This window comes from Marinicauda salina (assembly GCF_003122085.1).
Lineage (GTDB): Bacteria > Pseudomonadota > Alphaproteobacteria > Caulobacterales > Maricaulaceae > Maricicauda_A > Maricicauda_A salina.
The window spans coordinates 1-56,509 of the sequence record NZ_QEXV01000003.1; the positions used below are offsets into that span (position 1 = coordinate 1).

The window sequence follows — 56,509 nt, forward strand, 5'->3', positions numbered from 1 at the left end:
CCCCCCGCCTCGCGGGGGGGGGGGCGGCCGGCGCCCCCCCCCCCGCCGGGCCCCAAGGCGGCCAGCCCCCTCCGTTCGTCGCTGCGCTCCGAACACCTCCCCCGCAAGCGGGGGAGGAAAACGGGCGGTGCGGCTGAGCAGTCGCGGCCTCTGGATGGCCGGACCGAGTCCGGCCATGACAGGGACAGGCTGGACCCGGAGGCTGCAGGATAGCCGGATTGCAGCGCGCCTGCGTTCCGGCCGAAGAGAACCTCACCACCCGCCGCCGAATCGGGCGCGCGGGCGCGACGCATTTTGAACGAAGGGGCCGCGGGCCGTGAACGAACTCGAACAGATCGCGAAAGCCGAGGGCGCGCTCACCGTGTGCGGGGCGCCGGAAGGATATGACGCGCTCATCTTCTGCGACGCGGTGCGCGCGCGCGGCGGAACCGCGCTTTTCATCGCCCGCGACGAGAGCCGGGCGATCGCCTTCGAAGCCGCCTGCGCCTTCTTCGCCCCGGACATCGCGCGGCTGCGCCTGCCGGCCTGGGACTGCCAGCCCTATGACCGCATCTCGCCCAGCCCGCGTACGGCCGCGCGGCGGGCCGGGGCGCTGCATCGCCTGGCCGAGCGCGATGCGGACGAGACCGCGCCGCTCATCGTCATCGCCACCGTCAACGCGGTGGTCCAGCGCTGCGCGCCACGCGAGGCGATGGCCGAAGGCGGGCTCTCCGCGAAGACGGGCGCGAGCCTCGATCTCGAGGTTTTGAAAGATCATCTCGCGCGCAACGGCTATACGCGCTCGCCGACGGTGACCGAGCGCGGCGACTACGCCATCCGCGGCGGGGTGGTCGATGTCTGGCCCGCCGACGCCGGGGAGCCCGTCCGCCTCGACTTCTTCGGCGACGTGCTGGAATCGGTGCGCGCCTTCGATCCGGAGACGCAGCGCACGACGCGCCAGCTCAGGGACGCCCTGTTTACGCCGGTGAGCGAGATCCTGATCGACGAGGACGCGATCTCGCGCTTCCGCGCGGGTTTCCTCAAGCGCTTCGGCGGCGGGGCCTCCGGCGATCCGATCTATGACAGCGTCAGCGCCGGGGCGCGGCCCGTCGGCGCCGAGCACTGGCTGCCGCTGTTCCACGAGCGCATGGACACCGTGTTCGACTATGTGGGCGAGACCGCGCTCGTCGGCCTCGATCCGCTGGTCGACGACGCGCGGACCGACCGGCTCGAGCAGATCGCCGACTATTACCAGGCGCGCAAGGACGCGCCGTCCGGAGCGACCGGAGACCTCGCCGCGCCGGCCTATCGCGCCATCGAACCCGAGGCGCTCTACCTGACCGAGGACGAGTGGGGCGCGATCCTGCAGTCGCGTCCCCGGCGGCGCTTCACCGCGTTCCAGGAGCCCGGCGAGGGCGTCGTCGACATGGGCGGCCGCCAGGGCCGGACCTTCGCCGCCGAGCGCCAGGCCGACCAGAACGTGTTCGACGCCGCCGCCTCGCACGTCTCCGCGCTGCGCAAGTCCGGCAAGCGGGTGATGCTGGCGAGCTGGAGCGAAGGCTCCGGCGAGCGCATGGCCGGCGTGCTCGCGGAGCACGGCCTTCAGCCCATCCAGTCCGCCGAGGACTGGGCGAGCGCGACCGGCCTTCCCGCGAAGACCATCGCCAACATCGTCATGCCGCTCGAGCGCGGCTTCGAGACGGAAACCCTCGCCGTCGTCTCCGAGCAGGACATTCTCGGCGACCGGCTCGCCCGGCCGCGCAAGAAGCGCAAGGCCGCCGACGTCATCGCCGAGGCCGGCGCGCTGTCGACGAACGATCTCGTCGTCCACGCCGATCACGGGCTCGCGCGCTATCGCGGGCTGAAGACGCTGACCGTCCAGGACGCGCCCCATGACTGCCTCGAGCTCGAATACGCCGGCGAAGCCAAGCTCTACCTGCCGGTGGAGAATATCGAGCTGCTCTCACGCTACGGCGCCGACGCCGAGACCGCCCAGCTCGACCGGCTCGGCGGCGCGGCCTGGCAGGCGCGCAAGGCCAAGGCCAAGAAGCGCCTGCGCGACATGGCCGACGAGCTCATCAAGATCGCCGCGGCCAGGAACGCCCGCCAAGCCGAACGGATCGATCCGCCGAGCGGGCTTTATGACGAGTTCGCCGCGCGCTTTCCCTTCGCCGAGACCGACGACCAGCTCTCGGCCATCGAGGACGTGTTCGAGGATCTCGCGAAGGGCCGGCCGATGGACCGGCTCATCTGCGGCGATGTCGGCTTCGGCAAGACCGAGGTCGCGCTGCGCGCGGCCTTCATCACGGCGATGTCGGGCAAGCAGGTCGCGGTGATCACGCCGACCACGCTGCTGGCGCGGCAGCACTACCAGAACTTCGTCGAACGCTTCCGCGGCTGGCCGGTGAAGATCCGCCAGCTCTCGCGCCTGGTGCCGTCGAAGGACGCCGCCCAGACCCGCAAGGAGATCGCCGACGGAACCTGCGAGATCGTCGTGGGCACCCACGCGCTGCTGGCCAAGCAGATCAAGTTCAAGGATCTGGGCCTCATGGTCGTCGACGAGGAGCAGCATTTCGGCGTGCGTCACAAGGAGCGCCTCAAGGCGATGCGCGCCGAGGTGCACGTGCTCACGCTCACCGCCACGCCGATCCCGCGCACGCTGCAGCTGGCGATGTCGGGCATCCGGGATCTCTCGCTGATCGCCACGCCGCCCGTCGACCGGCTGGCGGTCAGGACCTACGTCTCGCCCTTCGATCCGGTCTCGATCCGCGAGGCGCTCTTGCGCGAGCGCTATCGCGGCGGGCAGAGCTTCTTCGTCGTGCCGCGCATCTCCGATCTCGAGGAGGCCGCCGCGTTCCTGCGCGAGCAGGTCCCCGAGGTGAGCTTCGTCACCGCGCACGGACAGATGGCCGCCGGACCGCTCGAGGACATCATGACGGCCTTCTACGAGGGCCGGTACGACGTGCTGCTGTGCACCTCGATCGTGGAATCCGGCATCGACATCCCGACGGCGAACACGCTCATCGTCCACCGCGCCGACCGCTTCGGGCTGGCGCAGCTCTACCAGCTGCGCGGCCGGGTGGGGCGGTCGAAGGCGCGCGCCTACGCCTATCTCACCACGCCGGCCAACCAGAAGATCACCGAAGGCGCGGAGAAGCGGCTCAAGGTGCTGCAATCGCTGGACAGCCTGGGCGCGGGTTTCACGCTGGCCAGCCACGATCTCGATCTCAGGGGCGGCGGCAATCTGCTGGGCGAGGAGCAGTCGGGTCATATCCGCGATGTCGGCGTGGAGCTCTACCAGTCGATGCTGGAAGAGGCAGTCGCGAGCCTGCGCGGCGATGGCGGGGAGATGGAGGATCGCGACTGGTCCCCCCAGATCAACACCGGCGCGGCGGTCCTCATTCCCGAGGAGTATGTTCCTGATCTCGACGTGCGTATGGGGCTTTACCGCCGGCTTTCGAAGCTGGACACGAAGGAAGAGCGCGAAGCCTTCGCCGCCGAGCTGATCGATCGCTTCGGCCCGCTCCCCGAGGAAGCCGAAAGCCTGATGCAGATCGTCGCCATCAAGACGCTGTGCAAGACGGCCGGGATCGAGAAGCTCGACGCCGGGCCGAAAGGCGCGGTGGCGACCTTCCGCGACAACGCCTTCGCCGATCCCGCCGCGCTCGTCGAGCTGGTGACCAAGCGGCCGGCCGACTACAAGCTCCGGCCCGACAGCACGATGGTTCTGCGGGGCGAATTCCCGGACGTCGCCAGCCGGCTGAAAGGGGTTCAGCGCCTGCTCGGCCCGCTCGCCGACGCCGCGGCGCGTTCGCGCAGGGAAGCCGCCTAACCGGTCGCGCGATTCACGCCGCCGTCGCCGATCGCGGCGAAGGCGCGGCGCACGAGCGCGTCAGCGCACTCGTTGCGGTCGCGCTCGACGACGGCGCGGCGCACGTCGATCCGGAACGGCTTGAGCGGATCGCCGCTCTCGTAGGCCGTGCATTCGGCGATGGCGCTGACGCGCGCAGCGACCGTCTCGGCCTCCTCCGCGCCCGTCGCCGGCAGCGCGAGGTAGAACGCGTTGCGGTCCGCGCGCACGGCGAGATCCTCGGCGCGGACGCAATGGCGCAGCATCGAGGCGAACTGGACGAGCGCGCTGTCGGCGTGCGCGTCGTCAGCCTCGACGGGCGTCGCCGCGCGCAGCGCCACGAGCGCGAGCGATCCGTTGCGCTCTTCATTGCGCGCGATCAGCGTGTCGAGATGCCGGCGCGCGAATCCCGGTTCGAACAGGCCGGTAGACTCGTCGAGCAGGGCCGAGAGCCGGCACGTCTCGAGCGTCGCCTTGGCGCGGCGCCGGCGGCGGCGTTCCTCGGCCAGCGCCGCCACCCGCTCGCACAGCGCCTCGGGATCGGCGTCGGCGTGGAGGATATCGGACGCGCCGCGAGCGAAGGCCTCGTCGGCGGCCGGGTATAGCTCCTTGTTCGTCAGCAGCAGCGCGGGCGTATGGTAGAGCCGGGTGTTGCGCCGCATCGCCGAACAGACGGTGTGGGCGAGGTCGGGATCGGGCTCGGCGTTGACCACGACGGCGTCGAAGGCCCGTTCGTGGAGATAGTCGAAGGCGTTGAACGTCGTGAACGCCGCGATCACCTCGATGCCGGCGTTCTCCATCGCCGCATTCAGGCGCATGAAGACCGGGTCCGGCCCGCCGATATAGAGCAGGGTGGATTCTGTCCGCCCGGGACCAGTTTCGAGGCGGGTCAGCCCCGCGGCCTCGACATCGGCCACGCGGGCCTGCGCGGTGTCCTCGAGCACGTCCAGGCGCATCACGGCGCGCAGGCGGGCGGCGATCTGGATCGGATGGGCGGGATCGACGAGGCGGGCCGAGGCCGGCGTATCGTGATCGCCGACGGCGATGTGCGTGAGCCGCTCGGGCAGCTCGACAGAAGGCGCTTCCAGGGAGACCGCCGCATCGAAACGCTGGCGCTCGAGCGCGCGCTGCAGCGCTTCCCCGTTGCAGACATGCGTCGAGAAACCGAGGCCGGCGAGATCGGCCGCCATCTCCGCAGCGGCGTCGCCGGCGCCGATGATCAGCAGATCGGCGGCTCTTCCCATATCCCCCCCAGGAGCCAGGTTCGAATCATTGTGTCTTTGGAAATTCGGCGCCACAACCCATTCCTCGATAATCGTTCGCGCGCGGGACAATGCAGACGGCTGTTTCATGAAATCACACGGGCCTTTGCGCGGCGTTAAAGCCGCCGAATTCGTCGGGCTGGGACCCGCGCCTTTCGCGGCCATGCTGCTGTCGGACCTCGGCGCGGACGTAATCCGGATCGACCGGCCCGGCGCGGGCGGGGGCGGGGCGGCCGAGGTGCTCGCCCGAGGGCGCCGCTCGGCCAGCTTCGACCTCAAGCGGGCCGAAGGCGTGGAGGCCTGCCTCAGGCTGATCGAGGCCGCCGACCTGCTCATCGAAGGCTATCGCCCCGGCGTCATGGAGCGCCTCGGGCTCGGCCCCGACGTCTGCCTGAAGCGCAATCCCGCGCTCGTCTACGGGCGGATGACCGGCTGGGGCCAGCACGGCCCGCTCGCCCACGCCGCCGGCCACGACATCAACTACATCGCGCTCACCGGCGCGCTGCACGGGATCGGGCCCGCCGATCATCCCGTCCCGCCGCTCAACCTGGTGGGCGATTTCGGCGGCGGATCGCTCTATCTGGCGCTCGGCCTGCTCGCGGGCCTTCACCATGCGAAGGCGACCGGCGAGGGCCAGGTGGTCGACGCGGCCATCGTCGACGGGACCGCCTCGCTGATGAGCGCGATCCACCAGCTCGCCGCGCTCGGACTGTGGTCGAACGAGCGCGGCGCCAACCTGCTCGACGGCGGCGCGCCCTTCTACGGCTGCTACGAATGCGCCGACGGGAAGTTCGTCGCCATCGGCCCGCTCGAGAGCCAGTTCTACGCGCTCCTGCTGGACAAGCTCGGCCTCGCCGACGACCCGGCGATGGCCGAGCCCTACGACCAGGCCCGCTGGCCGGCCATGCGCGAAGCGTTCGCGCGCGCCTTCAAGACGAAGACGCGCGACGAATGGACGGAAATCCTTGAGGGAACGGATGTCTGCTTCGCGCCGGTGCTCGACGCCGACGAGGCGCGCGCCCATCCCCACATGGCCGCGCGCGATGTGTTCGCCGAAATCGACGGCGTCAGCCAGGCCGCGCCCGCGCCGCGGTTTTCGAAGACGCCCGGCGCGATCCAGGGCCCGGCGCCGAAGCCCGGCGCGGACACCGAAGACGTGCTCGCCGACTGGGGCTTCTCCGCCGCCGACATCGCCCGGCTGCGCGAGGCCGGCGCGTTCGGGTGAGGGCCCTGTGCGTTCAAGCCCGGTTCAGCCGCGGCGGGTTTTGATGCTTTTCGAACGCCCCGGCGACCCGTATGTCAGTCCCTCCAGATGCCGGCGCGTTCCGGGAGGCGTCGACGCCGCACGCGGCGTCGACGCGCTTTCGGCCCGGCGCAGACGGACCGGGCGATGACGCGGACCAAGCGGATACTGGTGCGAGTGCGGCGGGCGCGCGACCTGGTCATGGGCGTCGCGCCGATCCGCGTGACGGTGCGCGCAATCAACCGGATGATGGCGCGCGAGGTGATGCTGTTCGCCGGCGGGGCGTCCTTCTTCGCGCTGCTGGCGCTGTTTCCCGCCGTCCTCGTCGGCGTGTCGGTCTACGGCCTGCTGTTCTCCGCCGACGACGCGCTCAACCAGCTCAGCTCGCTGCAGGTCGCCGAGGTGCTGCCGCCGACCGCCTACGGCTTCCTGCAGTCGCAGCTCTCCCAGATCGCCGGCGCGCCAAGGCTGTCGCTCGGCCTGCAGAGCACGATCGCCGTCGTCATCCTGCTGTTCGCGGCGGGGCGCGGCGCCAAGGCGCTGATCGCGGGGCTGAACCAGATCGCCGGCCGCGGCGATCTCCGCAATGTCCTGCACTTCAACCTGCTGGCGATGGCGCTGGTGCTCGCCGGCGGCGGGCTGCTCGTCGCCTCGAACCTGATCATCCTCGCCGTGCCGAACCTGGTCCGGCCCGCCCTCGACTGGCTCGGCGCGGAGGGGATCGACATCCGCTTCGTCTTCAACGAGTGGACGACCGCAACCATCGCCATGATCGTCGCGCTGATGCTGCTCTATCGCTATCTCATGCAGCGCGCGGGCGAGACCTCCTGGTCGGCGTCCTTCATCTCGGCGAGCGTCGCGACGGGGCTGTGGCTGGCGATCTCCAACGGCTTCACCTTCTACGTCTCGACGATCGTGAACCCGTCGGCCTACGGATCGCTGGGCGCGCTCATCGTGTTCCTGCTGTGGATCTACTGGGCGTCCTACGCAGTCTTTTTCGGCGGCGCGCTGGCCGTGGAGATCGACAAGCTCAGGGGCGAAACCGCGCCGCCCTGATCCGCGTCGAATTTTCCCGGCGCCCCCACTGGCGTTCACTGCGACAGGCGATATAACGGCGGGCGACGCGCGCCCATTCAACGGGCGTTGAAAATCCTCAGCGAGGGAGATCGGCCTTGAAGAAAGTCTATCCCGACGCGGCGGCCGCGCTCGACGGCCTGCTCTTCGACGGCATGACCATCATGGCCGGCGGCTTCGGGCTGTGCGGCATCCCGGAGAACCTGATCATCGCGATCCGCGACAGCGGGGTGACCGATCTCACGGTGATCTCGAACAACGCCGGCGTCGACGATTTCGGCCTCGGCCTGCTGCTGCACACCCGCCAGATCAAGAAGATGGTCTCGTCCTATGTCGGCGAGAACAAGACCTTCGAGACGCAGTACCTCAACGGCGAACTCGAGCTCGAATTCAACCCGCAGGGCACGCTCGCCGAGCGCATCCGCGCGGGCGGGGCGGGCATTCCCGGCTTCTACACCAAGACCGGCGTGGGCACGCTCGTCGCCGAGGGCAAGGAGCACAAGAAGTTCGACGGCGAGACCTACATCATGGAGACCGGCCTGGTCGCCGACCTGTCCATCGTGAAGGCCTGGAAGGGCGACCCGGAGGGCAATCTCGTCTACCGGAAGACGGCGCGGAACTTCAATCCGATGATGGCCACGGCCGGCAAGACCACCGTCGCCGAGGTCGAGCATCTCGTCGAGGTCGGCGATCTCGATCCCGACTGCGTCCACACCCCGGCGATCTTCACTCAGCGCATCATCGAAGCCGATCACGAAAAGCGCATCGAGCAGCGCACGACGCGCGGCTGACGCCCGAAGCGAGGAGGACCAAAATGGCCTGGACACGCGGACAACTCGCCGAACGCGCCGCCGAGGAGCTCGAGGACGGCTTCTACGTCAATCTCGGCATCGGCATCCCGACGCTGGTGGCGAACTTCATCCCCGACGACATGGACGTCACGCTCCAGTCGGAGAACGGCATGCTCGGCATGGGCCCGTTCCCGGAGGACGAGCAGGTCGACCCCGACCTGATCAATGCGGGCAAGCAGACCATCACCGAGCTGAAGAAGACGAGCTATTTCAGCTCCGCCGACAGCTTCGCCATGATCCGCGGCGGGCATATCGACCTGTCGATCCTGGGCGCGATGGAGATCTCGGAAAAGGGCGACATCGCCAACTGGATGATCCCCGGCAAGATGGTGAAGGGCATGGGCGGGGCGATGGACCTCGTCGCCGGCGTCAAGCGCGTCGTCGCCATCATGGATCACACGAACAAGGCGGGCGAGCCCAAGCTTCTCAAGGAGTGCACGCTGCCGCTCACCGGCACGCAGGTCGTCGACCGCATCATCACCACGATGGGCGTGTTCGACGTGACCGAGGAGGGGCTGGTGCTGGTGGAGCTCGCGCCTGAGGTCACGCTCGACGAGATCACCGAGAAGACCGAGGCGAGCTTCAAGGTCGCCGAGGGCGTGGGCGCGTAAGCGCTTTCGCATACGCTTCTACCTGACAACGGGCGCTCCGGCGGAGCGCCCGTTTTCGTCTCCGCAGGTTTGTCGCCTCAATCCGTCATCGCCGGACTTGCCTGCGCCCGCGAAAGCGGGTGGTTCGGCGATCCAGTCGGACTCGGCGCCGCCATCAGGATTGGATCACCGGGACGAGCCCGGTGATGACAGGAAGCGCACAGAGAGATGTACCGGACGCGCAGCGACGGCGCGCAGGCTCCGTTATCATCCCGCCCCATCCTCACCCCCGAGGCCGAAGGCCGTCGGGGATCCAGAGACCGAAGGGCGCCGCCCGTCCTCTCTGGGTTCCCGCATTCGCGGGAATGACGAGGACAGGCGAGCCCCGCCGCCTAACCCGCCGCCGGAGGCAGCTGTCTCTGTCAGATCTCCGCGTTCACGGCAGCAAGCTGGGCGTCCTGTATGGCGCGGTAAAGCGCCTCCGAGACGCGCTCGTATTCAGCTGCCTTTTCCTCGCTCGGATAGAAATCGTTCCAACTTCCCATGCCCCCGAACACCCAAGCCATGGTCGAGGCTTCCAGCAGCGCCCGGCGCTCACTCCAAGCGAGATTCGCCTCGAACATTTCACCCTCTTGAGCGCCGCCAAGAATATCGAGCGCAGGCTGGAAGGAGTCATCGACCCAGTGCGATAGATCGAGATCAGGCTCTGACCGGGCATAGGCGATAATGTCGACAAGCGCTTCGCGGAGAGCGACCGCGGCCGTATCCAGATTTGCCGGGCCATAGTCAGCCGGGCATTCAGTTACGGGGTCGAACCGCCAAACGGCCTGGCGCAAAATGATCTCCTCGTGCGAAGCGCCGGGAAAGTGGTCGAGGCGCGATGACCAGTAGGTCACGTCTTCCGGACTGTGCATCTCGGCCGCCCACTCGGCGCCGCCTCCTGCAAAGCCCTCCAGCATCCGTAGCTGGCCGCTGAGACCGTCGGCTTCACAGTATCCGAAGCGGACAAGCTTCACCTCCTGCACACCATCGTCGCGAAGATACTGGACCCAGCCTTCGAGATCGTCGGCGAGCATGACAGCATGGCCGCGCCAGAGTTGTGGCTCAGCCGCTTCCAGATAGACTGTCGTCTCGATGTGCCTGGAGGCGCCGGGATACTCAGGAGGCGGCGCGGCATCCCAGTTCAACACCGCCTGAACTGCGAGGATCAGTCTTACGAGCTCAGACTCCATGCGCCCCTCCAACTCTTGGTTGGTACATGCTGAACTTTCTCGATGAAAACGCATGAAAGCAAGGTGCGTGGATCACCGGGCTCGTCCCCGCGATCCAGAGATCGGGCCTGACTCGATGACCGGATCACGTCCGGCCATGACGGACTCGCCCTTGAATCGCAGCACACGGGCGCGCCCAGCTCCCACGTGACAAAGATCGTCATCCCCGAGGCCGAAGGCCGTCGGGGATCCAGAGACCGAAGGGCGCCGGCCGTCCTCTCTGGATCCCCGCATTCGCGGGAATAACGAGGGGAGGTCGGTTCGCCGCCTAACCCGCCGCGGCGCGCGGCGGCTCGTCGGCGGCCAGCTCCTCGACGAAGGCGGCCACGGCGCGCTCGAGCGGTTCGCCCTTCGCGTCCTTTTGCGCCAGCGAGAAGCTCGCCTCGACGGGCCGGCCGATCAGCGTCGCGACGGTCTCCTCGGCCTTGTCGAGCGACGGATCGCCGGCGAACGTCACCAGCAGCACGACGCGTCCGGGCAGGTGCGGCTTGCTCTTGAGCCAGGCCTGAAGGGGCAAAGCGGGCCGGCCCGCCCACACCGGCGCGGCGATCACGACGCGCTCGTAGGGCGCATAGTCGAGGTGCGGCGGATGGATCGGCGCGCACGGCCTGCGGCGGCCGGCGTCCATCACCGCCTTGATCAGGCGGAGAACGCCCGGCCGGTAGGCCTCGCAACGGATCTCGGCGGTGTCGGCCCGGATGGCCCGCGCGAGCGCTTCGACGACGCGTTTCGTCGTGCCGGTGCGCGAATAGTAGACGATCAGGGTCTTCATGGCCGCACGCTCCGCGTGGGGAATTGCCCCATCCTACGCCTGCGGCCGGGCGCGTGACAGAACCCCTCGTAGAATCGCTAGGGCGCGCGCCTCAACAGTAAGGGACGTTGACCGCGAGACCCCCGGTCGAGGTCTCCTTGTACTTGTCGGACATGTCCTTGGCGGTCTGCCACATCGTCTCGATCACCTGGTCGAGGCGGACCTTGTATTCGGCCGATCCGATCATTGCGAGGCGGGCCGCATTGATCGCCTTGATCGCGCCGATGGCGTTGCGTTCGATGCAGGGGATCTGGACCAGGCCGCCGACGGGATCGCAGGTGAGCCCGAGATTGTGCTCCATGCCGATCTCGGCGGCGTTCTCGATCTGGCGGTTGGAGCCGCCGAGCGCGGCGGCGAGCCCGCCCGCGGCCATCGAACACGCCACGCCGACCTCGCCCTGGCAGCCGGCCTCGGCGCCGGAGATCGAGGCGTTGAGCTTGTAGAGCGCGCCGATCGCCGAGGCGGTCAGGAAGAAACGCGCCATGGCGTCGTGATCGTCGGTCTTGCGGTGGTGGCGATCGAAATACCGCGCCACCGCGGGGATGATGCCCGCCGCGCCGTTGGTCGGCGCGGTGACCACCTTGCCGCCCGCGGCGTTCTCCTCGTTGACCGCCATCGCCCAGAGATTGACCCACTCCATGGCGGCGAGCGGATCGCTCTCGGCCTTCGAAGCGTCCTCCATCAGCCGGCGGCGCATGCCCGGGGCGCGGCGCCTGACCTCGAGCCCGCCGGGCAGGATCCCGTCGACGCGCGTGCCGCGCTCGATGCAGTCCTCCATCGCCGCGGCGATCCCGGCGATGCGGCCGCGGACCTCGTCCTCCGAACGGAAAGCCGTCTCGTTGGCCATCATGACCTCGGGGATGGTCAGGCCCTCGCGGTCGCAGATCGCCAGCAGCTCGTCGCAGGTGTCGAAGGGATAGGGCTCGCCGGTCAGCGCCTCGGCGGCCGAATTGCGCCCGGCCTCGGCCTCGTCGATGACGAAGCCGCCGCCGATCGAGTACCAGATTTCCTCGCGCAGCACTTCACCTTCCTCATCGAACACGCGGAATTTCATGGCGTTCGAATGGAAGGGCAGGCGGGTTTCGCCCTTGAACAGCAAATCCTGCTCGCGGTCGAAGGCGATCTCGCGCCCGCCGAGCAGCCGGATCGTCTTCTCCGCGCCGATGCGCTCGATCATGCCGGGCAGGGCGTCGGGATCGGCGTCTTCCGGCGCGACGCCCTCCAGCCCCCACAGGATCGCCTTGTCGGTGGCGTGGCCCGAGCCTGTCAGCGCCAGCGAGCCGTAGGCCTCGGCCTGCACGCGGGCGACGCGGTCGAGCGCGCCGTCAGCCTCGACGCGCTCGAGAAATATCCGCGCGGCCTTCATCGGCCCCACCGTGTGGGAGCTCGACGGCCCGACGCCGATCTTGAACAGGTCGAAGACGCCGAAATGCATGAGGCGGCCCTAGTCCTCGCCGAGCCCCCGGTCGGCGGTGAACGCGTTGAAGCAGATGATGGTCTGGGTGTCCTTGACCCCGGGGATGGTCTGGATCTTCCGGTTCACGAAGCGCCCGATATCGGCCTCGGCCTCGACGGCGAACTGGGCCAGCAGGTCGAACGCGCCCGAGACCGAGTGAACCTGCCGGGTCTCGGCGACCTCGTCGACGATCTGGGAGGCGACCTCGTAGGTCCGCCCGAGCTCGCACTTGATGAAGATGTAGAACTGCCGCATCGCGACCCCGCTTCGTGTTTCGCGCCCGCGCCTAGAGCTGCGTGCGCACCGTCCAGAGTTCCGGGAAAAGGCGCAGATCCAGCGCCTTGACCAGGTAGGAGACGCCGCCCGATCCGCCGGTGCCGCGCCGGAAACCGATAATGCGCTCGACCGTCTTCATGTGGTTGAAGCGCCATTGCTGGAACTTCTGTTCCAGGTCGACGAGCTTCTCGGCGAATTCGTAGAGCTCCCACCAGCGCTCGGTGTCGAGATAGACCTGTTTCCACGCCGCCTCGACGGCGTCGCTGGCCTCGTAGGCCTCCGACCAGTCGCGCTCGAGCGCGGCCTCGGGAATGGCGAGCCCCTGGCGGGCGGCGAAGCGCAGCGTCTCGTCATAGAGGCTCGGCGCGTTCAGCGCCTCGAGAACCCGGGCGTGGGCGTCGGGATCGCCCTTGTGGACGCGGGCGAGCGCGGCGTTCTTGTTGCCGAGCCGGTATTCCAGCATGCGGTACTGCCAGCTCTGGAAGCCCGAACTCTGGCCGAGCGCGTCGCGGAATTTCAGGTAATCCGACGGCGTCATCGTCGCCAGCACGGCCCAGGACTGGGTGAGCTGCTCCTGGATGCGCGCGATCCGCGCGAGCATCTTCATCGCCGGGCGGGTCTCGTCCCGCGCGACGTGCGCGATCGCGGCGTCGAGCTCGTGCAGGCAGAGCTTGAGCCACAGCTCGGAGGCCTGGTGGATGATGATGAACATCATCTCGTCGTGCTCGTCGGTTAGAGGCGATTGCGCCGACAGCACAGCGTCGAGCTTGAGATAGGAGCCGTAGGTCAGCCCCGCGTCGGGATCCCAGTGGATGTCCTCGCCGGCGAGATCGACGGAAGTCTTGAACCGGTCGCTCATGCGCACTCCCTTTCGCGGCGGTCTATCCGGGCGGGGGCGTTCCGGCAAGCCGAAGCGAAAAGGGCGGCCGTCGCCGGCCGCCCTTCCGCGATCGCAACGAGGCGGGCCATCACCAGCCGCATTCGCGGTCGGCGTTGGCTTCCTCGAGATGATCCATGAGCGGCTCGAAATAGGCGATGATCGCCGAGCCGTCCATTTCGCGCGTGCCCGTGAAGCGCTCGAGCACGTCCGGCCAGGGCTCGGACGCACCGGCCTCGAGCATGGCGTTGAAGCGCTCGCCGACTTCCTCGTTTCCGTAGATCGAGCAGCGATGCAGCGGGCCTTCCCACCCGGCCATCTCGCAGGCGGCCTGGTGGAACTGGAACTGCATGATGAAGCTCAGGAAGTAGCGCAGATAGGGCGTGTTGCCCGGGATGTGGTACTTCGCGCCCGGATCGAAGGCGTCGTCGGGACGCGGCCCCGGCGGGGCGACGCCCTGGTAGCGGGTGCGCAGCTCCCACCACGCCTCGTTGTAGTTCTCGGGCGTGGTCTCGCCGCGGAACACGCTCCAGCGCCACTTGTCGACCATCAGGCCGAAGGGCAGGAAGGCGATCTTGTCGAGCGCCTGGTTCATCAGGATGCCGAGATCGGCGTCGGCGGGCGGAACCTCGTCGATGAGCCCGATCTGGCGCAGATACTCCGGCGTGATCGACAGGCCCACGAAATCGCCGATCGCCTCGTGGAAGCCGTCATGGGCGCCGGTGCGGAACAGGAAGTCCTGCTCGTTATAGGCGCGCTGGTAGTAGTTGTGCCCCAGCTCGTGGTGCACCGTCTGGAAATCCTCGGCGTTGATCTCGGTGCACATCTTGATGCGGATGTCGTCGACATTGTCGAGATTCCACGCCGACGGATGGCACACGACGTCGCGGTCCTCGGGCTCGGTGATCAGCGAGCGCTCCCAGAACGTGTCCGGCAGCGGCTCGAAGCCCAGCGAGGAGAAGAAGGCCTCGCCGGTCTCCACCATCCGGCGGGCGTCATAGCCCTGCTCGTTGAGGATGGTCGTGAGGTCATAGCCCGGATCGGAGTCCTCGGGCCCGACGAGCGGGTAGATGTTGGACCATTGCTGGGCCCACATATTGCCCAGCAGGTCGGCGCGGATCGGCCCGTCGGCGGGCTGGACGGCGTCGCCGTACTCTTCGTTGAGCTCGGCGCGGACGGCGCAGTGGAGCTGTTCGTAGAGCGGCTCGACCTGGCCCCACAGGCGCTCGACCTCGGCCTCCATCTCGTCGGCGGGCATGTCGTAGTTCGACAGCCACATCTGGGCGAGATTGTCGAAGCCGAGATGGTTCGCGCCGTCATTGGCGATCTCGACCATGCGCGCATAGTCCTCGGCCATCACCGGCGAGACCGTGCGCCAGCCCTCCCAGACCTCGCGCAGCTCCTCGCGATCGCGCGAGTTCTCGATAATGTTGGACAGCTCGTTGAGCGTGAGCCCCTCGCCGTCGATCTCGAAGGTTCCCGTCGAGTAGGTCGACTCCAGCCGGGTGGTGATCTCGGAGAGCTCCTCGACGATCTCGGTGTCGGCCGGCGCCGGGATCGTGATCCCCGAGCGCAGCATGTTCAGCTTGCGCTGCATCTCCTGGGGCAGGTCGAGATCGGCGTACTCGGCGGCCTCCTCGGCCAGGCGCACTGACAGCTCGGTCGACTCCGCGCCGGCGCGCGAGGCCAGCCAGTTGGTGTCGTGATTGATGTAGGTGTTCTGCACCCAGTAGACGCGCGCGGCGTATTCGCTGGTCTCGGCGAGTTCGGCCTCGGCGCGCTCGAGAAACGCCGCGGCGTCCTCCTGCGTCGGCGCGGCGGCTTCGGCGGAAGCGGCTTCGCTCTCGCCTCCGGCGTCCGGGGCGTACGCATCGCACGCCGCAAGCGCGAGCGCGGAGATCGCCGCGCCGCATAGCCACATCGTCTTCATCGCCCATCCCTCCTGAAAGCGGTGGCGCGAGGGAAGCCGCTGGGTCCGGGAAGGTCAATCGTGCGGCGCAACATCACCGCGCAGAGAGCGTGAACGCGAGCGGCGGCAGATCGGCGATGCGCGCCTCGATTTTCTGACCCGCCTCCACCGCGCCGACGCCCGCGGGCGTGCCGGTGAAGACGAGGTCGCCGGCCTCCAACCGGAACAGGCGCGAGAGATGCGCAATGATCTCGCCCGATCGCCAGACCATCTGGTCGAGATCGCCGGCCTGGCGGGTCTCGCCGTCGACGGAGAGCGTGACCTCCCCGCGCTCGGGAACCGCCCCGGGCCGGATCGGCCCCATCGGCGCGGAGCCGTCGAAGCCTTTCGCGGTGGTCCAGGGGCGCCCGGCTTTTTTCGCCTGGGCCTGCAGATCCCGGCGCGTCAGGTCGACGCCGACCGCTGCGCCATAGACATGCGCCATCGCCTGTTCGACGGGAATGTCCGCGCCGCCCGACTTCAGCGCCAAGACGAGTTCGACCTCGTGATGGAGATCACGCGTCGCCGGCGGGTAGGGGATCTCGTCGGCGCAAACAGCCGCGTCGCGCGGCTTGGAAAAGAAGAACGGCGCCTCGCGGTCCGGATCGCCGCCCATCTCGCGCGCGTGATCGGCATAATTCCGGCCGACGCAGTAGATCCGGCGCACAGGGAAGGCGCCGCCGCCTTCCACGGGGATCGCGACGACGGGCGGAGGATCGATGACATAGCGGCTCATGAGGCCTCCCTGGCTGGAGCGGCGCGCACTCTTGCGCGTCGCGCCGCCGGAGACAAACGCGTCCTGCGCCTTGCCGCGCTGCGTGCGCAGCTTCTATCGTCCAGACCGGTCGAGCGGCGCGGGGAGCGCGGAGCGAATGGGCGCGAGGTTTCGCAGGCGGCAGTCGCCGATCTTCCGCAAGCGCGGCGGTCTCGGGCCGATTGCGATCGCCGCGGTGTTCGTCGTCGCCGCGATCATCGCGCTGGCGGCGCTCGAGCTGACCGGAAACGGTTTTCTCGGCCTGTTCGACGGCTGATCCGCCGCCCCGGCGCCTCGCGCAATAAGGAGCGCCATGCCGATGCCGAAGCTCATCGCCGCCCTGATCGGAGGAGTTCTCCTGATGGCCTCAACTCCGGCGGACGCGCAGGTCCGCGCCCGCGATATCGGCGTCGCGCCCGGCGTGCTGGAGCCCGGATCGCTCAACGCGATCACCGATGTCGCCGGCGTGCGCGTCGGCCATGTCACGCTGATCGAGCCGCCCGCGATCCGCACCGGTGTGACGGCCATCCTGCCCCACGGCGGCGATCTCTACGCCGACAAGGTTCCCGCCGGCGTCGTCGTCGGCAACGGCTACGGCAAGCTGATGGGCTCCAGCCAGATCGCCGAGCTCGGCGAGATCGAGACGCCGATCCTGCTCACCAACACGATGGCCGTCCCGCGCGCGGCCGACGGCATCCTCGACTGGACGCTGGCCCGGCCGGGCCACGAGGACATCCGCTCGGTGAACATGGTCGTCGGCGAAACCAACGACGCCCGCCTCAACGACATCCGCGCCCGCGTCGTCACGCCGGCCCACGCCGTCGAGGCGATCGAGACCGCGAGCGGCGGACCGGTCGCCGAAGGCGCCGTCGGGGCCGGCGCCGGGACCGTCGCCTTCGGCTGGAAGGGCGGGATCGGAACCAGTTCGCGGGCGCTGCCCGAAAGCCTTGGCGGCCACACGATCGGCGTGCTCGTCCAGACCAATTTCGGCGGCGTGCTGACGATGGACGGCCTGCCGGTCGGCGAGCGTCTCGGACAGTTCTATCTCGACGACCACGTCGCCGACGATCGCGCCGACGGCTCGATCATGATCGTGGTGGCGACCGACGCCCCGCTGTCCGACCGCAATCTCACGCGGCTGGCCCGCCGCGCGCTGGCGGGGCTGGCGCGAACCGGCGCGTCGATGACCAACGGGTCGGGCGATTACGTCATCGCGTTTTCGACGGCGGAGTCCGTGCGCCGCACGCCCGAGCGCCGCAGCGGCGAGGCGGAAATCGCCGAGCTGTCCAACAGCGCGATGTCGCCGCTCTTCCAGGCCGTCATCGAAACCACCGAGGAGGCGATCTACAACTCCCTGCTGATGGCCGAGACCGCCCGCTACGAAGGCCCGGACGGAGAAACCCGCACGGTCGAGGCGCTGCCCGTCGACGCGGTCCGCGCGATGATCGCGGAACGCGACTAGGACAGACGCCCCTCGGTCCGCAAAGCCGCGACGACGCGGTCGGCCAAGTTCGCGCACCGCGCGCCGTCGAAGGGATAAAGGCCGGAGAAGCCGGCCTCCAGCGAGCCGTCGATCGCCTCGCGGATCAGGCGTCGCGCCCGGAACAGGCGCGTCTTGACCGTCTGCGGCTTGACGCCCATCGCCTCGGCGGCTTCTTCGGTCGTCAGCCCCTGGACGTCGCGCAGGATGAAGACGAGCCGGAAGGCGGCCGGCAGACCGTTGAGGGCCTGCTCGATGAAGCGCCGCGCCTCTGCGCGCGCCGCGCTCGCTTCCGGATCGGGCGGATTCGACGGGAAGGGCAGGATCTGTCCTCCGTTCTGATTGGCGTGCATGTCGATCGCCTCGAGATCCGCGGTGGGCCGCCGTTTCCGCAGACGGCTGAGCGCCGCGTTGACCGCGATCCGCGTCAGCCACGTCGAAAGCGCCGCCCGCCCGTCGAATCCGTCGAGCCGGGTGAAAGCCTTCACATAGGCTTCCTGGACGACGTCCTCGGCCTCGTGATCGCTGTCGAGCAGGCCGCGGGCCGCTCTGAAGAGGCGTTGATTGTTGCGCCGGATGATCTCCCGGACGGCGGCCTCGTCGCCGTTTCGCGCCCGTCTCACGAGATCGGTTTCATCCGCCGTCGACGTCGCCGCCTGCGGCTGCGACGCCGGGGCGCGATTTTCCGGATCAGCTCGCATGGCTCTCTCCATCCGCCTCAGCCGGCCGGGCGCACGACGCCGGACGCCCGGATCGCATCGATGGCGGGCAGGGCGTCGGCGACCGCTCGCGGGATGCGGCCGTCCGCCGGAGCGTCGAACCCGGCATCGTCGCACGTCCCTACGAGGATGCGTCCCGCCATGCCGGCCGCCTCGTGGGGAATGCAGTAGTAATCGTACACGCCCTCCGCGGTCAGGATCGTCTCGAAGGTCTCGCCCGGCGCGAGATAGCCGGAGTCGAACGGCGCGGCGTCGACGGGGATGCGCGCGGGCTTGCCGAAATTGTCCGGGTGATAGGCGGTCGCCGTGTGCACGTTCGCCCGGTCGAGATTGGTCCAGCGCACGCGCGTTCCCGGCGCGATCAGCACGCCAACCGGATCGAACCAGACCTGCGCGCCCCCGCCGCGTCCGCCCATGACGATGTCGAACACCGCTTCCTGGCCGCGCGCGCGGCCGAGCGGGAGGAGCGGGACGGCGATCGCCGTCCCGCCCGCTTGCAGAAGAAGGCGTCGCGTCGGGGTCATTCGGCGACCCGGGCTTCGCCGGCGACGCTCACGTGCCACAGCACGACATGGGCGTGCGGCTCGTCCACGCCCGGATGGCCGGCGTTGTAGACCACGTCGACGTGGTCGACATCCGCCTCGGGCGTCGCGAGATCGTCGAAGCCGGCCGCATCGGGACCGAGGCGGCTCAGCGGGATCATGTAGATCGTGCTCACCAGCGCGCCCTCGCGGTCATAGGCGAGGAACGGCCCGGCCGGCAGCGTCGCCGGGTCGACGAAGAGCCGCCCCATGCCCGGCAGGAAGTCGGGCAGGGGGGTCAGCTCGCTCACCGCGGCGAAGTGGGCGGGCGGCGGCGCCTGGCCGACCTCGCCGTCATCGGCGTGCGCGCTTGCGCCCAGCGCCAGCGCGGCGACAAGGCCTCCGAAAAGGATCATTTTCATGAACGGGTCTCCGTGTCTTCGGTTGAAACTCGATTGCCGGCGCGAACGCCGGATCGGTCCTTTGGACGCGGATCGCGGGTTGAGGTTCCCGGGAGAGTTCGAACGGATCGCCGCTGGACGCGGAGGCGCCCCGGCTTGCCCTTCGACGCCGCCCCGTCTATGCCCAAGCGCTTTGCAGCCGACGAGGACCACTGAATGGCGATCGGGACCGGCGTCGCACTCGCCGTCTATTTCATCGGGATGCTCGCGATCGGGCTCTATTCCTATCGCGAGTCCACGAGCGACGTGTCCGGCTACATGCTCGGAGGACGCAAGCTCGGCCCGGCGGTGACGTCGCTGTCGGCGGGCGCGTCCGACATGAGCGGCTGGATGCTGCTCGGCCTGCCCGGCGCGATGTACGTCTCGGGCTTCTCGGCGAGCTGGATCGCGATCGGCCTGCTGCTGGGCGCGCTGGCGAACTATCTCCTCGTCGCGCCGCGCCTGCGCGTCTACACTGAGGTCGCCCGCGACGCGATCACCATCCCGGACTTCTTCGAGAAGCGCTTCGAGGACAATTCGCGCCTGCTGCGCGTCATCTCCTCGGTCGTCATCGTCATCTTCTTCACACTCTACACCAGCTCCGGCGTCGTCGCCGGCGGCAAGCTGTTCGACAGCGCCTTCGGGATGAACTACCAGCTCGGCCTCTACATCACCGCCGGCGTCGTCGTCGCCTATACGCTGTTCGGCGGCTTCATGGCCGTGTCGATGACCGACTTCGTCCAGGGCTGCATCATGTTCGTCGCCCTGGTGACGGTGCCGATCGTGGCGCTCTCCGAGGTCGGCGGCGCCGCGGCGGCGGCCGAGACCGTCCGCGAGATCGACCCGACCATGCTCGACATGTTCGGCGGCATCGGCGCGGTCGGCGTGGTTTCGGCGATGAGCTGGGGGCTCGGCTATTTCGGCCAGCCCCACATCATCGTGCGCTTCATGGCGATCCGCTCGGTGAAGGACGTCGCCGCGGCGCGCAATATCGGCATGAGCTGGATGTTCGTCACGCTCGTCGGCGCGCTCGCCACCGGCATCGTCGGGCTCGCCTACGTCACGCGCATGGGCGTCGGCCTCGACGATCCCGAGACCATCTTCATCGTCCTGTCCTCGGATCTGCTGTTCAATCCGTGGGTCGGCGGCTTCCTGCTCGCGGCGATCCTCGCAGCGATCATGTCGACGATCTCCTCGCAGCTGCTGGTCTCGTCGAGCTCGCTCACCGAGGACTTCTACAAGATCTTCCTGCGCCGCTCGGCCAGCCAGAAGGAGCTGGTGATGGTGGGGCGCATCTCGGTCCTGCTCGTCGCCGCCGTGGCGATCGCGCTGGCCTACAATCCCGAGAGCAACGTGCTCACTCTGGTGTCCAACGCCTGGGCGGGCTTCGGCGCGGCGTTCGGGCCGGTCGTGATCCTGTCGCTGTTCTGGCGGGGCATGACGCGCGCGGGCGCGCTGGCCGGCATGATCGCCGGCGCGGTGACGGTGCTGTTCTGGATCTACGCGCCGATCACGATCGACGGCCGCGAACTCAGCGCGGTCCTCTACGAGATCGTGCCCGGTTTCGCGATCTGCCTGGCTGTGGTCGTCGTGGTCTCGCGTCTCGGTCCGCCGCCGCGCGAGAGCGTCATCGCGACATTCGACGAGATGGAGCGCGTGAAGGCCGAAGCCCTCGGCGAACGCGCGCCCGAACGGGCGGGGAAGGCGGGCGCCGAAACCGGCCCGGTTACGTAGGGCGCGCCTTTCTGATAGTTAATACAGGCATCGGAGCGTGAGGGGACGTGCGCGGTAGCGCGCACCCGCTCCAATCGTGATCCGACCCGACTGCGCTGCAGAGGCGTCGCATCGCATGCACGCGCCGCGCGAATACGGATGCGGATTCGACCGTCGCTTCGGCGGACGGGTGCGGATTTCGCGGGTCCGGCTTGCTTCCGCCTTCATTCTCGCAGGGGCTGCGGTCTCGACCGCGTGTGCGGCGCCGGGCGAGCAGACGGCCGGGACGCCGGGCGCCGGGACGGTCCACGCCTTCTCCGAAACCGATGACGGGCGCCGTGTGGAGCTATCGACCGGCGCGGTGTTTCAGGTGCGACTGCGCGCTACGCCGGGCACGGGCTACGGCTGGACGGTGAGCGAGCCGGCCCCGCCCGAACTCGCACTCCTGAGCGACGAACTCGAAGGACCGGCCGAAGCCGCCCCGGGGGCGGAGGAATCCCACGTCTTCCGCTTTCGCGCCGTCGAGCCCGGAACCGCCGAGCTTCGCATGGTCTATCGCCGGCCCTGGGAGGCCGGCGTCGAGCCGCTGCGAACCTTCTCGCTCCACATCGAAATCGAAGACTGAGGGACAGGCACAGCAACCAGGAGGTTGAATCTATGGCTGGGATCAAATCCGTGTGGACGCGCATCGCGCGATGGCCCGGAGCGGCGACTGCCGCGGCTTTTCTCACGGCGGGGCTCGCCTTCGCGCCCGCGCACGCCCAGGAAAGCGACGATGCGGCCCGGGAGGTGATGCAGGGCCTGACCGACGCCTTGGTCGACGCCATCAACGATGACGAGGACGAGGACCAGTCGGACGACGGCTCCGGCTCGGATCAGCAGACACAGGAAGACCCGGACGAGACGCAGGACTCGTCCAGCCCGAACCTTCAGCGCATGCCCGGCACGGTGGTCGACCCGCGCGTCCTCCAGCCGCAGGGCGAACCCGAAGAAGAAACCGAGAGCCAGGACGAGGGCGGGTCGAGCCCGATGATCACGCCTGGCGTGATCCAGCCGACATTGCCCGCGGTCCGGCAGCCGGAGCTGTCGCCGCAGGCGATGGAGCGCCTCCAGCAGATCCGCGACTCGGTTGAAGCGGGCCGGATCCGGACGATCGGCGCGCGCCCGCGCTTCGAGGTCGCGGCCAACCCGGCGCTGGAGCTGAACATCAATCAGCTGGCGGGCACGCGCGCGCCGCGCAACCTGCCGGCGCTCGCCCGCGAGCAGAACCAGCTCGCCCGCGCGCTGCTGAGCCTCGACGCCGGCGCGGCGGAAGCCCATGTGCGGACCACGAACCAGGCGCTTTCCGAGACCGGCGCGCTGGCGCAGTGCAATCCGTCGGCGAACGAATTCGACTGGCGCGACCACAACAAGGTCACCCCGGTGCGCAACCAGGGCGCCTGCGGCAGCTGCTGGGCCTTCGCCGCGCTCGGCGCCTACGAGGGCAACAACGCCATCCGCAACAACACGATGGTCGACGGCTCCGAGCAGCGCTTCGTCAGCTGCCCGAACGCCGGCGGCTCGTGCGGCGGCGGCTGGTACGGGACGACCTTCGACTACATGATGCCCACGGGCACGAGCACCGAGAGCGCCTATCCCTACACGGCGTCGAACGCGACCTGCCAGCCGGCGACGCCGACGCCGCATCACGCGGTGGCGTGGGGCTATGTCGACGACAATGGCGGAACGCCCTCGGTCAACGAGATGAAGGAGGCGCTGTGCGAGCACGGCCCGCTGGCGGTCGCCGTGCGCGTCACGAGCGCGTTCCAGGGCTATTCGAGCGGCGTCTTCAACGAGGACGCCGACGGCGACGTCAATCACGCCGTCACGATTGTCGGCTGGGATGACGACGACGACGCCTGGATCATGAAGAACTCGTGGGGAACCGGCTGGGGCGATAACGGCTATATGCGCATCGCCTACGGCAGCAACCGGATCGGCTACGGCGCGGCGTGGGTCCATGCCCGCAATGAAAGCTATCTCCGCGAGGACTGCATCGGCTTCAACACCGACCGTGCGCGGGTCTCGCGCGAGAACGGCCGGTGGAAGATCGTCGACGGCGACAGCTGGCTGTTCGATTTCGGCGACAGCCGTTCCGAGGCTCGCGCGGCGATGCGCACGATCCGGAACTACGACATGGACCGGGTGTGCTATATCGGCCGGCCGGATCCCAGCATGACCTACCTGCTGTCCGGCGACGACGCGCCGCAAGGCGCCATGAGCGGCGCCGACTGCATCGGCTTCAACGCCGATCAGCTCGACGTGCGCCGCGTCGACGGACGCTGGAAGGTCGTGTCGGGGAACCAGTGGCTCCTCGATTTCGGAAACAACTCCGAAGAGGCTTGGGAGGCGCTCGCCGCCATCGAGCGCTACGGCTTCACGCAGCAGTGCTTCGTCGGGCGGCCCGACCCGTCCTTCACCTACTGGCGGCGCTGAACGGCGCGGTCAGCCCGCACGAGGAAAGCCCGGCGCGATCGCGCCGGGCTTTCTTCATTGCAGCGGCCGCGCGCCGGTGTGACCGACGCTAGTTGGGATCGTCGCCGCCGAGCGCATTGAGCAGCGCATCGCGCAGCTCGTCGCGGACCGCGTCCTCCAGGCTGCGTTCGACCTCCTCCGCCGGCTGCTGGACCTGCTGGTTCGCGTCCAGTTGCGGGGCGACGCCGAGCGGTTGATAGGCGTGGGGATCGACCGGCCGGTCCAGCGAGAAGTCCCGGATCGGCGGAACCCGTCCGCCCTCCAGTCCGATATCGGCCGGCGTCAGCTCGATCTGCTGGGCGGCCGCCGAGGAGGGCTGTTGCGGCGAAGCCGCCTGCAGCCCTTCGACCGCCTGCAGGCGGATCGGCCCGATGCGCTCGGTCATGGCCCGGGCGACTTCCGGATCGAGCTGGGCGACGATCCCGCCGCCGGCGATCTCGATCAGCGCGGCGTTGCTCATCCGGTCCCGGCGTCCGTCCGCGATGGCCCGGTTGTTGCCGAGCGCCAGCTCGTAGCGCCCCGGCGGCATGTCGTCGGGAACGGTGACGATGAGCCGCGTCGGCGCGAAACTGTCCAGCGACATGGAGCGGTGCGATCCGTCCTCGCCGAACAGCGAGACGGTGAAGCCGCCATAGGTTTCGCCGAACACCCCGTCGAGATGGAAGGTCTGACCCGGAGCGACCCGGGTGTATTCGCCGAGCACGGCGCCGGCGACGCCGACGCGATCGATGCGCGGCCGGAACACGTCGCCGGACGACCGCCAGCTCACCGCCAGCGCCCGGCTGGTCTCCGTCATCGGTCCGACGCTGAGCGTCACGCCGGCGTCGCTTCCGTCCCACCAGGTGAGCGGAATCTCGCCGTCCCGGCTGCGCCAGTAGCGCCGGCCGCCCAGCCGGCCATCCGGGGCGCGGGCCACGGCGAGATGGAGCATGTGTCCGTCCTCAGCCGTGTCTCCCGGCCAGGCGAAGCGATCGTCGGGATCGTCGCGCCGGCGCACGTCGGCGGGCCGCACGCTCGCCCCGTCGGTCGCCCGGTAATGCCAGACCACCAGACCGGCGTCGGACACGCCGTTGTCGGCGTAACGCGGACACGCCGAATCCGGCAGGTGGGACCCAGCACAGTCGGCCGGGTGAGGGGTCCGGAACTCGACCATGAAATACTCGTCGAGCCCGCGGGCGGGATCGTAGAAGACGATCGGCCGCGACCAGTCCCGTCCGACATCGTGGCCGGGCGAGCCGAGCAGCGTCGCGCCCGCCCCGCCGTCAATGGGCTGGAAGCGTGGACGGACCCAGCCGAAGCGCGCCTTGTGCCACGGATCGAAATGCATGAAGCGGTCGTCCCACAGCATCGCGGCCATCGGCGTGGCGCGATAGTTCAACGCACGACGCGGCCCGTAGATGTCGACCCCGCCCCAGGCGTGCATGGTCTCGTGGACGAGACCGGCGAGCGTGGTTTCCCGGGCGACCAGCAGCACGGGTATTCGCACGCGAACCCCGTCGAGCGTCGTTTCCAGCGAGAATCCCATCTGACCGCCGATGCCGTCATCGGCGCCGAAGCGCAGGATCATCAGCTCGGAGCGGTCCACCAGCCCGTCGCCGTTGGCGTCATAGCGGGCGAAGTTGATCCGCCGGTCGAGGAGGTGGAGCACGCGCGTGCGATACTCGACCTCGTGGCGCTCGATCCCGTCGCCGTCGAGGTCGTATTCCGACATGTCGAAACCGTAGAGATCGCGAAAGCGCGCCCGGCCGTCGGCGCCGTCCCGCGACAGCGCCCACGCCCCGTCATCGCCGTCTTTCATGCCCGAGAGCTGATCGAAGCGGATATCATCGCGCACGATCGGCAGGAAGCTGGTGTCGAGCTGGTAGCGCCCGTTCGAAGTCGAGTTCAGCATGTCGCTGAAATTGCCGGGATCGTCGCCGAACAGCCGGCCGTAACGGGCCAGGTCCGTCGGGCCGAAATCCTTGTCCTCGAACGCGATCATCGAGATCAGCAGCGGCGTGGAGACGGTGCGCTCCCGCGCCAGCGGATCGTCTGGCAACGCGCCCTCGCCGGGCGCGCGCGGGCGCCAGTCGGCGTAACCGACATCGGAAAGATTGAACCCGAAGCTCTCCGAATCCGACTGATCGGCCGCGGGCGGGAACACGAAGCCCTCGGTGCGATATCGCCGGTAGTTCGCGGCCAGCGTCGTCCCGGAGCGGTCGTTGGGCACGATGTCGCCGCGCGCGACCTGGAGACGGGCGTCGGTCGAGGCGAAGTTGTCCGCCCGCGTTCCGCTCCAGTAGCTCACCAGCGGCGCGGCGCCGGCCACCGGCCGGTCGAACACGTAGCCCTCGAGCCGGAAGCGGCGATACCCGTCGCGCGTCGCCTGCGAGGTCCACGCGGGATCGCTGGTCAGGAAGTTGTCGCCGCGGCCGGGATGCCAGAAACTCCACAGCTCGACCGTGCCCGGCGGCTGCGGCGCGTCAGGAGAGAAGATCCGGCCCTCGGACCGGATCATCCTGTAGTCCGGCGAGCGCCGGTCGCCGGGCGAGCCGGCCCAGGAGTCCTGGGTCGTCGTGAAGTGGTCGCCGCGCGACGGGCTATACCAGGTGCGCAGCTCGACGAGCGTCTGCGCCGCCGCGCCGCCGGTCACGAGCGCAAGGCCTGCGCACGCCGCGGCGAGCGCCCGCGCGAGAATACCGATAGGCATGATCCGTCCTCCCAGCCGGAAATGATTTATTAACCATACTCCGGATCGCGGCCGGCGTCATGCCGCGCCGCGAAGGGCCTATCGCCAGGGCAGTCCCGCGGCGATGCCGGGGATGGCCGCCGCCAGCCGGTCGACCGCCCCGGCGTCGAGGCTGTCTGTCTCGACCCGCTCGCTTACGGCGGGCGGACGACGCTTGCGGCTTCGGTCGTAGGCGGGATCGTAATGCGCGTCGATCAGCGCGGCGGCGAGACCCTGGTGATCGCCGGCCTCGGCGAGGGCGCGCCATTCGGCGATATCCGCCTTGGCGTGCTTGTCGACCAGCCTGTCGAGCGCGGCGTGCACGCGGTCTCGATCCGCGACCATGTCCGGATAGGCGGTGACGAGGTATGTCGCCCGCGCCGCGGCGGGCGCGACGATCTCCACGCGCGGGGCGGCCTTCATCGCCGCCCAGAGCCGGGCGGGGACCCGGCATCGGCCGACCAGGCTCGACTCCGCCTCCACGAAGACCGGCCGGTCGAGATCGAAACGGCGCAGCGCGTCCCAGATCGCCGTCTCGAACGCCTTCTGGGCGGGCTGCTCGGCGTCGGCGAAGCCGCCGAACACGGAGCCGCGATGGGCGGCGAGGCCCTCGAGATCGATGACCTGCTCGCCGCGCTCGGCCATGCGCCGCAGGACGTCGGTCTTCGCCGTCCCGGTCTGGCCGTCGATCAGCACGACGGGGAGGGGATCCTCGCTGTGGGTGAGCGCGGCGACGACCTGCCGGCGCCAGGTGCGGTAGCCGCCCTCGACCACCGAGACCTTCCAGCCGACCGAGGCCAGCACGGTCGCCATCGCGTTCGAGCGCATGCCGCCTCGCCAGCAATAGATGAGCGGCCGGAAGCGCTTGGGCCGGTCGGCCAGCGCGGTCTCCAGGTGCGCGGCGATATTGCGCGAGACGATGGCCGCGCCGAGCCGGCGCGCGACGAAGGGCGAGTCCTGAGTATAGATCGTTCCGACCCGGGCGCGCTCGGCGTCGTCGAGGACGGGCAGGTTGATCGCGCCGGGCACATGGTCCTCGGCGAATTCCGCGGGCGAGCGGACGTCGATGATCGCGTCGTAGGCGGCGAGCGCCTGCGGAGAAAGATCGTCGATGAGGTCGAAACGCTGCATGGGCCTCGTATAGTCTGCGCCGTCGCCCCGGCGCCAGCCGCCCGCCAGCCTCGAACCGGATTTCGCCGATGACCGACTCCCCGACCGCGCCCACGCTCACCTCGCTCGCCCGCGGCGGCGGCTGCGGCTGCAAGCTCGATCCCGGCGTGCTCGACGAAATCCTCGCGCGCACGCCGCTCGCCGGCGGGTTCCCGGACCTGATCGTCGACGCGGCCGGACGCGACGACGCGGCCGTCTACCGGCTCGGGCCCGACCAGGCGATCGTCGCCACGACCGACTTCTTCGCCCCCGTCGTCGACGACCCGGACGCCTTCGGTCGCATCGCGGCGACCAACGCGCTGTCCGACGTCTACGCCATGGGCGGCAAGCCGATCTTCTGCCTCGCGCTCCTGGGCGTGCCGGTGGGCGAGGTGCCGGCCGAGACGATCCGCGCCATCCTCGAGGGCGGCCGGGCCGTGGCCGAGGCCGCGGGCGCGCCGATCGCCGGCGGCCACTCGATCGACGCCGCCGAGCCGTTCTACGGCCTCGTCGCGCTGGGCCTCGTCCATCCCGACCGGATCCTCGCCAACGCCGGCGCGCGCCCCGGCGACGCGCTCATTCTCGGCAAGCCGCTCGGGATCGGCGTGTTCAGCGCGGCGCTGAAGCGCGGTCTGCTTTCCGATGACGACTATGCGCGGATGATCGCCTCGACCACGCTGATGAACACGCCCGGCGCGGACCTGGCCGAACTCGACGGCGTCCACGCCGCCACCGACGTCACCGGCTTCGGCCTGCTCGGCCATCTCAGCGAGGTCTGCCAGGCCAGCGGCGTCCGCGCCGTCGTCGAGCGCGCCGCGGTTCCCGTCTTCGACGGCGCGCGGCGCCTCGCGGGCGAGGGGGTCCGCACCGGCGCGTCCGGGCGAAACTGGACGGCGGTGAGCCCGCTCGTCGAAACGCCGTCGGACTGGAACGATCTCGACCGGGATCTGCTCTGCGACCCCCAGACCAGCGGCGGGCTGCTGGTGAGTTGCGCGCCCGAGGCGGTCGACGCCGTGCTCGAGGTCTTCGCCCGCCACGGCCACGAGAGCGCGGCGGTAGTGGGGAAGATCGCACAAGGCGCCCCGACGATCGCGGTGACCTAGGCGCGCGCCGCATTCTCCTGCGCCGCTGGCCAGACGCGCCCGGCCTCGCTTAGGGTCGGACGCGCGCGGAGACAGGGGAACGGCGCTTGGCGATCCTCGATCAGCTCCTGCAATGGGTGGAGGCGCATGAACGCCTCCTGTCCGGGCTCGCCGCCCTGGTCGTCGTCCTCGGCGTGTTCGTCTCCCCGCTGGGCGCGATGCTCCGCAAAGCGCTCCGGCGGCAGCCGGAAGAGGGACGAGAGGGGTCCGGCCGACCCGCTCGACCCGATGACGCCGACCGGGCCGCTGAAAACGAGCTCGCCTCGATCGTCGTGCTGCCCTTCGACGCGCTGTCCCAGGCCCCCGAGGACGCGGTGCTCGCCGACGCGGTCACCGAGGATCTCACCACCCAGCTCGCCCGCGTGCCGCGCTATTTCGTCATCGCGCGCACCTCGGCCTACGCCTACAAGGACCAGCCGCTCGACGTGCGAACGATCCGGGAAGAGCTCGGCGTGGCCTACGCGCTGGAGGGCAGCCTGAGGCGGGCCGGCGAGCAGATCCGCGTGACCGCCCAGCTCATCGACACGCGCTCCGGCAGCCACGTCTGGGCGGGGCATTTCGACCGCGACGCGGAGTCGCTGCTCGACCTGCAGAACGATCTCATCTCCGAGATCGTCGCCCATCTGGGCTCGCAGATTAATCTCGCCGAGGTGCGCCGGCTGGAGACGCGGCGACGCGTGAAGCCCTCCGCGATGCAGCACTACAACCAGGCCGCCGCGGTCATCATCCGCAAGGGCCTCAACCCGGACGCCGTCGAGGAGAGCAACGCCGAGCTGCGCGAGGCGCTCGAGCTCGAACCCGAATTCGCCCCGGCGATGGCCCAGCTCGCGCTCCAGGAGGCGATCGCGATCATGACCGGGCGGATCGAGGACACGCCCGAAGCGCGCGCCGAGATCGCGACGATGGCCGATCGCGCGGTGAGCCTCGAGCGCGACGCGCCCGACGTGCTCGGCTACGCCGGCTGCGCGCTGTGCGATATCGGCGAGGGCGAGCGCGGCCTGCCGCTGCTCGATCGCGCCCTCGAGCTCGACCCGTCGAACGCCCAGGCCCACGCCGCCAAGGGCGCGTCGCTGATCCTTCGCGGCCGTTTCGCGGAAGGCGTCGACGAACTCGAGGCCGCCGTCCGCATCAGCCCGAAGCACCCGGCGGTCGCCTTCTGGCTGCACCAGCTGGGACTCGGGCTGCAGCAGCTCGGCCGGCTCGACGAGGCGCGCGCCGCGCTCGAGCGCGCCCGGCGCTACGACGCCGACTTCCTGCCCGCCGCGCTCCTGCTGGCGCGGATCCTTTCCGACAGCGGCGAGACCGACGCCGCGCGCGAACTGATCGCCGAAGTGCGGGCGGATCATCCCGACCTCGGGCCCGAGACGCTCAAGCGCCACGGGCTGGATTTCTCGGACCTGGCGGGGGAGGACCGCAAGGCGTAGACAAGCCGTCAGCAGGCTCGATGGAGAAGACATGATCACAAGGACCCTGCTCATGGGCCTCGGCGCTGGGTTGGCGGCCGTATTCGCCGCCGCGACCGCCATGGCTCAGGAACGATCCGGGGACGCCTCGCCCTACGCCGGGCTCGAGACCCGCGAGATCAAGAGCCTCTCGGAAGCCGACATCGAGGAGATTCGCCGTGGCGGCGGCTGGGGCCTGGCGCTGGCCGCCGAGCTCAACGGCGTTCCGGGACCCGCCCACCTGCTGGAGCTGCGTGAAGATCTCGAGCTGACCGCGGAGCAGACCGCCGAAATCCGCGCGATATACGACGACATGCGACGCGAGGCCGTGGCCGCCGGGGAACGGCTGATCGAGGCCGAGGCGGCGATCGAGACGGCCTTCCGAGACGGGCGCCTCGACGAGGCTCGCCTGCGGTCGCTGATCGCCGAGGCCGAGGCCGCGCGCGCCGAACTGCGATTCATCCATCTGTCGCGGCATCTCGCGACCCCGCCGCTCCTGACGGACGCGCAGATCGCGCAATACCGCGAGATCCGCGGATATGCGGCGCAAGACCCGTGCAACCGGGTCCCAACGGGTCACGACCCCCGAATGTGGCGCCGGCACAATGGCTGCCCGGAACCCGATTGAGCGGGCGGTTCGCAGCGAACTTCGGCGGGCGAAGCCGTGTTCGGATTGGCGGAGGAGGAGGGATTCGAACCCCCGGAGCGCGTGAACGCTCAACGGTTTTCAAGACCGCCGCTTTCGACCACTCAGCCACTCCTCCGCTGAGGCCGCATGTAGCCCTCGCACGCCCGCGCCCGCAAGGCGGGCGGCGCCCGGTTGCCCGTCCGGCCCCGCCTTCCTAACGTTTCTCTCACCTGTTCGGGGGAGAGTCGGGGTCATGACGATCCGGCGACATATCGGCCGCCTGGGCGCGGCTGCGCTCATGCTCGGCGTCGCGGCGTGCTCGACGGCGCGCGCCCCCGAATCGCGCCTCGCCGCCGCGCCGGACCGCGGCGCGCCCGAACGCAGCGCCCCGCAGGGACCCGGCCTGTCGACGCCCGCGCCGCGGTCGGTCGCGACGGGCGTGGCCTCCTGGTACGGGCCCGGCTTCCACGGCAATCTCACCGCCAACGGCGAGATCTTCGACCAGACGAAGCTGACCGCCGCCCACCGGACGCTGCCCCTGCCGAGCCTGGCGCGCGTGACGCGGCTCGACACCGGCGAGAGCGTGGTCGTGCGCGTCAATGATCGCGGGCCCTACGCCGGCGATCGCATCATCGATCTCAGCCGCGCCGCCGCCGCCGCGCTCGGCTTCATCGAGGACGGGGTGACCGAGGTGCGCGTCGAGGCGCTGGGCCCCGCCGATCCGCACGACCGGGCGGCGCGCGCGCAATTCTTCGACCCCGCCGAGGGTCCGCCGCGCGGCCAGGCGCCGCTCGGCGCGTCAGCCGGCGAATAGGCCCGCCGGGTCTGGGCGCCACGGTTCCGCCGCGTTTCGGTGTGCGATAGAAAGACGCGCGGGCGCGACGCCCGCCGCCGATTCCGTCCGTGACCCGCACCGGAGCCGCCCATGCGTCCGATCCTCGCGCTTCTCGCCCTCGTCGCTTTTCCGCTCGCCGCCGCCAACGCCCAGGACGGCGCGTTCCGCACGCGCGCCGAACACGCCGTGATCATGGATCACGACACCGGCGCGGTGCTCTATTCCAAGGCCGGCGAGGAGCCGATGTATCCCGCCTCGATGTCGAAGCTGATGACCGTGCTGATGGCGTTCGAGGCGCTGGAGGAGGGGGCCTTGTCGCTCGACGACGAGCTGCCCGTGAGCGCCCACGCCTGGCGGCGCGGCGGCTCGGCGTCGGGCTCCTCGACGATGTTCCTCGAGCCCGACACGCGGGCGCGCGTCGACGATCTGCTGCGCGGCATCATCGTCCAGTCGGGCAATGACGCCTGCATCGTCATCGCCGAGGCGCTGGGCGGCACGGAGGAGAACTTCGCCGAGATGATGAACGAGCGCGCCGCCGAACTCGGCCTGGAGACCGCGCATTTCGTCAATTCCACCGGCTGGCCCGACCCCGAACACGTCATTTCGGCGGAGGACCTGGCGGAGCTCGCGCGGATCATCGTTTCCGAATATCCCGATTACTATTCGATATTTGCGGAAGAAACCTTCACCTATAACGGAATTCGCCAGTTCAACCGCAACCCGATCCTGGGGCTGGTCGAGGGAGTCGACGGCCTCAAGACCGGCCACACCGAGGCCTCCGGCTACGGCCTCGTCGCCTCGGCGGAACGCGACGGCGAGCGCCGCATTGTCGTGTTCAACGGCATGGACAGCGAGAACGCGCGCGCCGACGAGGCCGAGCGGCTTGTCCGCGCGGCCTTCCACGAGTTCGCGCTGGTCGACATCGCCGCGGCCGGCGACGTCGTCGGCGAGGCCGAGGTGTTCATGGGCGAGGGCGCGCGCGTCGGTCTGCGTCTCACCGAGGACGTCAGCCTCGGCATGCACCGCCGCGATCGCGACGACGTGACGGTCGAGGTGGTCTACGAGGGCCCGGTCCATGCGCCGGTGGCCGCCGGCGACGCGATCGGCGCGCTGGTCGTGACGATGCCCGACGGCCGAACGCACGAGTATCCGCTCGAGGCCGCCTCCGAAGTGCCCCGCAAGGGCGCGCTCGGCCGCGCGCTCACCGCGCTGGCCTCGATGATCCGCGGCGCCTGACGGCGTGGCGCGGGGCCGCTTCATCACGCTCGAGGGCGGGGAGGGCGCCGGCAAGTCCACGCTGGCCCTCGCGCTCGCCGCCGGTCTGGCCGCGCGCGGCGTCGAGACCGATCTGACGCGCGAGCCCGGCGGCACCGCCGACGCCGAGCTGATCCGCCAGCTGCTGGTGACGGGCGAGGCCGATCGCTGGAGCCCGATCAGCGAGACGCTGCTCCTCTACGCCGCCCGCGCCGACCACGTCGAACGCCGCATCCGGCCGGCGCTGGACCGCGGCGACTGGGTGATCTGCGACCGCTTCGCCGACTCCACGCGCGCCTATCAGGGCGCGGCCGGGAAGCTGGACCCCGATCGCATCGACGCAATCCACGCCGCGACGCTGGGCGGCTTCGCCCCGGACCTCACCCTGATCGTCGATCTCGACCCGGCCGAGGGCCTGAAGCGCGCCGAAAAGCGCGGCGAGGCGCGCACGCGCTTCGAGGCGCGCGACCTGGCGTTCCACCGGGCCCTGCGTGACGGCTTTCTGGAGATCGCACGGCGCGAGCCCGATCGCTGCGTCGTGCTGGACGGCCGGCTCGATCCCGACGCGCTCGCCGCCGCCGCGCTCGAGGTCGTCGACCAGCGGCTGGGAGCGAAGGCGTGAGCGAGACCGGCCAGCCCGAAGCCGACCGGGAAGGCGAGCTGCCGCACCCGCGCGCGGTCTATCAACTGTTCGGTCACGACCCGGCCGCAGCCGCCGTCGAGCAGGCATTCGCCGGCGGGCGCATGCATCACGCCTGGATGATCACCGGGCCCAAGGGGGTGGGCAAGGCGACGCTGGCCTGGCGGATCGCGCGCCGCGTCCTCGGCGCCGCGCCGGCCGGCGACGGTCCGCTGTCGGCCGACCCGGAGGATCCGGTCTGCCGGCGGCTCGAGGCGCTATCGCATCCCGATTTCCTGCTGATCCGGCGGCCCTATGATGACAAGCGCGGCCGGATCCGCGCCGAGATCACCGTCGAGGAGAGCCGCCGTGCGCCGGATTTCTTCTCGCGCAGCGCCGGCGGTCATGACGGTTGGCGGGTCTGCCTCGTCGACGCCGCCGACGAGATGAACGCCAACGCGGCCAACGCCATCCTCAAGACGCTGGAGGAGCCGCCGAAGCGCGGCCTGCTTCTCCTCGTGGTCAATGCGCCGGGCCGGCTGCCCGCGACGATCCGTTCGCGCTGCCGGCGGCTGTCGCTGCGCGCGCCGGACATCGAGGCCACGGCGGACTGGCTGAGCGCGGCCCACGGCCTCGCGCCCGAACTCGCCGCCAAGGCCGCCGCGCTCGCCGGCGGCGCGCCGGGCCGGGCGCTGGCGCTGGCGGCGACCGACGCCCCCGCGCTCAAGGACGAACTCGACCGGGTGCTCGACGCCCTGCCGCGGCTCGACCGCGCCGCGATCGCCCGGCTCGCGGCAAAGTGCGGCCAGAAGGACGGCGACGCCTTCAGGCGCACGCTGCTCGATTTCCTCGGCGTCTACGCGCAGGGTCGCGCGCGGACCCTGGCGCTCGAGCAGGGCGGGGTCGAGGACGCCGGCCGCTGGGTCGACGCCGGCGACGCGCTGGCGCGGCTGGCGAGGGAGAGCGAAACCCTCTATCTCGACCCGAAGCAGACCACCCACGCGGCCTTCGCCATCCTCCAGGACGCCGCCGCCGCAGACTGACGGACGCCGATCCCATGTTCATCGACAGCCACGTGAATCTTCACGGGGACGCCTTTGAAGCGGATCTCGGCGACGTCCTCGATCGCGCGCGGGAGGCGGGCGTCTCGCCGATGATCGCCATCTGCTGCCGGCTGTCGGATTTCGACGCCGTGCGCGCGATCGCCGAGGCGAACGACGACATCTACTGCACGGTCGGCGCGCACCCGCATCACGCCAAGGATCGGCCCGACATCACGCCCGAGGAGCTGGTCGCGCTCGCCGACCACCCGCGGGTCGTCGCGATCGGCGAGACGGGGCTCGACTTTCATTACAATTACAGCCCGCCCGAGGCGCAGTATCCGAGCCTGCGCGCGCATATCGAGGCCGCCCGCCGCACCGGGCTGCCCGTCGTCCTGCACTGCCGCGACGCCGACGAGGCGATGGCCGACCTCCTGGAGGAGGAGATGGGGAAGGGGCCCTTCAAGGCGCTCCTGCACTGCTATACGGGCGGCCTCGAGCTCGCCCGCCGCGCCGCCGCGCTCGGCGCATGGTTCTCCGCATCGGGCATCATCACCTTCAAGAAGGCCGAGGAGGTGCGCGCCGTCTTCCGCGACGTCATTCCCGAAGACCGCATCATCATCGAGACGGACTGCCCGTATCTCGCCCCGGTTCCCCACCGCGGCAAGCGCAACGAGCCGGCCTTCCTGCCCCATGTCGCCGAGAAACTCGGCGAGCTGCGCGGCTGGAGCCTCGAGGAGACGGCCGATCGCACGCGGCGCGCGACGCTGGCGCTGTTCGACCGGATCCCGCGGTGAGCGCGGCCGGGATCATCCGCGCGCGCATCCTCGGCTGCGGCTCGTCGGGCGGCGTGCCGCGCGTCGACGGCGACTGGGGCGCGTGTGATCCGAAGGAGCCGAAAAACTACCGGCTGCGCTGTAGCTTGCTGGTGGAAAAGGGCGCATCGCTTGAAGCGCTCAAGGCGGGTGAGGCGACGCGTCTGCTGATCGACACCACGCCGGATCTGCGCGCCCAGCTGCTCGCTGCCGGCTCGCCCATGATCGACGCGCTGGCTTTCACCCACGATCACGCCGACCAGACCCACGGCATCGACGACGTGCGCGCGCTGGTCTATCGCCGCGGCGCGCGGTTGCCGGCCTGGATGGACGCGGCGACCGGCGCGGCGCTGAGGCTGCGCTTCGCCTATATCTTCGAGACGCCAGCGGGCTCGGGCTATCCGCCATTGCTGGAGCCGATGACGCTCGCTGACGGCGAGGAAGTTAGCATCGACGGAGCCGGCGGCCCGCTGGCGCTCACCAGCTTCACCGTCGGTCACGGATCGATCGATTGCGCCGGCGTCCGCGTCGGCCCGCTGGCTTACACGCCGGATGTCGATTCCATCCCGGAGACCGGGTTCGCCGCGCTGGAGGGCGTCACCGCGTGGATCGTCGACGCGCTGCGCGAAAAGCCGCACCCCAGCCACGCCCATCTCGGACGCGCGCTGGAATGGCTGGAGCGCGTGAACCCCGCGCTCGGCCTGCTGACCAATCTCCACATCGACATGGATTATCGCACGCTGCTCAAACGCTGCCCGGACGGGGTGAGGCCGGCCTATGACGGTCTCAGCCTCGTCATGGACGCCGATACGGGGGAGATCGTCCATGTCGACCGCCCTTAGCTCGGGCCCAAGGTGCGCCACGATTTCTCATAATCTTTCTTATGCGCGAAATGGATCGAGCCATGAGCAAGCCTGACGCCTCCGGCGACGCGCCCGCCCCCGGGCGCGCGGACATCTCGGCCGACGACGAATCCACGCCGCCGATGGCGCGCCTGCTGGCGATCATGGCGCGGCTGCGCGACCCGGAGACCGGCTGCCCCTGGGATGTCGAACAGACGTTCGCCACCATCGCGCCGTACACCATCGAGGAAGCCTACGAGGTCGCCGACGCGATCGAGCGCGGCGACATGGAAGAGCTGCGCGGCGAACTCGGCGACCTGCTTTTCCAGGTCGTCTTCCACAGCCGCATGGCCGAGGAAGCCGGCGCGTTCGCCTTCGACGATGTCGCGCGCGCAATCGCCGACAAGATGATCCGCCGCCATCCTCACGTCTTCGGCGCGGCCGAGGAGCGCGACGCCGAAAGCCAGACGCGCGCCTGGGAGGCGCAAAAGGCCGAAGAGCGCGCCGCCCGCGGCCACGAGTCCATCCTGGAGGACGTGCCCCACGCCCTGCCCGCGCTCATGCGCGCCGAGAAACTCACCAAACGCGCCGCCCGCGTCGGCTTCGACTGGCCCGACGCCGAGCGCGTGTTCGACAAGCTCGACGAGGAGACGGACGAGCTGCGCGGGGCGATCGAGAGCGGCGACCAGGACCACGTCGCCGAGGAGCTGGGCGATCTATTGTTCGTGTGCGCCAATCTCGCCCGAACGCTCGGCGTCGACCCCGAAGACGCGCTGCGCGGGGCGAATTCAAAGTTCGAGCGCCGCTTCAAGTCGGTGGAACGGGATCTGAAATCCGCCGGCCGACGCGCCGAGGACGCCTCCCTCGACGAGATGGAGGCGCTGTGGGTCAAGGCGAAGAACGCCGAGAAGTCGAGACCGGATTGAACCGTTACTCCGCCGCGGCCTTCTCGGCGCTGATCTCGAGACCGGGGAAACGCCGGCGGAAGCGTCCGGCGTCGGGCCCGGACAGCCGCGCCACGGCGAAGGTCGTCCCGCTCTCGGCGTCCACGCGCTCCTCGAGCACGTCGCCGTTCTCGTGAACCCAGGCGAGCGCCTGGGCGTCCTCGGGATCGGCGCGGAAGCGCAGCACCGTGTCGTCCATCGACAGGGCCTGCTCGACGAGCGCCATCAGCGCGTCGAGCCCCTCGCCCGTCGCCGCCGACATCACCGCGGCCGGCGGAACGCCGGGCCGTTTCGGCAGCCGCGCCCGCCATTCGATGTCGGCGCGGTCGGCTTCGGACAGCCGGTCGGCCTTGTTCCACGCCTCGATCACGCGCTGGCCGTGCTCGGCGCCGGCGTCGAGGGCGTCCAGAACCGCCTCGACATCGGCCTTGCGGCCTTCGTGGTCGGGATCGGACACGTCGCGGACATGGACGAGGATGTCGGCCTCCCTCACCTCCTCCAGCGTGGCGCGGAACGCCGCGATCAGCTCGGTGGGCAGATCGGTGATGAAGCCCACCGTGTCGGAGATCAGGATCTTGCGGCCCGAGGGCGAGCGGATCGCGCGCACGGTCGGGTCGAGCGTGGCGAAGGGCATGTCCTTCGCGAGCACCGCGGAATCCGCCAGGATATTGAAAATCGTGGATTTTCCGGCGTTCGTGTAACCCACGAGCGCGACCGTCGGCCAGGGCGCGGCGCGGCGGCGCTTGCGATGCAGCGCACGCGTGCGTTTGACGTCCTCGAGCTCGGCGCGGAGCTTCGCCATGCGCTCGGAGATCAGCCGCCGGTCGGTCTCGATCTGGGTCTCGCCCGGTCCGGCGAGGAAGCCGCGGCCGCCGCGCTGACGTTCAAGGTGGGTCCAGGTCCGCACCAGCCGCGAGCGCGCGTAGGTGAGACGCGCGAGTTCGACCTGGAGCCGGCCCTCCTTGGTGCTGGCCCGTTCGGCGAAGATCTCGAGGATGAGCCCGGTACGGTCGATGACCTTGGCGTTCCAGGCGCGCTCCAGATTGCGCTGCTGGACCGGCGTGAGCGCGGCGTCGATGACGACGGCGTCGGCGCCGAGCGCGACGATGCGGTCCTTGAGCATCGCCACCTTGCCGGACCCGAAATAAGTCGACGGATCGAGCTTGCGCAGCTTCTCCTCGGCGCGGTCGACGATCTTCAGCCCGAGCGCCTCGGCGAGGCCGCACGCCTCCTCGAGGCGGGCTTCGGCGCGCGCGGGGTCGGCGTCAGGCGCGGCCGGATGAATGACCAGCGTGTTGTCAGAAGGCGCGGCGCGCTCGATCAATCCTCGTTATCTCCTTCGTCTTCGTCCTTGTCGCCCTCGAAGAGCTGAACCGGCTGACCGGGCATGATCGTCGAGATGGCGTGCTTGTAGACCAGCTGGATCTGACCCTCGCGCCGCAAGAGCACGCAGAAATTGTCGAACCAGGTCACCACGCCCTGAAGCTTCACGCCGTTGACGAGGAAGATGGTCAGCGGCGTCTTGCCCTTGCGGACCGTGTTGAGGAACACGTCCTGCAGGTTCTGTTTCTTGTCGTTCGCCATGTTGTTTTCTTCTTGCAGCCCCGAAGCGCTTCCTTCCGCTAGGTAAACACAGCGCCGCCGCCCCGCAAGCTTCAAGCCCCTCCGTCCGCGCGCGCGGCGGCTTCGTAGAGCGCGCGCAGACGACGCGCCACGGGGCCGGGGCGGCCCTCCCCGATCGGCGCACCGTCCAGGCTCACCACCGGCGTGACGAAGCTCGTCGCCGAGGTGATGAACGCCTCCTTCGCCGCCTTCGCCTCGTCGAGGGTGAAGGCGCGCTCCTCGAAGGGTATCCCTTCGGCGTCGAGCGCCGCGCGCACCGTGCTCCGCGTGATGCCCGGCAGGATGCGCTGATCGAGATGGCGCGTCGTCAGCACGCCTTCGGCGGTGACGATCCAGGCCGTGCTGGAGGCGCCTTCGGTGACCCGGCCCTCGTTATCGACGAACCAGGCCTCGTGGGCGCCCGCCTCCCGCGCGGCCTGCTTGGCCAGGACGTTGGGCAGCAGCCCGACCGACTTGATGTCGCACCGCCCCCAGCGATTGTCGGGCGTCGAGACGATCCCGACGCCTTCGGCGGCCTTCTTCCCGGCGGCGGCCAGATCGGCGGACCGGGCGGTGACCACAAGCGTCGGCCGCGGCGCGGGGACCGGAAACGGATGATCCCGCGAGGCCGCGCCCCGCGTGATCTGGAGATAGACCAGCCCGTCGCGAACCCGGTTGCGCCGCAGCGTCTCGCGCAGGACGACGTCGAGGGCGCGGGGCGTCATCGGCATCGGGATGCGAAGCTCGCCCAGCGAGCGCTCGAGACGCGCCATGTGGCCGGCGTGATCGAGGAACCGCCCGTCGCGCACCGACCAGACCTCGTAGACGCCGTCGGCGAACTGGAAGCCGCGATCCTCGACGCCGATCGCGGGCGCGTCGACGGGCAGGTAGCGTCCGTTCACGTAGGCGATACGCGCCATGAGCTCACTCCGGGGCGAAGACGGCGAAGACGGCGGCGGCGGCGGCGAGCACCTCCAGCCGGCCGAGAACCATGACGACCGACAATACGGCTAGCACGCCGGCTGGCTGCGCGCTGTAGTCCACGGCCGCGAGCGGTCCGGCGTTGGCGAGCGCCGCGCCGGTCATCAGCCAGCCGTCGGCGAAATCCGCGCCGGCGATCCCGGCGGCGATCGCGCCCAGCGCCAGGGTCGCGGGAAACGCCAGCGCGTAGACCCACACGCTCACGAGCGCCTCGCTGGTGGTCGCGCGCCCGCCGAGCCGGGTGCGCACCGCCGCGGAGGGATGCGCCAGCAGGTTCAGGTCGGCGCCCGCCCGGCGCGCCAGCAGGAGCACGCGCGACATCTTCAGCCCGCCGGCCGTGGAGATCACGCCGCCCCCGACCAAGGCCGTCAGCACCAGCAGCACCGGCGGCAGCACGTCGCCGCCGCTCGCGTATCCCGCCGTGGTGATCGCGAACACGCCGTCGAGGAAGCCGCCGGCGATCGCCGCCGGCCCGGCGACGAGCCAGGCGGTCACGGCCAGCGCGCCCGCGGCGGCGAGCAGACCGCGCAGCTCGCCGATGCGGCGGCTCATCCGCCGCCGGCTCAACAGTTCGTATTCGAGCGCGATGTTCCAGCCGCCGGCCAGCGACAGGGCGGCGAGGACGACCAGCCCGCCGAACGGCGCCCACTCGCCGACCGGGCCGGACTGCGGCGCGAACCCGCCGGTCGCCGCCCCCGACAGGGCGAGACAGAGCGCGTCGAAGGGTCTCACGCCGGCGATCAGCATGGCGACCCATCCCACCGCGGTCAGCCCGGCGTACACCCCGCCGATCCGGCGGCCCGCCCGACCGAAATTGGTGAACAGGTCCTCGCCCTCGACGGTGAGCAGGCTGGTGCGGTGCAGGTCGGCGCCGCGCGAGCCGAGCGCGGCGAACACGGTCACCGCGAAGATGACGCTGGCGTAGCCGCCCAGCCATTGCAGCAGGCTGCGCCACAGCACGATGCTGCGGGGCATGTCCTCGGGCACCAGCACCGTCGCCCCGGTCGTGGTGAGTCCGGAATAGGCCTCGAACGCGCCGCCCGCCGCCGATCCCGCCGCGGCGATCAGCGGCGGCGCCGCGATCAGCGGCGTGAGCGCCCAGCCGTAGAAGACGAGCCGCATCGCATCGTGTGGACCGGCGGCGCGCCGCGAGGCCTGCGTGCCCGCCAGCGCGACGCCGCCGGTGAACAGGCCGAGCGCGGCGGTGACGGCGAATCCGCGCGAGACAGCGGCCGCGCCTTCGAGCGCGGCGAGGCCCGCGAACGGCGCGGCGCTTGCGCCGAGGATGACGAAACACCAGCCAAGGGCCCGGAACAGGCGCGGGGAAAGGCGCATCAGAAGTATTCGAGGCTGACGCGGAACATCTGCTCGACCTTCGAGACCGCCGGCTTCAGCGCGAACAGGAGGATGCGATCGTTCTCCTCGATCGTCACGTCATCGCGGCGGAAATAGACGCGATCGCCCCGCACCAGCGCGCCGACGCCCACGCCGTCGGGCAGCTCCATCCGGTGCAGCGACTTGCCGATCAAGGGCGACGTCGAGAGCGCCACGCCTTCGAGCGCCTCGGCCGCGCCGCCGCCGATCGTCTGCAGCCCGGTGATCCGCCCGCGCCGGATGTGCTGGAGAATGGTCGAGACCGTCACCGCGCGCGGATCGATCATGACGTCGATGTCGAGCGCGGTCTTGATCGGCTGGAAGGTCTGATCGTTGATCAGGGTGAGCGTGCGTTCCGCGCCTTCCCGGCGCGCCATGACGGCGCTCAGCAGGTTCACCTTGTCGTCATTGGTCAGACACAGCGCGAGTTCGGCCTCCTCCACGCCCGCCTCGCGCAGGATCTGACGGTCCAGCCCGTCGCCATGCAGGACGACCGTCCGCCTCAGCGTGTCGGCGACCTCCTCGGCGCGCGTCTTGTCGCCTTCGATCACGCGCACCTTGACCCCGGAGACGCGCTCGAGCGCCTTGGCCACGTAGAGGCCGATATTGCCCGCGCCGACGATCACCACGCGCCGCGCCCGCGGAGCCGAGCGGCCGAAGACCTCGAGCGCGCGGCCGACATGGCCCGCCGCGACGCTGAGATAGACGTCGTCGCCGGCCACCAGCGGATCGCCGCCCTCGGGAATGAACAGCGAGCCTTCGCGCTCGATCCCGACAATGTCCAGACCGAGATCCGGGAACAATTCCAATATCTGGTTCCGGGAACTTCCTGCGACGGGCGAAGTCTGCTCGATGCGAACGCCCAGCAGCTGCACCCGGCTGTTGGCGAACGGCGCGGTCGTGAAGGCGCCGGGCGTCTCGAGGCGCTGCAAAATCGAGCGGCTGACCTCGAGCTCGGGCGAGATCGTCACGTCGATGGGCAGCGCGTCAGTGGCGAACAGGTCGCTCCAGGCCTTCTCGAGATAGCTCTGCGCGCGCACGCGCGCGATGCGCATCGGCGTCTCGAACAGCGAGTGCGCGACCTGGCAGGCGACCATGTTGGTCTCGTCGGAATAGGTCACCGCCACGAGCAGGTCGGCGTCGCGTCCGCCCGCCCGCTCGAGCACGTCGGGGTGCGAGCCGTGGCCGATCACGCCGCGCACGTCGAGATCGGTGGTGATCTTGTCGATGAGCTCGGCCGACCAGTCGACGACCGTCACCGCGTTGCCTTCGCCGGCAAGCTCCTTGGCGATGCCGTAGCCCACGCGCCCGGCTCCGCACACGACCGCTTTCATGGTCTCGCCGCTCCGTGCGTCAGGATGCCTGTTCCTTGTCGGGATCGCGCTCCGGGTTGGTCACGCCGAGCGTCTTGAGCTTCCGGTGAAGCGCCGAGCGCTCCATGCCGATGAAGGAGGCCGTGCGCGAAATGTTGCCGCCGAAGCGGGAGATTTGCGCGCGCAGATATTCGCGCTCGAAGCGCTCCCGCGCGTCCCTGAGAGGGAGCGCGATCATGCGCTCGGCGTCAAGCCCGCCGCCGCTCTCCCCGCCGCCGGCGACCTCGGACGGCAGCGCGTCGAGACTGACCGGTTCGTCGGCGTCGCCCGAGGCGAGGATCAGCAGCCGCTCCACGTTATTGCGCAGCTGGCGGACATTGCCCGGCCAGTCATGCGCCTGGAGCACCGCCATCGCGTCTTCCCCGACGCGCCGGCGCGGCAGACCCGACATCGCCGTGAGACGCTCGATGAAATGGTCGACCAGCATCGGAATATCGTCGCGCCGCTCGGCGAGGCTCGGCACCTCCAGCGGCACCACGGCGAGACGATGGAACAGGTCCTCGCGGAACCGCCCCTGCGCGATGAGCTCGCGCAGATCCCGCGCCGTCGAGGACAGCACGCGCACGTCGACCTCGACATCGCCGCTGCCGCCGACGCGGTGGAATCGTTGCTCGACGAGCATGCGCAGCAGCTTGCCCTGGGTGGCGATCGGCATGTCGCCGACCTCGTCGAGGAACAGCGTGCCGCCATGGGCCTGCTCGAGCAGGCCGACGCGCTCGACGCCGCCATCGGCGCGTTCGGTGCCGAACACCTCCGCCTCGACGCGATCGGGATCCATCATCGCCGCGCTCACCGCGACGAAGGGCCCCTCCTGGCGGGTGGAGTTGGCGTGGATGAGCCGGGCGATCAGCTCCTTGCCGCTGCCGGGCGGGCCTCCGATCAGCACGCGCGAATTGGTCGCCGCGACGCGCTCGATCATCTGACGCAGCTGAACCGCGGCGGCGGACTCGCCGATGAATTCGTTCTGCATGCCCGACTTGGCGCGCAGCTCGGCGTTCTCCCGTCGCAGGCGGCTCGCCTCGAGCGCGCGCTCGACGGTCAGGAGCAGCTTGTCCGACTTGAACGGCTTCTCGATGAAATCGTACGCGCCCTTGCGGATGGCGGCGACGGCGGTCTCGATGGTGCCGTGGCCCGAGATCACGATCACCGGCAGATCCGGGTCGCCGGCCTTCATCTCGTCGAGCAGCTCGATGCCGTCCAGCCGGCTGCCCTGCAGCCAGACATCGAGGACGAGCAGGGACGGCTTGCGCTGGCGGACCGCAGCGAGCGCCTCGTCGGCGTCGCCGGCGTAGCGGGGCTTGTAGCCCTCGTCCTCCAGCAGGCCTCCGATCAGATCCCGGATATCGATCTCGTCGTCGACGATCAGAACATCATGCGCCATCTGTCTCACGCCTCCGCGCGCGCGGCCGGGTCGGATCGCCCGCCGGCCAGATCAAGCAAGGGAAAGGCCAGTCGCACGATCGCCCCGGGCCCGTCCCCGGGCGGGTCGTCCAGCTCCAGACGTCCCCCGTGGTCCTCCATCACCCGGCGCACGATCGCCAGGCCCAGCCCCGTGCCCTTCTCCCGGGTCGTCATGTAGGGCTCGGTGAGCCGGCTTCGGTCGGGCGTCGGCCAGCCGAGCCCGTCGTCGCGCACCTCGATGATCCCGAAACCCTCCTCGCTGCGAACCTCGACATCGATGCGTCCGCCCGATTTGGCCCCCTCGCCCTCCATCCGGGCGCTGACGCTTTCGGCGGCGTTCTTGAGAATGTTCGCGAGCGCCTGCGAGGCCAGCCGGCTGTCGCACTCGACGGTGTGCGGGCCGTCGTCGCGATCCAGATTGACCCGGAGCTGGGGCGACGCCACGCGCTGGGCGAACACCGCGCCCTGGGCGATATCGCCCAGATCGGCGGCCTCCATCTTCGGCGCCGGCATCCGGGCGAAGGAGGAGAACTCGTCAACCATCCGGCCGATATCGCTGACCTGGCGGACGATGGTCTCCACGCAGCGATCGAACGTGTCGAGATCGTCCTCTGCGAGCTGCTTGCGGTATTTCCGCCTGAGCCGCTCCGCCGACAGCTGGATCGGCGTGAGCGGGTTCTTGATCTCGTGGGCGATGCGGCGGGCGACGTCGCGCCAGGCGGCGTTGCGCTGGGCGCTGACTAGCCGCGTGACGTCGTCGAAGGTGATCACCAGGCCGCCGTTCTCGTCGCGTCCGGCGCGCACGTTGAGGTGGGTGAGCGCGCCGTCCGAACCGGCCAGGTCGATCTGGCGCTCGGCGATCTCGGCGGGCCGGCGGGTCGCCTCCTCCACGACGGGCAGGAAGACCGGCGCGGCCTGTTCGAGATGCTCGCCCACCAGCGAGTCCGGATCGATGTCGAGCAGGCTGGCCGCCGACCGGTTCACCAGCGTGATGCGCCCGGCCTCGTCGACGCCGATCACGCCCGCGCTCACGCCGGTCAGCACCGCCTCGATGAAGGCGCGGCGGCGCTCGGCTTCGGCGTTGGCGTCGAGCAGCGCGCTGCGCTGCGAATTGAGCTGGCGGGTCATCCGGTTGAACGCCCGTCCGAGCGCGGCGATCTCGTCATCGTCGCGGGGCACGTCGACGCGCGCGTCGAGATCGCCCCGGCGCACCCGCTCGGCGGCCGAGACCAGCCGGCCCACGGGCGTGACGACCCGGTTGGCCGCGGTGAGCGCCAGCCAGATCGCACCCACAAGGATCAACGCCGACGCCTCGGCGTAGACGAGAATGAAGACCTCCCGCATCTGGCCTTCGCGCGCGACCGCCTGGCGGTAGGACATGGTCGCCTGTTCGGCCGCGGTCAGCAGGCTGAAATCGGCGTACCAGACGACGTAGAGATAGGCGCCGTCATAGTTCGGCAGGTCGATCAGCATGCGCACATAGTCGGGCTCGTCCTCGCGCTGCACGGGATCGCTGACGCCGATGTCCTCGTGCGCGAGATCGAACAGGCGCAGAGACGGCGCGGCGAAGGCCGGCGCGCCCGGCGCCTCGGCGCGCGCGAGGATCGTCGCCCGCTCATCGATGACATAGGCCGCGGCGAACCCCCGGCCGATGGCCTGGCTGCGCAGATACTCGGCATACCGGATCCGGTTCTCCTGCAGCCCCCGGATCGCCTGGGGCTGCGACAGATCGTTCACCATGCCCAGCAGCTGCAATTCCGCGAGACTGAGCGTCAGCGGCGCCTGCTCGCGGGCCATCGCCGCGGTGGTCTCGACGAGCGTGTTCACCCGCTCGCCGAACCAGAACTCGACGCCGCGGCCGAGCACGAGCGCGTGGAAGGCCGCCATGAGCGCGGCCGGCGCGACGGCGGCGAGCGCGAACAGCGCGATGAAACGGATATGCAGACGCGGCGCGGGCTCGCCGAAGCGCCGGCCCATCAGCTTGCGCGCGGCGCGCGCGACCGCCGTGCCGGCGAGAGCCGCGATCAGGACCGCGTTGACGGCGAGCAGACCGTAGAAGACCGCCCCGCCCTCGCCGACGGCGCCGGTCTCGGAAAGCGCCAGCAGCGCGAGCGCCACCAGAAGCAGCGACGAAACCGCGAACCCGGCCGCGAACAGCGAGACCCGACCGGCCCCGGCCAGTGAAATGCGACGTGGCGCCAATACCCTTACCTCACGGTCGCGCGGCGGGCATCGTGGACCGGCTGTGACAGGATTTCAACGCAGCTGTTGCGCCTAATCCTCACTTTCTTCATCCAGCCCGAGCGCGGCGATCCGGCGGGCGAGCGTGTTCCGGTTGAGCCCGAGGCGGTCGGCCGCCTCCCGACGCACGCCGCCCGTCGCAGCGAGCGCGGCGCGGATCATGCCGCGCTCGGCGGCCGCGCGGACGTGCTCGGCGATGTCCGTTTCGTCCGCTTCCAGCAGGTTCGCGGCATAGCGCATGGCGGCCGTCTCGATCGCCTCGTCGGCCGCCGCCTCGCCGGGCGTCGCGATCGCCGCCTTCACCGCCTCCAGCGTCACCGCGCCCGGCCCGCCCTGCGCGGCGAGCCGCCGGGCCGCGCGCTCGAGCTCGCGCACTTCGCCCGGCCACACCCGCGATCGGAGGTATCGCTCCGCCGCCGCCTCGAGCTCGGGCGGGCGGCCGGCGCCGGCTTCGAAGAAGCGCCTGAACAGGAGCAGGACGTCGTCGCCGCGCTCGTGAAGCGGCGGCAGGTCGACATGACCGACGCCCAGGCGGTCCATCAGGTCGGGGCGCACCACCCTCCCCGCGTCGGGCGAGACAGTCGCGAGGATGCGCGGCCCCGCCCCGGACGCCTCGAGACGCTCGAGCAGCCGGGCCTGGGTCTTCGGGGTCCAGGCCTCGGCGCGGCGCAGCAGCACCGCATCGTCGGCCCCGAGCCCTTCGAAGACGCCCGCGAAATCGTCGTCGAGCGCCGCCGGGCCGGCCTCGCGCAGCATCCCGTCCCGCTCGGACGCCGCGTAGAGCGCGCGCGCCGCCGCGGCCCGACCCGACCCGTCCGGACCGGAGAAGACCACCGGCTCGCGGCGCGGGGCCAGCCGGGCGATCGCGCGAAAGGCTTCCTGCATGGCCGGCGAACGGCCCGCGAGCATGGCGAACGGATCGGCGCCGGACCGTTTCGTCTCGCCGGCCGTACCGAGCGCGCGTTCCACCGCCGCGGCCAGGTCCTCGAGATCGAAGGGTTTCGGCAGGTACTCCACCGCCCCGCCCTGCTCGGCGCGGATCGCGGTGGCCGCCGTCGTCTGCGCGCTGATCACGATCACCGGCGCGTTCGGCCGGGCCGCCCTCACCTCCTGGAGGCGCTCAAGGAAATTCTCGCGGCCGAGCAGGACATCGGCGATGAGCAAATCCGCATCGCCGCGCGCCATGCGGTCGATGGCGGCGTCCGGCGACGCGGTCGCCCGCACCTCGTAGCCCGCCCGGGACAGGGCGCGCGATATCACGAGCCGCAGCGAGTCGTCGTCTTCCAGAAGCTGGATGCGCCGGCTCATCGTCCCGAAGCGTCCTCGCGCAGGTAGAGATGGAACACGGTGCGGCCCGGGCGGCTCTCGTACTCGACCCCGCCTTCGTGAAGTTCGGCGACGCGGGCGACGATCGCCAGGCCCAGCCCTTCGCCGGCCGGCTTGCCGGTCACGAACGGGTTGAAGACGGCGTCGCCGAGATCATCCGGCACACCGGCGCCGTCGTCGAGCACCGCGATCTCGAGCCGCGCATCGGGCGGCGCGCCGGCCGGGGTCGCGCTGCGATAGCGCGTGACGATCTCGACGGTCCCGCCGCCCGCGTCGGCGACGGACTCCGCGGCGTTGGTCAGCAGGTTCAGCAACGCCTGCAGCAACAGGTCCCGGTCGCCGAAGGCCGGCGGCAGCGAAGGATCGAAGCGCTCGACGAAGCTGACGACCTCCCCCGCAGCCATGGCCGCCGAGCCGCGCGCCTCGCGGGCGAGCTCGTTGAGATTGACCGGCCCGAACGGCGCCGGGGCGATGTCGCCGACGGCGCTCCAGCGATCGGCTATGCGCCGGGCGCGATCGAGTTCGCCAACGATCACCTCGGCGAGTTCGCGCGTCTCGACGTCGTCGCTCGACGCGATCAGCTGGGCGGCGCCGCGCGCTCCGGCGATCGGGTTCTTGAGTTCGTGCGACAGCATCCGGCCGAATCCCGCCGCGGCGCTGGCGGCCCGGTCGCCGCGCGCGCTGACGCCCGCCTCCGGCCAGAGACGGAGGCCGACCACCGCGCCCTCGCCCTCCGGCGCGGCGTCGATCGCAGCCCGACGCGGCCCGTCGGCGGTCTCGATCGTCACGTCATGGCCCAGCACCTCGCGCCCCTCGGCGATCGCGCGTTCGGCGAGACGCCAGGCGGCCTCGCCCGCCGCCCCGGCGTCGACCAGCGCATGGCCCTCCAGGCGCGCGCGCGAGCGCTCGAGAACGGTCTCGGCGGCGGGATTGGCGAACAGGATGCGGCCCCGGGCATCGATGAGCACGAGCGCCGTCGCCGCGGCTTGGGCGGCCCTTTCCGCCGGATCGCGCCCGGCCTCGCTCACGCCGCGCGCCGGACGGTCCGCCCTTCGGCGAAGGCGATCAGCCCGGCCTGCGCCTCGGCGACCGCGCCGCTGCGGCAGAGCCGCCCGCGCCAGTCCTTGCGCGCGTCCGGGTCGGGTTCGGCCCAGTCGACGAAGGAGGCGAAATGCTTGCGCATGCAGCGCACGCCCAGCTCCGCGCCGTACAGGGTCGCGGCGTCCTCGACCGCCTCGGCGAGCGACGCCGCGCCGACGGCGGGATCGGGCTCCTCGAGCGCGCCGCCCGTTATCAGTGCGCGTCCGATCGCGCCGGGCAGCCACGGCCGGCCCTGGCTCGCGCGGCCGACCATCACCGCGTCGGCGCCCGATTTCGCCAGCGCGGCGCGGGCGTCGTCGGCGTCAGCGATGTCGCCGTTGACGATGACCGGGACATCGACGGCGGCCTTCACTGCGGCGACGGCGGCCCAGTCGGCCGCGCCCTTGTAGAATTGCTGGCGCGTGCGGCCGTGCACGGTGATCAGGCGCACGCCGGCGTCGACGGCCCGCTTGGCCAGCTCCGGGGCGTTGAGACTGTCATGGTCCCAGCCAAGCCGCATCTTGAGCGTCACCGGCAGATCGACGGCGTTCACCGTCGCCTCGACCAGCGTCATCGCGTGGTCGAGATCGCGCATCAGCGCCGAGCCCGACAGCCCGCGCGTCACCTGGCGGGCCGGGCAGCCCATGTTGATGTCGATGATCTCCGCGCCGGCGTCGGCGGCGATGCGCGCGCCGACATCCATCCATTTCGCCTCGCGGCCGGCGAGCTGGATCACGCGCGGCGCGACATCGGCGTCGCCGGCCATGCGGCGGGCGACGTCCGCGCGGCCCTGGGCGAGCGTTTCGCAGGCGACCATCTCGGAAACGACCATGCCCGCGCCGAAGCGCCGCGCCTGCTTGCGGAACGGGTAGTCCGTAACCCCCGACATCGGCGCGAGCACGGCCGGTGCGTCCACGACGACGTCGCCGATCGAGAAGGCTCCGGGCCGGGCGGGTGGCGGCGCGTTGCTCATGGGCGGGGAGATACCGCGTCTGGACGCCCGCTTCCAGACGCCGTAACGCTTGGCGCTCTCGGAACCGAGCGAGGACGCACGCGATCATGGGCTTCAGCGCCTGCATCGTCGCCGCCGGACGCGGCGAGCGCGCCGGGGGCGGAACGCCCAAGCAATACCGCGCGCTCGGCGCCAAGCCCCTTCTGGCCTGGTCGCTCGAGGCCTTCGCCGCGCATCCCGGCTGCGCGGAGGTCGTCGTCGCCGTCGCGCCCGGCGACGCCGAGCGCGTCGCAGGCATCGCCGCCGGCCTCGAAAGACCGGTTCGAACGGTCGAGGGCGGCGCGACGCGGACCGCGTCGGTCGCGGCGTGCGTCGACACGGCGACGGCCGACGCCGTCCTCATCCACGACGCGGCCCGGCCTTTCCTGTCGGCGCGGCTCATCGACCGGCTTCTCGCAGCGCTCGAGACCGCACCGGGCGCCGCACCCGCCCTGCCCGTCGCCGACGCGCTGGCGCGCCGGGATGATCAGGGCGTCGAACCCGTCAGCCGCGAGGGGCTGGTGCGGATCCAGACCCCCCAGGCTTTCCGGACCGAGGCGATCCGGGCGGCCTTCGCCGCGGCCGGTCCCGACGCGGCGTTTCCCGACGAGGTCTCGCTGGCGCGCGCGCATGGCCTCGACGTGACGCTCGTCGACGGCGAGGAAGACAATTTCAAGATCACCTGGCCGGAGGACTTCATGCGCGCCGAGAAGTTGTTGCCGCAAGGCGCAGGTGGAACCCCTGTTACGGGTTTCGGCTATGACGTCCATCGCCTGGCCGCGGGCGACGGCGTCACCCTGTGCGGCGTGCGCATCGACTGCCCGTTCCGCCTCGTCGGGCACTCGGACGCGGACGCCGGGCTTCACGCCGTCACCGACGCCGTGCTCGGCGCGGCCGGACGCGGCGATATCGGTGAACACTTCCCGCCTTCGGACGCGCGCTGGAAGGATGCGCCGTCCGACCGCTTCCTCCGCCATGCGCTCGACCTGGCCGCCGAGGCCGGCGTTTCGATCGTCCATGCCGACGTGACCCTGATCTGCGAGCGGCCGAAGATCGGGCCGCACCGCACGGCCATGCGCGCCCGGCTCGCCGAACTCCTCGGGCTCCCGGAGGCGCGGGTGAACGTCAAGGCGACGACGACCGAGGGCCTCGGCTTCACCGGCCGCGGCGAAGGCCTCGCCGCCCAGGCCGTCGTCACGGGGATCGCCAGATGAGCGCCCGCTTCTCGCCCGTCCGCGTGCGCGCGCGCGCTCTCGTGGAAGCCGCGACGGCGCGCGGGGTCATGCTCGCCACCGCGGAAAGCTGCACGGGCGGGCTGGTCGGCGCGGCGCTTACGGAGATCGCCGGCTCGTCGGCGGTGTTCGAGCGCGGCTTCGTGACCTATTCGAACGCGGCCAAGACCGAGATGCTGGGCGTTCCGGCCGGGACGATCGAACGCTGCGGCGCCGTCTCGCGCGAAACCGCGGCCGCCATGGCGTCTGGCGCGCTGGCGCGTTCCCGCGCCCAGATCGCCGTATCGATCACCGGGATCGCCGGGCCGGGCGGCGGCGCGCCGGGCAAGCCGGTCGGGCTCGTCTGGTTCGGGCTGGCGGCGACGCGCGGCGCGAACCTCACCGTGGCGCGCTGTTTCGGCGATGTCGGCCGGGAACGGGTCCGCGAGCTGTCGGTGCTCGAGGCGCTGCGCCTGCTCTCAGCGGGCGTCGAGCGCTTCTAGCTCAGCGTCCAGGTCGAGCGTCTCTTCGCCCACCATTGGATAGCGCTTCTCCGCCTCCTCGCCGAAGGCGCGGATGAGATAGCGCACCGCCCGGCCGCGGCTGGTGTCGACCAGCGTCTGCAGCAGCGGATTGCGGAAGGCGTAGCGAATCCAGAAATCGACCAGCGTCGAACCGTCGGACAGCTCGTGAAACCGCCAGCGATTGGCGAGATCGTGGAACGGCCCGTGAAGATATTTCACGTCGATGCGCCGGTTCGGCCGGTCGAGATGGACGCGCGTCGAAAAGCGTTCGCGGACGAAGCGGAAGCGCACGCGCGCCTCGGCGTCGAGATCGCCGACGCCGTTCTCGACATGGTCGCGCGTAACCCGCATCGCGCTGATGAGGTGGATGAAATCGGGATAGGCGCGCACGTCGGCGACGAGATCGAAGAGATCGTCAGGCCGAAAGCGCAGCCTGAGGCGTTCCTCGTACTCGGCCGACACCGGCGCTAGACCCGCCGGCCCGCCTTGAGCGCCGCCTCGCGCGCCTCGCGCAGGCGGACGAAATCGTCGCCGGCGTGATAGCTCGAGCGCGTCAGCGGAGTCGCCGAGACCATCAGGAAGCCCTTGGCGCGCGCGATCGTCTCGTAACCCTTGAACTCTTCGGGCGTGACGTAGCGATCGATGGCGGCGTGCTTGCGCGTCGGCTGCAGGTACTGGCCGATTGTGAGGAAGTCGACGCCGGCCGAACGCATGTCGTCCATGACCTGCATCACCTCCTCCTTGGTCTCGCCGAGCCCGACCATGATGCCGGACTTGGTGAACTGGGAGGGGGCGCGCTCCTTCACGCGCTCCAGCAGACGCAGCGAGTGGTAATAGCGCGCGCCGGGCCGGATCGAGAGATAGAGCCGCGGCACCGTCTCGAGATTGTGGTTGAAGACGTCGGCCTTGGCGTCGATGACGATCTCGGCCGCGCCCGGCTTCCTGAGGAAGTCCGGGGTCAGGATCTCGATCGTCGTGCCCGGCGCGTGCTCGCGAATGGCGCGGATCGTCTCGGCGAAGTGCTCGCCCCCGCCGTCGGAGAGGTCGTCGCGATCGACCGAGGTGATGACGACGTGCTTGAGCTCCATCGCCGCGGTCGCCTCGGCGACCCGGCGCGGCTCGTCGTGGTCGAGCGCGTTGGGCAGGCCGGTCTTGACGTTGCAGAAGCTGCACGCCCGGGTGCAGGTGTCGCCCAGGATCATGAAGGTCGCGTGCTTCTGCGACCAGCACTCGCCGATATTCGGGCAGCCCGCCTCCTCGCAGACGGTGACGAGATTGTTCTCCTTCACCACCTTGCGCGTCTCGGCGAAGGTCCCGCCCGCGGGCGCCTTCACCCGGATCCAGTCCGGCTTGCGGAGCACCGGGGAGTCGGGGCGCTTCTGCTTCTCGGGATGGCGCGCCGCGCGCGCCGCGTTGGCGTCTATCAGGGTCGTCATGGCGCGGAACATGGACCGCGCCGCCCCGCGGTTCAAGGCGCGGACGCGCCGGAATCATCGGCCGTGACGCGACCGCGAAAAAAGACCCGGCGCGGCGCTCGGGCCGGCCGGGTCTGCAGCAGTCTTCGGCGTCGTCGGTGCGACGCCGCGGGGGAACGGTCTCAGGCGGCGGGTTCGGAGGCCGCCTCCTCGGGCAGCTGCCGGGAGAAAATGGCCATCGACCAGGCGCCGAACCCGATGCACAGGACGACCAGGCTCACGATCCAGCCGAGCACGGGCACGGCGCCCAGAGCGGCCAGCGCGAGCAGGACCAGCGCGAGTGACCCGGTCCGAAGACCCAGCCCGGCGCGTTCGCCCGAACGGTTGAAGATCATGTCGCCGATGGCGACCCCGCCGAAAGCGAACGCCAGGAACAGGATCACCGGGAAGGCGAACAGCACCACGAGCGCCAGCGGTATGCCGATCACCGTGGCGAGCAGCAGCACGGCGAGCGTCAGCACCAGAACCGGCGACACCGCGAACACCACCAGGCCGAGCAGTCCCGAAATCCACGGCCGCTTGCGGAACGCCATGGCGACCGCGGCGACCGATTTCGGCGCCATGAGCGAGGCCAGCAGCCCCAGCACGAAGGCGCTGGCGGCGAAGGCGCCCCCGAACGCCCAGCTCGGCGGACCGAAGTCGAGATCGAAATTGACGCCCTCGAACTCGCCGATCTGGTGCTCGTCCCATTCGGCGAACTCGTAGGTGACCTCGCCGGCGATCTCCGCGCCCTCGGCGATTTCGGGCTCGTTCGGACCGCGCACCTCGATCGGGCCGCTGATCCGCGCGCCGTCCTCGAAGGTGACGTTGCGGGCGCGGATCTCGAGCGGGCCGTCAATCTCGCCGTGAATGCGAAGATCGCGCGCGCGCGCCTCGAGCGAGCCGCCGATGCGACCGAGAAGCTGGACTTCGCGGGCGGCGAACTCGGCGTCGCCGGCGATCTCCGCGCCCTCCTCGAGCGTGATGAGCGCGCCGGCGGCTTCGACGCTCCCGCCGATCCGGCCGGTGAAGGTCACGTTCGCGCCGGCTGCGTCGACATCGCCGTCGACGTCGGATCCGATCAGCAGGTCCGCGCCGGCGAGATCCACATCGCCGCCGACGAGACCGTTGAGCGTCACGTCGGCGCCCACGATCGAAACGTCGCCGCCGATATCGGCGTCGATCGAGACGTCGCCCGCGATGCCGCGGACGTCGCCGCCGACGCGGCCGTCGAGCGTGACGTCGCCGGCGAGGAAGCGGATATCGTCATCCTCGTCGAGGCTGAGATTGAGATCCCCGCCCAGATACTGGGCCTGGGCTCCGGCGCCCGCCGCCAGCGCAAGCAGCGCGCCGAAGAGGAGTGACTTGAGATTATTCATGGGCCTGACCGTCCTGTTCATCTCGCTCTACTCCCGCTCGCATTCGCGGCCCTCGCGGGCCGTGAAGCTCACCTCGGGCGCGTCGGCGCCGGCTTCGATCGTCGCCGGTTCGTCGGCCGTCACGGCGAGCGCGCCGGTCACCGTCCCCGAGATCACGACCCGACGGGCGCAGATTTCGCCGCCGGCCGTGCGCCCGGAGATGACGACCAGGCCGTCCTCGCGGTCATGGGGGCGCCGGCCCGGATCGGCGTAGATCTCGAGCGGCCCCTCGACGATGCCGGCGATGCGCGCCGTGCGCGCCGCGGCGTCGAGCCGGCCGCTGATCAGCCCGTCGACGTCAAGCTCGGCGGCGTTGACGCGCACGTCGCCGCTGGCCTGGAAGCCGTCTTCGAGAACGAGGTCGGCGGCGTTGACGCGCACATCGGAGAACACGCCCGACAGGCGCGCATCAGCCACGTTGGCGCGGAAGCCCCCGCCGACCGATCCATCGAAGCGCAGATCGGCGGCGTTGACCTCGAAGGCGCCGCCGACCGGCCCGCTCCAGCGCATGTCGGCGACGTTCATGTCGACGTCTTCGGCGACCTCGCCGTCGAACACGACGTCGGCGGCGGCGCCCTCGAGCGAACCGAGGCTGAGATCCTCGCCGCGGAAGTCCGCGCCGGCGACGCTCAGCCGCCCGCCGACACGGCCCGACAGGCTGACATCGGCGCCGGCGACTCGAAAGTCGCCGTCCTCGTCGAGCGTCGCGCTGACATCGCCGCCGATCAGGTTCTGCTTGCCCTTGGAGGCGTAGGCCGCCCCGCTCGTATCGACATAGATGCATCCGCCGAGCGCCAGCGCCATCGCGCCGGCCGCCGCCGTGGTGAGAAGGAGTCGCGTCATCGAGCCGCTCCCGTATTGTTTTCGACCAACCATATCGAAACTCGATAACATATCGAAACTCGATAACAAAGGTTTTTTTCGAAAAACGATAAATTTCTGCAGATGGGGGCCGGGATGGCGGGTCCCGAATGACGAGAGGCGGCCCCGCCGGGGACCGCCTCTCGCCTAAGGAATTCGAGGGTCGGGCCGTCTAGCAGCGCTCGTCCTCGCGCGGTTCGTAGCGCACGCCCTCCAGCGTCTCGCCGTCGACGAACTCGGGCGGCGAATCGGCGATGACGAGCAGCTCGCCGCCGACCGACGCGCCCCAGCCGAACTCGACCTCGTGGGCGCAGATCCGCCCGCCCTGTTCGAGCGGGCCGGACACCTCGACGCGCGAGCGGTCGCCGCGGCGGAACAGCCCGCCCCGGCCCTCGCCGCGGATTTCGACGGGCGCGGCGAACCGGCCTTCGAGCCGGACCGATCCCATGTTGATCTCGACCGGCCCCTCATAGACGCCGCGCAGCGTGGCGCGCCCGGCATTGACCTCGACCGGCCCGGAGAACGTTCCGTCCAGCGTCGTCCCGCCGGCGTTGACCTCGGTGCGGCCGCCCGCCGAGCCGGTGAATTCGACGCTGGCGCCGTTGAGATCGACGTCGCCGCCGACATCGGCCTCGACGTCCACGCTGGCGCCGTTGAGATCGACCCAGCCGCCGACGCGGCCGCGCACCGTCACCGATACGCCGTTCATCTCGACATTGCCGTCGGTGTCGGTGTCGATCACGCCGGCGATGCCGTCGAAGGACTGGTTGCGCGCGTGCGCGGTCCCGAACGAGGCGGCGAGCGCCGCGGCGAGCAGAACTGTCTTCATCATCATCTCCCGTTGTTGCGGCCCGTCGGCCGCGGTCACGGGAGTGATGCGCCTGCTTGGCGGATCGGATGCGTCAGTAGTGGAGCGCGCGGTCGTACGCGTCGAGCACGCTCTCGTGCATCATCTCCGACAGCGTCGGGTGCGGGAAGATCGCGTGCATGAGCTCGGCCTCGGTCGTCTCGAGCGTCTTGCCGACGGCGTAGCCCTGGATGAGTTCGGTGACTTCGGCGCCGATCATGTGGGCGCCCAGAAGCTCGCCGGTCTTCTTGTCGAAGATCGTCTTGATCAGCCCCTGGTCCTCGCCGAGCGCGATCGCCTTGCCATTGCCCACGAAGGGGAAGCGGCCGACGCGGATGTCGTGGCCGGCGTCCTTCGCCCCCTGCTCGCTGAGGCCCACCGAGGCGATCTGGGGATGGCAGTAGGTGCAGGCGGGAATGTTCGACTTGTCGATGGGATGGACGTCCTCGCCGGCGATCTTTTCCACGCAGATCACGCCTTCGTGGCTCGCCTTGTGGGCCAGCCAGGGCGCGCCCACGACGTCGCCGATGGCGTACAGCCCCTTCACCCCGGTGCGCCCGAAGCCGTCGGCGACGACATGGCCCTTGTCGATCTCGACGCCGAGCTCCTCGAGGCCGAGATTCTCGACATTGCCGGTGATGCCGATGGCGAGCACGACGCGGTCGACCTCGATCGTCTCGGTCTTCCCGTCCTTCTTCTTCACCGTCGCCTTCACGGTCTTCGAGCCCTTGTCGAGCTTCTCGACCTGGGCCTCGGTGAGGATGTTGAGGCCCTGCTTC

At 70.2% G+C, this 56,509-nt stretch carries 51 protein-coding genes and 1 tRNA gene (1 of these 52 cut by a window edge); 22 read left to right on the top strand and 30 right to left on the bottom strand.

Translation table 11 applies throughout. The features are described from left to right. The first annotated feature begins 316 nt into the window (after nt 1–316). Nucleotides 317–3,811 carry a transcription-repair coupling factor gene (mfd, locus tag DDZ18_RS05545; RefSeq protein WP_109252394.1) on the top strand — a complete coding sequence of 1,165 codons (3,495 nt, stop codon included), beginning with the start codon at nt 317–319 and terminating at the stop codon, nt 3,809–3,811. On the opposite strand, the gene DDZ18_RS05550 is transcribed toward mfd, so the two are convergent. Beyond that, nucleotides 3,808–5,073, bottom strand: a complete 1,266-nt coding sequence (locus tag DDZ18_RS05550; RefSeq protein WP_109252395.1) for a diguanylate cyclase domain-containing protein — start codon at nt 5,071–5,073, stop codon at nt 3,808–3,810. The genes mfd and DDZ18_RS05550 overlap by 4 nt on opposite strands. Before the next feature lie 106 nt (nt 5,074–5,179). Here DDZ18_RS05550 and DDZ18_RS05555 point away from each other — a divergent pair, with 106 nt between their 5' ends. The 4 genes from DDZ18_RS05555 (at nt 5,180) to DDZ18_RS05570 (ending at nt 8,870) form a co-directional block, all read left to right on the top strand. Further along, nucleotides 5,180–6,316: a CaiB/BaiF CoA transferase family protein gene (locus DDZ18_RS05555; protein ID WP_109252396.1), complete on the top strand. Its 1,137-nt coding sequence runs from the start codon at nt 5,180–5,182 to the stop codon at nt 6,314–6,316. Between the two features lie 165 nt (nt 6,317–6,481). Beyond that, nucleotides 6,482–7,390 (top strand): YihY/virulence factor BrkB family protein, encoded by a 909-nt coding sequence (locus DDZ18_RS05560; protein WP_109252397.1) that lies wholly within the window; start codon nt 6,482–6,484, stop codon nt 7,388–7,390. Between the two features lie 116 nt (nt 7,391–7,506). Beyond that, nucleotides 7,507–8,199 carry a CoA transferase subunit A gene (locus DDZ18_RS05565; RefSeq protein WP_109252398.1) on the top strand — a complete coding sequence of 231 codons (693 nt, stop codon included), beginning with the start codon at nt 7,507–7,509 and terminating at the stop codon, nt 8,197–8,199. A gap of 23 nt (nt 8,200–8,222) precedes the next feature. Then, nucleotides 8,223–8,870, top strand: coding sequence for a CoA transferase subunit B (locus tag DDZ18_RS05570; RefSeq protein WP_109252399.1), 648 nt, complete (start codon nt 8,223–8,225; stop codon nt 8,868–8,870). A 401-nt stretch (nt 8,871–9,271) separates the two neighbouring features. On the opposite strand, the gene DDZ18_RS14085 is transcribed toward DDZ18_RS05570, so the two are convergent. The 7 genes from DDZ18_RS14085 to DDZ18_RS05605 form a co-directional block, all read right to left on the bottom strand. Beyond that, complete coding sequence (locus DDZ18_RS14085; RefSeq protein WP_233245722.1) at nt 9,272–10,081, bottom strand: hypothetical protein; 810 nt, start codon at nt 10,079–10,081, stop codon at nt 9,272–9,274. 307 nt (nt 10,082–10,388) lie between these two features. Next, nucleotides 10,389–10,892: a flavodoxin family protein gene (locus DDZ18_RS05580; RefSeq protein ID WP_109252400.1), complete on the bottom strand. Its 504-nt coding sequence runs from the start codon at nt 10,890–10,892 to the stop codon at nt 10,389–10,391. Between the two features lie 91 nt (nt 10,893–10,983). Next, nucleotides 10,984–12,366, bottom strand: a complete 1,383-nt coding sequence (locus DDZ18_RS05585; RefSeq protein WP_109252401.1) for an L-serine ammonia-lyase — start codon at nt 12,364–12,366, stop codon at nt 10,984–10,986. Between the two features lie 9 nt (nt 12,367–12,375). After that, a complete protein-coding gene (locus tag DDZ18_RS05590) occupies nt 12,376–12,642 on the bottom strand; it encodes an Lrp/AsnC ligand binding domain-containing protein (RefSeq protein WP_109252402.1) in 267 nt (88 codons plus the stop codon). A 31-nt stretch (nt 12,643–12,673) separates the two neighbouring features. Beyond that, nucleotides 12,674–13,522 (bottom strand): tryptophan 2,3-dioxygenase, encoded by an 849-nt coding sequence (kynA, locus tag DDZ18_RS05595; protein ID WP_109252403.1) that lies wholly within the window; start codon nt 13,520–13,522, stop codon nt 12,674–12,676. Nucleotides 13,523–13,631: 109 nt separating this feature from the next. Beyond that, a complete protein-coding gene (locus DDZ18_RS05600; RefSeq protein ID WP_109252404.1) occupies nt 13,632–15,470 on the bottom strand; it encodes a M2 family metallopeptidase in 1,839 nt (612 codons plus the stop codon). A gap of 73 nt (nt 15,471–15,543) precedes the next feature. Further along, nucleotides 15,544–16,224, bottom strand: a complete 681-nt coding sequence (locus DDZ18_RS05605) for a fumarylacetoacetate hydrolase family protein (RefSeq protein ID WP_109252405.1) — start codon at nt 16,222–16,224, stop codon at nt 15,544–15,546. A 31-nt stretch (nt 16,225–16,255) separates the two neighbouring features. On the opposite strand from DDZ18_RS05605, the gene DDZ18_RS13870 reads away from it, so the two are divergent. Both DDZ18_RS13870 and DDZ18_RS05610 read left to right on the top strand, forming a co-directional pair. After that, entirely contained in the window at nt 16,256–16,519 is a 264-nt protein-coding gene (locus DDZ18_RS13870) for a hypothetical protein (RefSeq protein ID WP_158272080.1), read from the top strand. A gap of 42 nt (nt 16,520–16,561) precedes the next feature. Continuing rightward, nucleotides 16,562–17,704 (top strand): DmpA family aminopeptidase, encoded by a 1,143-nt coding sequence (locus DDZ18_RS05610; protein WP_109253058.1) that lies wholly within the window; start codon nt 16,562–16,564, stop codon nt 17,702–17,704. Here the strand turns inward: DDZ18_RS05610 and DDZ18_RS05615 are convergent. From DDZ18_RS05615 to DDZ18_RS05625, 3 genes are read right to left on the bottom strand one after another with little or no spacing between them, the layout of a single operon-like run. Further along, complete coding sequence (locus tag DDZ18_RS05615; RefSeq protein ID WP_109252406.1) at nt 17,701–18,423, bottom strand: RNA polymerase sigma factor; 723 nt, start codon at nt 18,421–18,423, stop codon at nt 17,701–17,703. The two genes, DDZ18_RS05610 and DDZ18_RS05615, sit on opposite strands and share 4 nt — an antisense overlap. A gap of 17 nt (nt 18,424–18,440) precedes the next feature. After that, on the bottom strand, nt 18,441–18,965 hold the full coding sequence (locus tag DDZ18_RS05620) for a plastocyanin/azurin family copper-binding protein (RefSeq protein WP_109252407.1): 525 nt from the start codon (nt 18,963–18,965) through the stop codon (nt 18,441–18,443). Further along, the gene (locus DDZ18_RS05625) at nt 18,962–19,384 is read right to left on the bottom strand and encodes a DUF5602 domain-containing protein (protein ID WP_199241135.1); all 423 of its coding nucleotides are present in this window, start codon (nt 19,382–19,384) and stop codon (nt 18,962–18,964) included. The genes DDZ18_RS05620 and DDZ18_RS05625 overlap by 4 nt, the downstream gene beginning before the upstream one ends. 195 nt (nt 19,385–19,579) lie before the next feature. Here DDZ18_RS05625 and putP point away from each other — a divergent pair, with 195 nt between their 5' ends. From putP to DDZ18_RS05640, 3 genes are all read left to right on the top strand, one after another. Then, the gene (gene putP, locus DDZ18_RS05630) at nt 19,580–21,136 is read left to right on the top strand and encodes a sodium/proline symporter PutP (protein ID WP_109252408.1); all 1,557 of its coding nucleotides are present in this window, start codon (nt 19,580–19,582) and stop codon (nt 21,134–21,136) included. Nucleotides 21,137–21,251: 115 nt separating this feature from the next. Next, the gene (locus tag DDZ18_RS05635; RefSeq protein ID WP_109252409.1) at nt 21,252–21,740 is read left to right on the top strand and encodes a protease inhibitor I42 family protein; all 489 of its coding nucleotides are present in this window, start codon (nt 21,252–21,254) and stop codon (nt 21,738–21,740) included. 32 nt (nt 21,741–21,772) lie between these two features. Then, nucleotides 21,773–23,590 carry a C1 family peptidase gene (locus DDZ18_RS05640; RefSeq protein ID WP_109252410.1) on the top strand — a complete coding sequence of 606 codons (1,818 nt, stop codon included), beginning with the start codon at nt 21,773–21,775 and terminating at the stop codon, nt 23,588–23,590. Between the two features lie 88 nt (nt 23,591–23,678). On the opposite strand, the gene DDZ18_RS05645 is transcribed toward DDZ18_RS05640, so the two are convergent. Continuing rightward, complete coding sequence (locus tag DDZ18_RS05645; protein ID WP_109252411.1) at nt 23,679–26,318, bottom strand: metallopeptidase domain-containing protein; 2,640 nt, start codon at nt 26,316–26,318, stop codon at nt 23,679–23,681. Between the two features lie 78 nt (nt 26,319–26,396). Continuing rightward, nucleotides 26,397–27,467: a tRNA 2-selenouridine(34) synthase MnmH gene (gene mnmH / locus DDZ18_RS05650; RefSeq protein ID WP_109252412.1), complete on the bottom strand. Its 1,071-nt coding sequence runs from the start codon at nt 27,465–27,467 to the stop codon at nt 26,397–26,399. 68 nt (nt 27,468–27,535) lie between these two features. Here mnmH and selD point away from each other — a divergent pair, with 68 nt between their 5' ends. The 3 genes from selD (at nt 27,536) to DDZ18_RS05665 (ending at nt 30,697) form a co-directional block, all read left to right on the top strand. Next, nucleotides 27,536–28,588 (top strand): selenide, water dikinase SelD, encoded by a 1,053-nt coding sequence (selD, locus tag DDZ18_RS05655; protein ID WP_109252413.1) that lies wholly within the window; start codon nt 27,536–27,538, stop codon nt 28,586–28,588. Between the two features lie 86 nt (nt 28,589–28,674). Continuing rightward, nucleotides 28,675–30,051 (top strand): tetratricopeptide repeat protein, encoded by a 1,377-nt coding sequence (locus DDZ18_RS05660; protein ID WP_109252414.1) that lies wholly within the window; start codon nt 28,675–28,677, stop codon nt 30,049–30,051. Between the two features lie 31 nt (nt 30,052–30,082). Next, nucleotides 30,083–30,697 carry a periplasmic heavy metal sensor gene (locus DDZ18_RS05665; RefSeq protein ID WP_199241136.1) on the top strand — a complete coding sequence of 205 codons (615 nt, stop codon included), beginning with the start codon at nt 30,083–30,085 and terminating at the stop codon, nt 30,695–30,697. Nucleotides 30,698–30,743: 46 nt separating this feature from the next. Here DDZ18_RS05665 and DDZ18_RS05670 read toward each other — a convergent pair. Further along, a tRNA-Ser gene (locus tag DDZ18_RS05670) sits at nt 30,744–30,833 on the bottom strand. 117 nt (nt 30,834–30,950) lie between these two features. Here DDZ18_RS05670 and DDZ18_RS14205 point away from each other — a divergent pair. From DDZ18_RS14205 to mazG, 7 genes are all read left to right on the top strand, one after another. Next, on the top strand, nt 30,951–31,511 hold the full coding sequence (locus tag DDZ18_RS14205; RefSeq protein WP_109252415.1) for a septal ring lytic transglycosylase RlpA family protein: 561 nt from the start codon (nt 30,951–30,953) through the stop codon (nt 31,509–31,511). Between the two features lie 111 nt (nt 31,512–31,622). Beyond that, nucleotides 31,623–32,768 (top strand): D-alanyl-D-alanine carboxypeptidase family protein, encoded by a 1,146-nt coding sequence (locus DDZ18_RS05680; protein ID WP_109252416.1) that lies wholly within the window; start codon nt 31,623–31,625, stop codon nt 32,766–32,768. Between the two features lie 4 nt (nt 32,769–32,772). Beyond that, nucleotides 32,773–33,408 (top strand): dTMP kinase, encoded by a 636-nt coding sequence (gene tmk / locus DDZ18_RS05685; protein WP_109252417.1) that lies wholly within the window; start codon nt 32,773–32,775, stop codon nt 33,406–33,408. Beyond that, a complete protein-coding gene (locus DDZ18_RS05690; protein WP_109252418.1) occupies nt 33,405–34,448 on the top strand; it encodes a DNA polymerase III subunit delta' in 1,044 nt (347 codons plus the stop codon). Before tmk ends, DDZ18_RS05690 begins: the two co-directional genes overlap by 4 nt. A gap of 14 nt (nt 34,449–34,462) precedes the next feature. Then, nucleotides 34,463–35,242: a TatD family hydrolase gene (locus DDZ18_RS05695; RefSeq protein WP_109252419.1), complete on the top strand. Its 780-nt coding sequence runs from the start codon at nt 34,463–34,465 to the stop codon at nt 35,240–35,242. Continuing rightward, nucleotides 35,239–36,102: an MBL fold metallo-hydrolase gene (locus DDZ18_RS05700; RefSeq protein WP_109252420.1), complete on the top strand. Its 864-nt coding sequence runs from the start codon at nt 35,239–35,241 to the stop codon at nt 36,100–36,102. The genes DDZ18_RS05695 and DDZ18_RS05700 overlap by 4 nt, the downstream gene beginning before the upstream one ends. A gap of 62 nt (nt 36,103–36,164) precedes the next feature. Further along, nucleotides 36,165–37,028, top strand: coding sequence for a nucleoside triphosphate pyrophosphohydrolase (mazG, locus tag DDZ18_RS05705; protein ID WP_233245723.1), 864 nt, complete (start codon nt 36,165–36,167; stop codon nt 37,026–37,028). Between the two features lie 4 nt (nt 37,029–37,032). On the opposite strand, the gene hflX is transcribed toward mazG, so the two are convergent. The 10 genes from hflX to dusB form a co-directional block, all read right to left on the bottom strand. Further along, complete coding sequence (gene hflX / locus DDZ18_RS05710) at nt 37,033–38,370, bottom strand: GTPase HflX (RefSeq protein ID WP_109252421.1); 1,338 nt, start codon at nt 38,368–38,370, stop codon at nt 37,033–37,035. Then, a complete protein-coding gene (gene hfq / locus DDZ18_RS05715) occupies nt 38,367–38,630 on the bottom strand; it encodes an RNA chaperone Hfq (protein ID WP_109252422.1) in 264 nt (87 codons plus the stop codon). The genes hflX and hfq overlap by 4 nt, the downstream gene beginning before the upstream one ends. 71 nt (nt 38,631–38,701) lie before the next feature. After that, the gene (locus tag DDZ18_RS05720) at nt 38,702–39,568 is read right to left on the bottom strand and encodes a D-amino-acid transaminase (RefSeq protein WP_109252423.1); all 867 of its coding nucleotides are present in this window, start codon (nt 39,566–39,568) and stop codon (nt 38,702–38,704) included. A gap of 4 nt (nt 39,569–39,572) precedes the next feature. Then, entirely contained in the window at nt 39,573–40,964 is a 1,392-nt protein-coding gene (locus DDZ18_RS05725; protein WP_109252424.1) for a potassium transporter TrkG, read from the bottom strand. Next, nucleotides 40,964–42,337 carry a Trk system potassium transporter TrkA gene (gene trkA, locus DDZ18_RS05730; protein WP_109252425.1) on the bottom strand — a complete coding sequence of 458 codons (1,374 nt, stop codon included), beginning with the start codon at nt 42,335–42,337 and terminating at the stop codon, nt 40,964–40,966. The genes DDZ18_RS05725 and trkA overlap by 1 nt, the downstream gene beginning before the upstream one ends. Before the next feature lie 19 nt (nt 42,338–42,356). Continuing rightward, nucleotides 42,357–43,757, bottom strand: a complete 1,401-nt coding sequence (ntrX, locus tag DDZ18_RS05735) for a nitrogen assimilation response regulator NtrX (RefSeq protein ID WP_109252426.1) — start codon at nt 43,755–43,757, stop codon at nt 42,357–42,359. A 5-nt stretch (nt 43,758–43,762) separates the two neighbouring features. After that, on the bottom strand, nt 43,763–45,979 hold the full coding sequence (locus DDZ18_RS05740) for a sensor histidine kinase (RefSeq protein WP_233245724.1): 2,217 nt from the start codon (nt 45,977–45,979) through the stop codon (nt 43,763–43,765). A 72-nt stretch (nt 45,980–46,051) separates the two neighbouring features. After that, nucleotides 46,052–47,326 carry a response regulator gene (locus DDZ18_RS05745; RefSeq protein WP_109252427.1) on the bottom strand — a complete coding sequence of 425 codons (1,275 nt, stop codon included), beginning with the start codon at nt 47,324–47,326 and terminating at the stop codon, nt 46,052–46,054. Then, complete coding sequence (locus DDZ18_RS05750; protein WP_158272081.1) at nt 47,323–48,372, bottom strand: two-component system sensor histidine kinase NtrB; 1,050 nt, start codon at nt 48,370–48,372, stop codon at nt 47,323–47,325. The genes DDZ18_RS05745 and DDZ18_RS05750 overlap by 4 nt, the downstream gene beginning before the upstream one ends. Further along, nucleotides 48,369–49,397: a tRNA dihydrouridine synthase DusB gene (dusB, locus tag DDZ18_RS05755; RefSeq protein WP_109252429.1), complete on the bottom strand. Its 1,029-nt coding sequence runs from the start codon at nt 49,395–49,397 to the stop codon at nt 48,369–48,371. The genes DDZ18_RS05750 and dusB overlap by 4 nt, the downstream gene beginning before the upstream one ends. A gap of 86 nt (nt 49,398–49,483) precedes the next feature. Between dusB and DDZ18_RS05760 the strand changes: the two genes are divergently transcribed. Both DDZ18_RS05760 and DDZ18_RS05765 read left to right on the top strand, forming a co-directional pair. Then, the gene (locus tag DDZ18_RS05760) at nt 49,484–50,629 is read left to right on the top strand and encodes a bifunctional 2-C-methyl-D-erythritol 4-phosphate cytidylyltransferase/2-C-methyl-D-erythritol 2,4-cyclodiphosphate synthase (protein WP_109252430.1); all 1,146 of its coding nucleotides are present in this window, start codon (nt 49,484–49,486) and stop codon (nt 50,627–50,629) included. Continuing rightward, the gene (locus DDZ18_RS05765; RefSeq protein ID WP_109252431.1) at nt 50,626–51,129 is read left to right on the top strand and encodes a CinA family protein; all 504 of its coding nucleotides are present in this window, start codon (nt 50,626–50,628) and stop codon (nt 51,127–51,129) included. Before DDZ18_RS05760 ends, DDZ18_RS05765 begins: the two co-directional genes overlap by 4 nt. Here the strand turns inward: DDZ18_RS05765 and DDZ18_RS05770 are convergent. The 6 genes from DDZ18_RS05770 to lpdA all read right to left on the bottom strand — a co-directional run. Further along, nucleotides 51,106–51,612, bottom strand: coding sequence for a type II toxin-antitoxin system RatA family toxin (locus DDZ18_RS05770; protein WP_109252432.1), 507 nt, complete (start codon nt 51,610–51,612; stop codon nt 51,106–51,108). The genes DDZ18_RS05765 and DDZ18_RS05770 overlap by 24 nt on opposite strands. Before the next feature lie 5 nt (nt 51,613–51,617). Beyond that, a complete protein-coding gene (gene lipA / locus DDZ18_RS05775; protein WP_109253062.1) occupies nt 51,618–52,586 on the bottom strand; it encodes a lipoyl synthase in 969 nt (322 codons plus the stop codon). A 161-nt stretch (nt 52,587–52,747) separates the two neighbouring features. Continuing rightward, on the bottom strand, nt 52,748–53,983 hold the full coding sequence (locus tag DDZ18_RS05780; protein WP_158272082.1) for a polymer-forming cytoskeletal protein: 1,236 nt from the start codon (nt 53,981–53,983) through the stop codon (nt 52,748–52,750). 27 nt (nt 53,984–54,010) lie between these two features. Further along, nucleotides 54,011–54,865, bottom strand: coding sequence for a hypothetical protein (locus DDZ18_RS05785; RefSeq protein WP_109252434.1), 855 nt, complete (start codon nt 54,863–54,865; stop codon nt 54,011–54,013). A gap of 190 nt (nt 54,866–55,055) precedes the next feature. Then, on the bottom strand, nt 55,056–55,712 hold the full coding sequence (locus tag DDZ18_RS05790; protein WP_109252435.1) for a hypothetical protein: 657 nt from the start codon (nt 55,710–55,712) through the stop codon (nt 55,056–55,058). Nucleotides 55,713–55,785: 73 nt separating this feature from the next. Next, nucleotides 55,786–56,509, bottom strand: the 3' portion of a protein-coding gene (gene lpdA, locus DDZ18_RS05795; RefSeq protein ID WP_109252436.1) for a dihydrolipoyl dehydrogenase. Its footprint extends 692 nt past the window's final position; only the last 724 of its 1,416 coding nucleotides appear in the window; its start codon lies beyond the right edge, outside the window; its stop codon occupies nt 55,786–55,788.

What these genes read in the sequence shown, in the direction of transcription:
- DDZ18_RS05550 (WP_109252395.1), bottom strand. Translation starts at nt 5,073, where the DNA reads ATGGGAAGAGCCGCCGATCTGCTGATCATCGGCGCCGGCGACGCCGCT.
- DDZ18_RS05555 (WP_109252396.1), top strand. Translation starts at nt 5,180, where the DNA reads ATGAAATCACACGGGCCTTTGCGCGGCGTTAAAGCCGCCGAATTCGTC.
- DDZ18_RS05560 (WP_109252397.1), top strand. Translation starts at nt 6,482, where the DNA reads ATGACGCGGACCAAGCGGATACTGGTGCGAGTGCGGCGGGCGCGCGAC.
- DDZ18_RS05570 (WP_109252399.1), top strand. Translation starts at nt 8,223, where the DNA reads ATGGCCTGGACACGCGGACAACTCGCCGAACGCGCCGCCGAGGAGCTC.
- DDZ18_RS14085 (WP_233245722.1), bottom strand. Translation starts at nt 10,081, where the DNA reads ATGGAGTCTGAGCTCGTAAGACTGATCCTCGCAGTTCAGGCGGTGTTG.
- DDZ18_RS05580 (WP_109252400.1), bottom strand. Translation starts at nt 10,892, where the DNA reads ATGAAGACCCTGATCGTCTACTATTCGCGCACCGGCACGACGAAACGC.
- DDZ18_RS05585 (WP_109252401.1), bottom strand. Translation starts at nt 12,366, where the DNA reads ATGCATTTCGGCGTCTTCGACCTGTTCAAGATCGGCGTCGGGCCGTCG.
- DDZ18_RS05590 (WP_109252402.1), bottom strand. Translation starts at nt 12,642, where the DNA reads ATGCGGCAGTTCTACATCTTCATCAAGTGCGAGCTCGGGCGGACCTAC.
- kynA (WP_109252403.1), bottom strand. Translation starts at nt 13,522, where the DNA reads ATGAGCGACCGGTTCAAGACTTCCGTCGATCTCGCCGGCGAGGACATC.
- DDZ18_RS05600 (WP_109252404.1), bottom strand. Translation starts at nt 15,470, where the DNA reads ATGAAGACGATGTGGCTATGCGGCGCGGCGATCTCCGCGCTCGCGCTT.
- DDZ18_RS05605 (WP_109252405.1), bottom strand. Translation starts at nt 16,224, where the DNA reads ATGAGCCGCTATGTCATCGATCCTCCGCCCGTCGTCGCGATCCCCGTG.
- DDZ18_RS05610 (WP_109253058.1), top strand. Translation starts at nt 16,562, where the DNA reads ATGCCGAAGCTCATCGCCGCCCTGATCGGAGGAGTTCTCCTGATGGCC.
- DDZ18_RS05615 (WP_109252406.1), bottom strand. Translation starts at nt 18,423, where the DNA reads ATGCGAGCTGATCCGGAAAATCGCGCCCCGGCGTCGCAGCCGCAGGCG.
- DDZ18_RS05620 (WP_109252407.1), bottom strand. Translation starts at nt 18,965, where the DNA reads ATGACCCCGACGCGACGCCTTCTTCTGCAAGCGGGCGGGACGGCGATC.
- DDZ18_RS05625 (WP_199241135.1), bottom strand. Translation starts at nt 19,384, where the DNA reads ATGAAAATGATCCTTTTCGGAGGCCTTGTCGCCGCGCTGGCGCTGGGC.
- putP (WP_109252408.1), top strand. Translation starts at nt 19,580, where the DNA reads ATGGCGATCGGGACCGGCGTCGCACTCGCCGTCTATTTCATCGGGATG.
- DDZ18_RS05635 (WP_109252409.1), top strand. Translation starts at nt 21,252, where the DNA reads ATGCACGCGCCGCGCGAATACGGATGCGGATTCGACCGTCGCTTCGGC.
- DDZ18_RS05640 (WP_109252410.1), top strand. Translation starts at nt 21,773, where the DNA reads ATGGCTGGGATCAAATCCGTGTGGACGCGCATCGCGCGATGGCCCGGA.
- DDZ18_RS05645 (WP_109252411.1), bottom strand. Translation starts at nt 26,318, where the DNA reads ATGCCTATCGGTATTCTCGCGCGGGCGCTCGCCGCGGCGTGCGCAGGC.
- mnmH (WP_109252412.1), bottom strand. Translation starts at nt 27,467, where the DNA reads ATGCAGCGTTTCGACCTCATCGACGATCTTTCTCCGCAGGCGCTCGCC.
- selD (WP_109252413.1), top strand. Translation starts at nt 27,536, where the DNA reads ATGACCGACTCCCCGACCGCGCCCACGCTCACCTCGCTCGCCCGCGGC.
- DDZ18_RS05665 (WP_199241136.1), top strand. Translation starts at nt 30,083, where the DNA reads ATGATCACAAGGACCCTGCTCATGGGCCTCGGCGCTGGGTTGGCGGCC.
- DDZ18_RS14205 (WP_109252415.1), top strand. Translation starts at nt 30,951, where the DNA reads ATGACGATCCGGCGACATATCGGCCGCCTGGGCGCGGCTGCGCTCATG.
- DDZ18_RS05680 (WP_109252416.1), top strand. Translation starts at nt 31,623, where the DNA reads ATGCGTCCGATCCTCGCGCTTCTCGCCCTCGTCGCTTTTCCGCTCGCC.
- DDZ18_RS05695 (WP_109252419.1), top strand. Translation starts at nt 34,463, where the DNA reads ATGTTCATCGACAGCCACGTGAATCTTCACGGGGACGCCTTTGAAGCG.
- mazG (WP_233245723.1), top strand. Translation starts at nt 36,165, where the DNA reads ATGAGCAAGCCTGACGCCTCCGGCGACGCGCCCGCCCCCGGGCGCGCG.
- hfq (WP_109252422.1), bottom strand. Translation starts at nt 38,630, where the DNA reads ATGGCGAACGACAAGAAACAGAACCTGCAGGACGTGTTCCTCAACACG.
- DDZ18_RS05720 (WP_109252423.1), bottom strand. Translation starts at nt 39,568, where the DNA reads ATGGCGCGTATCGCCTACGTGAACGGACGCTACCTGCCCGTCGACGCG.
- DDZ18_RS05725 (WP_109252424.1), bottom strand. Translation starts at nt 40,964, where the DNA reads ATGCGCCTTTCCCCGCGCCTGTTCCGGGCCCTTGGCTGGTGTTTCGTC.
- trkA (WP_109252425.1), bottom strand. Translation starts at nt 42,337, where the DNA reads ATGAAAGCGGTCGTGTGCGGAGCCGGGCGCGTGGGCTACGGCATCGCC.
- ntrX (WP_109252426.1), bottom strand. Translation starts at nt 43,757, where the DNA reads ATGGCGCATGATGTTCTGATCGTCGACGACGAGATCGATATCCGGGAT.
- DDZ18_RS05745 (WP_109252427.1), bottom strand. Translation starts at nt 47,326, where the DNA reads ATGAGCCGGCGCATCCAGCTTCTGGAAGACGACGACTCGCTGCGGCTC.
- dusB (WP_109252429.1), bottom strand. Translation starts at nt 49,397, where the DNA reads ATGAGCAACGCGCCGCCACCCGCCCGGCCCGGAGCCTTCTCGATCGGC.
- DDZ18_RS05760 (WP_109252430.1), top strand. Translation starts at nt 49,484, where the DNA reads ATGGGCTTCAGCGCCTGCATCGTCGCCGCCGGACGCGGCGAGCGCGCC.
- DDZ18_RS05765 (WP_109252431.1), top strand. Translation starts at nt 50,626, where the DNA reads ATGAGCGCCCGCTTCTCGCCCGTCCGCGTGCGCGCGCGCGCTCTCGTG.
- lipA (WP_109253062.1), bottom strand. Translation starts at nt 52,586, where the DNA reads ATGACGACCCTGATAGACGCCAACGCGGCGCGCGCGGCGCGCCATCCC.
- DDZ18_RS05780 (WP_158272082.1), bottom strand. Translation starts at nt 53,983, where the DNA reads ATGAATAATCTCAAGTCACTCCTCTTCGGCGCGCTGCTTGCGCTGGCG.
- DDZ18_RS05785 (WP_109252434.1), bottom strand. Translation starts at nt 54,865, where the DNA reads ATGACGCGACTCCTTCTCACCACGGCGGCGGCCGGCGCGATGGCGCTG.
- DDZ18_RS05790 (WP_109252435.1), bottom strand. Translation starts at nt 55,712, where the DNA reads ATGAAGACAGTTCTGCTCGCCGCGGCGCTCGCCGCCTCGTTCGGGACC.